General features: G+C 44.2%; 28 protein-coding genes and 1 pseudogene (1 of these 29 running past the window's edge). 18 read left to right on the plus strand and 11 right to left on the minus strand.

All coding sequences use genetic code 11. From position 1 onward, the window contains the following. The 4 genes and pseudogenes from H524_RS0101765 to H524_RS0101790 form a co-directional block, all read right to left on the minus strand. A pseudogene (locus H524_RS0101765) lies at window positions 1–323 on the minus strand (hypothetical protein); the annotation flags it as partial. Window positions 324–475: 152 nt separating this feature from the next. Beyond that, the gene (locus H524_RS16210) at window positions 476–2,827 is read right to left on the minus strand and encodes a peptidase U32 family protein (protein WP_052338839.1); all 2,352 of its coding nucleotides are present in this window, start codon (window positions 2,825–2,827) and stop codon (window positions 476–478) included. Window positions 2,828–4,362: 1,535 nt separating this feature from the next. Beyond that, window positions 4,363–8,895, minus strand: a complete 4,533-nt coding sequence (locus tag H524_RS0101780; protein ID WP_027938997.1) for a beta strand repeat-containing protein — start codon at window positions 8,893–8,895, stop codon at window positions 4,363–4,365. Window positions 8,896–9,791: 896 nt separating this feature from the next. After that, window positions 9,792–10,535, minus strand: a complete 744-nt coding sequence (locus H524_RS0101790) for an SIMPL domain-containing protein (RefSeq protein WP_027938998.1) — start codon at window positions 10,533–10,535, stop codon at window positions 9,792–9,794. Window positions 10,536–11,393: 858 nt separating this feature from the next. Between H524_RS0101790 and H524_RS17700 the strand changes: the two genes are divergently transcribed. After that, window positions 11,394–11,996, plus strand: coding sequence for a sugar O-acetyltransferase (locus tag H524_RS17700; RefSeq protein WP_027938999.1), 603 nt, complete (start codon window positions 11,394–11,396; stop codon window positions 11,994–11,996). Between the two features lie 99 nt (window positions 11,997–12,095). Here H524_RS17700 and H524_RS0101800 read toward each other — a convergent pair whose 3' ends face one another. The 7 genes from H524_RS0101800 to H524_RS13705 form a co-directional block, all read right to left on the minus strand. Further along, window positions 12,096–12,497, minus strand: a complete 402-nt coding sequence (locus H524_RS0101800) for an arsenate reductase ArsC (RefSeq protein WP_027939000.1) — start codon at window positions 12,495–12,497, stop codon at window positions 12,096–12,098. Window positions 12,498–12,843: 346 nt separating this feature from the next. Beyond that, a complete protein-coding gene (locus H524_RS0101805; protein WP_027939001.1) occupies window positions 12,844–13,224 on the minus strand; it encodes a hypothetical protein in 381 nt (126 codons plus the stop codon). A 423-nt stretch (window positions 13,225–13,647) separates the two neighbouring features. Next, complete coding sequence (dhaM, locus tag H524_RS0101810) at window positions 13,648–14,055, minus strand: dihydroxyacetone kinase phosphoryl donor subunit DhaM (protein WP_027939002.1); 408 nt, start codon at window positions 14,053–14,055, stop codon at window positions 13,648–13,650. A gap of 1,022 nt (window positions 14,056–15,077) precedes the next feature. After that, window positions 15,078–16,967, minus strand: coding sequence for a hypothetical protein (locus H524_RS0101820; protein WP_027939003.1), 1,890 nt, complete (start codon window positions 16,965–16,967; stop codon window positions 15,078–15,080). Between the two features lie 1,065 nt (window positions 16,968–18,032). Continuing rightward, the gene (gene umuD, locus H524_RS0101825; RefSeq protein WP_052338840.1) at window positions 18,033–18,473 is read right to left on the minus strand and encodes a translesion error-prone DNA polymerase V autoproteolytic subunit; all 441 of its coding nucleotides are present in this window, start codon (window positions 18,471–18,473) and stop codon (window positions 18,033–18,035) included. 864 nt (window positions 18,474–19,337) lie between these two features. Continuing rightward, window positions 19,338–20,978 (minus strand): hypothetical protein, encoded by a 1,641-nt coding sequence (locus tag H524_RS0101840; RefSeq protein WP_027939005.1) that lies wholly within the window; start codon window positions 20,976–20,978, stop codon window positions 19,338–19,340. Window positions 20,979–21,957: 979 nt separating this feature from the next. Then, on the minus strand, window positions 21,958–22,821 hold the full coding sequence (locus H524_RS13705; RefSeq protein WP_052338841.1) for a BON domain-containing protein: 864 nt from the start codon (window positions 22,819–22,821) through the stop codon (window positions 21,958–21,960). Window positions 22,822–23,823: 1,002 nt separating this feature from the next. Between H524_RS13705 and H524_RS0101850 the strand changes: the two genes are divergently transcribed. From H524_RS0101850 to H524_RS0101945, 17 genes are all read left to right on the plus strand, one after another. Next, window positions 23,824–24,042, plus strand: a complete 219-nt coding sequence (locus H524_RS0101850; protein WP_027939006.1) for a hypothetical protein — start codon at window positions 23,824–23,826, stop codon at window positions 24,040–24,042. Window positions 24,043–25,147: 1,105 nt separating this feature from the next. Further along, a complete protein-coding gene (locus H524_RS0101855; protein WP_044121258.1) occupies window positions 25,148–25,411 on the plus strand; it encodes a hypothetical protein in 264 nt (87 codons plus the stop codon). A 4,297-nt stretch (window positions 25,412–29,708) separates the two neighbouring features. Continuing rightward, window positions 29,709–31,322 carry a methyl-accepting chemotaxis protein gene (locus H524_RS13710; protein ID WP_044121260.1) on the plus strand — a complete coding sequence of 538 codons (1,614 nt, stop codon included), beginning with the start codon at window positions 29,709–29,711 and terminating at the stop codon, window positions 31,320–31,322. A 1,391-nt stretch (window positions 31,323–32,713) separates the two neighbouring features. Then, window positions 32,714–34,411 carry a methyl-accepting chemotaxis protein gene (locus tag H524_RS0101870; RefSeq protein WP_027939008.1) on the plus strand — a complete coding sequence of 566 codons (1,698 nt, stop codon included), beginning with the start codon at window positions 32,714–32,716 and terminating at the stop codon, window positions 34,409–34,411. A 907-nt stretch (window positions 34,412–35,318) separates the two neighbouring features. Continuing rightward, window positions 35,319–37,640 (plus strand): AraC family transcriptional regulator, encoded by a 2,322-nt coding sequence (locus H524_RS0101880; protein ID WP_027939009.1) that lies wholly within the window; start codon window positions 35,319–35,321, stop codon window positions 37,638–37,640. A gap of 734 nt (window positions 37,641–38,374) precedes the next feature. After that, window positions 38,375–38,680 carry a hypothetical protein gene (locus H524_RS0101885; protein ID WP_027939010.1) on the plus strand — a complete coding sequence of 102 codons (306 nt, stop codon included), beginning with the start codon at window positions 38,375–38,377 and terminating at the stop codon, window positions 38,678–38,680. A 1,437-nt stretch (window positions 38,681–40,117) separates the two neighbouring features. Then, entirely contained in the window at window positions 40,118–41,812 is a 1,695-nt protein-coding gene (gene asnB, locus H524_RS0101890) for an asparagine synthase B (protein WP_027939011.1), read from the plus strand. A gap of 634 nt (window positions 41,813–42,446) precedes the next feature. Further along, window positions 42,447–43,478 carry a hypothetical protein gene (locus H524_RS0101895; RefSeq protein WP_027939012.1) on the plus strand — a complete coding sequence of 344 codons (1,032 nt, stop codon included), beginning with the start codon at window positions 42,447–42,449 and terminating at the stop codon, window positions 43,476–43,478. Then, complete coding sequence (locus H524_RS0101900; protein WP_027939013.1) at window positions 43,462–44,328, plus strand: riboflavin biosynthesis intermediates N-glycosidase; 867 nt, start codon at window positions 43,462–43,464, stop codon at window positions 44,326–44,328. The genes H524_RS0101895 and H524_RS0101900 overlap by 17 nt, the downstream gene beginning before the upstream one ends. Before the next feature lie 909 nt (window positions 44,329–45,237). Continuing rightward, window positions 45,238–46,128, plus strand: coding sequence for an AzlC family ABC transporter permease (locus tag H524_RS13715; RefSeq protein ID WP_052338842.1), 891 nt, complete (start codon window positions 45,238–45,240; stop codon window positions 46,126–46,128). Continuing rightward, window positions 46,128–46,442, plus strand: a complete 315-nt coding sequence (locus H524_RS0101915) for a branched-chain amino acid transport AzlD family protein (RefSeq protein WP_027939014.1) — start codon at window positions 46,128–46,130, stop codon at window positions 46,440–46,442. Before H524_RS13715 ends, H524_RS0101915 begins: the two co-directional genes overlap by 1 nt. Before the next feature lie 1,114 nt (window positions 46,443–47,556). Then, window positions 47,557–47,835 carry an HU family DNA-binding protein gene (locus H524_RS0101920; RefSeq protein ID WP_027939015.1) on the plus strand — a complete coding sequence of 93 codons (279 nt, stop codon included), beginning with the start codon at window positions 47,557–47,559 and terminating at the stop codon, window positions 47,833–47,835. Between the two features lie 744 nt (window positions 47,836–48,579). Beyond that, window positions 48,580–50,496 (plus strand): SurA N-terminal domain-containing protein, encoded by a 1,917-nt coding sequence (locus H524_RS0101925; RefSeq protein ID WP_027939016.1) that lies wholly within the window; start codon window positions 48,580–48,582, stop codon window positions 50,494–50,496. Window positions 50,497–51,041: 545 nt separating this feature from the next. Next, complete coding sequence (locus H524_RS0101930) at window positions 51,042–51,992, plus strand: flagellin N-terminal helical domain-containing protein (RefSeq protein ID WP_027939017.1); 951 nt, start codon at window positions 51,042–51,044, stop codon at window positions 51,990–51,992. Between the two features lie 18 nt (window positions 51,993–52,010). Beyond that, complete coding sequence (locus tag H524_RS0101935) at window positions 52,011–52,952, plus strand: flagellin N-terminal helical domain-containing protein (protein WP_027939018.1); 942 nt, start codon at window positions 52,011–52,013, stop codon at window positions 52,950–52,952. Between the two features lie 19 nt (window positions 52,953–52,971). Beyond that, complete coding sequence (locus tag H524_RS0101940) at window positions 52,972–53,907, plus strand: flagellin N-terminal helical domain-containing protein (RefSeq protein ID WP_027939019.1); 936 nt, start codon at window positions 52,972–52,974, stop codon at window positions 53,905–53,907. Between the two features lie 484 nt (window positions 53,908–54,391). Further along, window positions 54,392–57,671, plus strand: partial view of a hypothetical protein gene (locus H524_RS0101945; protein ID WP_156907508.1) — the 5' portion only. It continues 137 nt past the right edge of the window; only the first 3,280 of its 3,417 coding nucleotides appear in the window; it begins with the start codon at window positions 54,392–54,394; its stop codon lies beyond the right edge, outside the window.

Raw genomic sequence — 57,671 nt, forward strand, 5'->3', positions numbered from 1 at the left:
GCTGTTGGCTTGTTGCAAGCTAAGTCTATAACATAGCACTTCGCCTCATCCGAGATTGAAACCGGTCTTCCGGAACGCTCTAGATCGCCCCAGCATGATGAAAGCCCGTACTTTAAGTACTTGTTTATGACAGTATGCACAGTTTTACGAGTTACATGTACCTCATTGGCTATGTCTTTTGGAGATTTGCCAGAATTCGCTAATGAGAGAATTGTGGCATTCCTAAAGGCTGTGTGTGTCTGGTTTCTTTCTCTCAGAACTTTAGCAACATCAGCTGCTTCATCGTTACTGAGACGAACAATTTTGGTTACTGGGCGTGACATAAAAAGGAACTCCTGCCAGGATGTTCCTCTAATATATCACTTATACAGTGTTTAATGCTAAATTAGTGTATATACTTATGAAACGCTATACTAGATGGCCTCAACAAAGTATTGAGGCTAGTGTATTTGGGACGGACTGCTGCTGGTTTTGGTTAGGCCTCTTCGTGAGGGGCTAAGTACATGAGGCAGCGTTTGCAGTTAGTAACAAGATCAAAACGATGCTTGCCAATCATTAAGTAGAAGCCTGTTGTAGAGCCACCGAGATCATGGCATAAAGCGTGGTTTTTGATTAAGCAATTGCGGCAAGTCATAACAGCGTTGCCAATGAGGCGATTTGGTGGCTCCAAACCGTCCTTCATGTACTGCTCGTAGAAAGCACGTGACTTGGCATTGCTAATTAAGCGTGGATCAATACTACCCTCTGGGAAGAAGATCTGAGCAGCCTCAGCACTACCGACTGCAGCTGATGGATTTGCGCCACTCTGAAGCCCCTGTGGATCGGTGTAGACAAGAGACTCAGACTTGCCATCTAAGTATGTAAGATTTGACTCAATGCACTTACAACGAGGCATTTGAACTACACGGATATACTCTTGCAGAGCTTCACGACGTAGATTGTTGAAAGCTGACAGTGGCATTAAAGCATTTGACTCTAGGCCATTGATAGTAATGTCGCTCTCTTGTAGTGACAGATAGTCATCACCAAGCTTTACTAACTTTGAGGTCATGACCTCTTGCTTGAGTGGCTGTAGAGCACTGATATCAAAGTCTGGATTTGACTTAGTAAGCTCCTCATGGACGCTTGAATAAGTAACACTAGCACTGCCGCAACGCTCATACTCGTCCATAAAGCTAATAGACAGGCCATCTGCAGCAATGTCTACTACGCAAGATAATGGTGTCTTACGTAAGATAGACTTTGGCATATTGATGGACTTGATAAAGAGAGTGTCTACATTACGATGCAGCTTAGCGCCAACACTCATGCCCTCAGGTACTGCCTGTACGTGCAGACGTACAATATCACCTGCTCTGCCCTCAATAGAGCCATCAGCAAGCTTAATTGCAGCAATCTGTCCCTCAACCGCACCACTAGCCTTTTGAGCAGCAGCCGTGCCCTTTGCATTGGCAGCATTAGAGCCATGACCATTTGAGCCATGAGCAGTAGAGCCCTTTAAGCCCTTAGCATTTTTATCCTGCCACTGACCTTTAGATGACTTAGCAGCACTAGCAGCATACGCTGAAAGCATAGAGGCGCGATTAACACGGAAACCTGCAAGCTCGCCATTATCATCAAAGAATGTGTAGCTATCGCCGTTATTTAGAACACAGTTACGGCTCAGCTTCATGTCTACTACAAAGCCTTGGCTCTTATCGCTATTAGCAGAGCTACGTTCTTTAGCAAACTTATCGCCACCGAATTTGCCAGTACGAGACGAGGACTTATCGTTAAAGCGATTGCGATTAGAGCTAGCAGGAGCTGCGCTACCGCAGTAAATTACCTCACCCATGAGCTCGCCTAAGCTCTTTGGGGTCTTGGTATTAATCATATCGCTATTGTCACCATGGACAAGAGCTGAAGTAAAGCCACGGTTAAAGGTCTTAGTTAAATCTGGTACAAAGGTGCGCTTGCTAACGCCAATGGAGGCACGCTCATAGCGGCCATTGGAGTTATCAATAATCTTATCTAAGCGCTCACGGAATGCGGCTACTTGATTGACCACAAAGTCACGATCTTTTAAACGACCTTCAATCTTGAAAGATGAAGCACCTGCCTCAACTAAATCCTCAAGCTCATGCAGACGCAGATTGTCTTTCATGGATAAGAGGTGACCAGAGGCTAAAAGCTCATCCTTTAGTTCAGGATTATCTTTAGCAGCCTTACGATCGTGATGATATAAGTCCATTGGCAGACGACAAATCTGAGCACAAGAGCCACGATTAGCACTACGGTCAGTCATCAGCTCAGAGATAAAGCATACACCTGATACTGATACGCACATGGCACCTGAGACAAAGACCTCAAAGCGCATGTTAGGCAAAGCTGAGGTAAAGGCTTTGATCTCATCTAAGCTAAACTCACGTGGCACCACAATCTGGCTAAAACCAAGCTCTTGAGCAAAGCGAGCCTTTTCAACCGTGTCGATATTCATCTGCGTTGAGCAGTGCAGCTCTAAATCCTTAACTGTACTCATGGATAAGACAGCAGGATCTTGCACGATAATGCCATCGACACCGGCATTGCGAGCCTCACCGATCATGCGCTCTACACCCTCAATCTCATTGTCATAGAGCAAGGTGTTTACAGTCATGTATACGTGAGCGCCAAAGCGATGAGCAAAAGAGCATAAAGTAGCAATCTCTTCAATAGAATTGCCTGCAGCCGATCTCGCACCATAGGATGGGCCACCAATATATACGGCATCAGCACCTGCAGTAATAGCCGCAATACCGATTTCCACATTCTTGGCAGGAGATAAAAGTTCCAGCTTACGTGCGCTCATTTGTCATCCTCATAAAAGCATTACCGCTATCAAGCACCTCAAATCCCAATCAAACCACCACCTAACCTTGGCAACGACCAGCTATGCAGGCCACTCAGGCCTCAAAAGCAGCACAACAATCAATCAAGAAAGAAGTGGCGCTCCCATCATCAGTAGCAAGCGCATCGCATACGCTAATGATGAAAAGCAGCAATATGAAATAAATCAAAGCATCAAAACATCGAACCGAGCCATAGCCACCGAGAAGTAAGCAAAAGCGACGATGACTAGCTACGAACCAAGCAATGCAATGAAGCTACATAGAGATTAGAGTGCTAAAAACAGCGGGGCATATTGTACTAAAACTCGTACTAATATCACGGCCCTATTTTCCCTGTTGCCCAAACTTATCAAAAGCGCTACCACAAATCGAAGTACTAACCACCCAAAGCGCTCAGTCAAAAACGAATTATCGAAGAGAACAACGAACAGGCCAAAAGAGTCAGAAAGCAAGAGTCACTAAGCAAGACCCACTACAAAACCGTCCCAAGGGAAAAAGACCATGGCCACAAAGCCCAGCAACAGCCCATTAGTGACTTGGTATTAAAACATCTTACAAAGACCAATAGCGAGCCTACCAATGACTAACCCTGTCAGTGATGATGCATCTTTGTAATGCCATGGATCAAACGTTTCTGCAGCATGGCCAAGACTAACTATCTATGAACACCAACACAACAAGCTCTACCAAACATGGTTTGAGACAAGATAAGACAGGCATTAGAGATCTTGCGCGAGCACATAAATCAAAGGCTTTTAGATACGCATGAGCCATAGCCTAAGCTGCCGAGTTGTTGCGTATTTACTTGTTTCATACCTTGGTAGCGGCAATGGACAATAAGAGGAGACCTGAAATGGAGAGATCTCTAAGTTTGGTCATTCATCTGCTTATAAACCTCCGCTGCGAAATCCATGCTCTGTTTTATCTGAACCTTTTCAGGGTTATTTGGGTCGCAGACGGCATATATTGGTGGACCAGCTATAACCTCTAAGTCTCTTTTGTGGTAAAGATGAAACACATAGCAGCCATCTAATACACAACAATAATCGACCTCACCGCCTAACTTTTCCTTTAGCCTTGTGAAAAAGTACTCTTTAGTTGCTTTCATAAAATCATCTCAAATCAAAAACTTAAGCTCATCTTAACCTCTTACTATGCCATTTTGGCCCCTTCTTTAAACATTTTAAGCAATTATCCTCGAAGGCGTAAGAATCATCATTTACGCTAGTGTGATAGTGCTGGGTCTTAATAAGAGCATTTAACAAGTGCATCCCTTTAGCCGCCAATAAGTCATACAAAAGTCTTAATCATTGCCAGACCTTAAATTGACCTAGCTCTGAGTGGAGCTCATGGCTATTTATAAAACGCAAAAAGCGACCACTACCGATGCCCTATCCCTGACATCGATCATGATCGCTTTGAAGGTCATGCAGGGCTCTAAAACCTGTGCATGACCATACTTAATTAGTTAACGTCTAGTTACGCATCAGCGCTCTTAGAACATGTAACGGCACTGAGCGTTAACACCGAAGCTGTCGGTGTTTGAAGAGCCAGTGTAGTTGATACCGAATGAGGTACCAAATGCACCGTACTGAGCACCTAAGCCTAAGGTTACACCGTACTGAACTTCATCAAGAACCTCAGTGTTCAGGTTAATAGCCTTCACGCCGGTGAAGGTGGTAGTTGACTTAGCCTCAGTGTCACCAGTGTTGAAGGTCACACTCAGATCAGCGCTAGGAGCTAAAGTCCAGCCGCCAGCTACAAAGCCCTTAGACAGAGTTACGCCTAAAGGTACGGAGAAGACGTTCTGTACGTCAAAGTCAGTAGTAGCCTCAACGCCCTTAGCAGAGATTAAGTCGTAGCTATCGGTGTTCAGACGGATGAAGCGCGCACCTAAGTGTGGAGTTACATCAACAGAAGGTGTAGCAACAGTGTACTGACCGGTTACGCCCATGGTTACAGCGGTAGTATCAGCCTTGCCACGTAAGCCTAAGCCCTCAACATCATGAGAGATTACGGTCATAGAAGCGTCGCCAACTAAAGCAAAGTTACCAAAGCCCATTGCTGAGTAGATACCAAAGCCGTAGTAATCGAACTCATCCTTTAAGCCGTTACCGTTGCCCTTACCATCAGCATCACCAGAGCCGATGTTGAATACTGCACCAAAGCGCATATTGCCGTTTACAGTATCAGCACCGAATGCTACGCCAGAGAGGTCAACGTCTGAGCCATATGAAGCACCCTGAGCATTGAAGCCGTCGGAATCCATTGACTTGTACATTGGGGTTAACCATACACCGCCATTAGCCTGTGAACCGGTGGCAGCAATTGAGGCAGCCTCAACGCCTACAGCACCAACACGACCAAACATAGCATCAGCCATGGTGGTTACGGATAACACAGCTGCCTGCTGTGCACCAGCATAAGTTGCAGCGTGAGCAGCAGCATCAACTACAGCACCTGACAGTGAGGCGGTAGCTGCATCAGCAATTAACTGATAACCAATAGCCTTGCTATAAGCAAGCTTACCATCGAGCTGATCTAACAGCATGTTACGTACAGGCTCTGAAGCATCAGCAAAGGCACCATTGTTAACAGCTGCATCACGCTCAAATTTCAGATCCATCTTACCGGTCTTGGCATCAAGCACGCCATTGAGTAAGTCGTTAGCTGACTTAATGGTCATAGTACCAGAAATAGGATTAGTAGTATCGCTGAAGATTTGTAGGCCCTTATCTGCACCAGTGAAGTTACCAATCAGCTTGAGCTGAGCACCGGTCACATCGATAGTTGCTGCATCATTAACTGTAATTGCGATGCCAGTCTTCTTACCGGTTACACTATCAGGGGTAAAGACTTTATCAGTAATGATTAAGCCCGCACCGTTCTTAATGGTTACCTTGTTGTCTGTAGCAGTTGATGTAGTTGCATCAGCAGCTACGTAGATACCATCATTTTGACCTAAGCTAATTGCCTTGTTAAGTACAAGTGCATTAGCAAGACCCTTAGAAGATGACTTATAGAATGAGCCATCTGCATCTACATAGTCAGCCAGAATTGCATCGAGCTCAGCCTTAGACTCAAAGCCAACGCCTAATGCAGCGTTCTTGCCTACATTGATCTTGCCGTCAACTAAGCCAGCGGACTTGTCGTCAGCCTGGGTAGTGCCTTGTGAACTGAAGTTGGTGACAGTTACAGCAGCATAGTGCTCACCATACTCAGGGTCTACGAATAAGGTACCGCTCTTAAGGTTTAAAGTGCCTGCAAATAAGCTTGCAGTACCGTTCTCTACAGTGTCAGCACCAACCTGTACAAGAACTTCCTTATCACCATTGAAGGTTGAAACGGAAACGTTTGCGCCCTCAGAAAGGGACAGAGAACCTGAGTTACCAAGAACAGTTAAGGTACCTGCAGTAACATCGCCATTGAGCTCAGAAGCTAAAGCAGCGTTGCCTGAACCGATAACTAAGCTCTTTCCAGAGTCTAACTTTAAGGAACCACCATTGAGGTCGACATTGTAAGCATAGACGTCGCCACTGGTTACGGTCACGTTAGAACCATTTAAAGTTACCTGCTCGAGCTCAGTGCCATTTGCACCGATGGTGCCATTTACATTTACGGTGCCCTTTTTGGTGGCTGTACCGAAAGTAACCTGACCCTTGCCAGCAGTATCAGTCTTAATTGCGCCGATATTACCGGAACCAGCTAAGGTTAAGGTGTTGCCATTAGTGGTATCCTGCATTACAACATCAGCAACCTTTCCATTTTTCTTGGAAACGAAGTTGCCCTGGTTGTTGGTGCCAATAGAGGCATCGACTAAGGTAAGATTACCGCCTGCACCAAGCTCAAGAGAAGTATCGCTTTCCTCAGAAAGCTGAGCGTTACCAACAGTGTAGTTGCCGCTAACAGCTGTGTTGCCAACAGATGCAGTTACATCTTCCTGACCTGCAGTACCATTAGTTACGAGCTGATCTAAAGTCTTGGTACCACTTACATTGTGATCAGTTAAAGTGATGCCATCAATGATGCCCTTGAAGCCGGTATCTGATGTAAACTGTTTAAACTGATCCTTTGTCATCTTAACAGCTTCAGCTGATTTTAAGACGAGCTTAGAGTTTGCATCACTATCAAGCTTATTCTTAGCTAGATTTGTTCCGTTGATGGAAGTACCGCTAAGTACATCAGCAGCATCTACGTGAAGCTCAGATGCATTATTGAGGGTGATCTTACCGTTTGAAACTTTCAAGGCAGCATTTTTACCGTCTACAAAGATCTTTGAGCTGTTTGCATCTAATTTACCACTAGCATTATCTGAAGTTAAAGTACCTGCAATGGTAAGTTCAGCATCAGTTAACTTAGTATTGCCCTCATTTAAAGTAAGGTCATTTACAGACCACTTACCAGTTACGTTCAGTTTTGCTGAAGCGCCAGAAACTGCAAGAGTCTTTGATGCTACTGAACCTGAGCCATCAAGATTCAGAGTGCCTTTTTCTACAGTGAGGGATGTCTTAGTAGCATCGCCACTTACTGTAATACCGTTATGAACAGTGACAGTGGCACCACCAGAAATCTTAAACGTATTAGAGTCACCAACGGTCATGGTCTTGAAGTCATAACCAGTTGCACTGTTGAACTGACCCTTTAAGTAAGTTGCTGCGCCTGCAGTCTTTATGTTGGCAACACCTGTACCGGCGGTCATTGCAATCTTAGACTTACCGTCATTATTAACTAAGCCAGACTTTGAGAGGTCAAGAGTTTCGCCTGCATCGGTAAGTACGAGGTTGAAGTTATTGTTACCTGATGCGGAGAATGCACCGCCTAATAAAGACTTGAGCTCTGCCTGAGCAATGTTCAGATCAACAGACTTAGCAGTTGTATCTACTTTGAACGCACCGTTTGCATTAATGGTTCCGATAGTACCCTTAGCAAAGGTAGCATTATCTTTAATGGTAAATGCGCCACTCTCAGCGATGTTGAGTTTACCGCCAGTAAAATTGGTCTTACCCTGAACCTCTAACTCACCGCCTGACGTGCCTGTAGCAAGATCCACGGTACCGCCAGAAACGTTTAAGTCGTTAGATACAGTAAGCTTACCTGCCTTAGCGCCACCTGACACAGTAACGGTACCTGACTGGACCGTTACGGACTCAACGTTCAGCTTGCCTCCAACAGTACCACCTGAAACAACAACAGCACCCTTATTGCTTACAGTGAGCTTATCAACTGCTAAAGTTGAACCAGCAGTACCACCTGCAACGTTTAAAGCACCGGACTGAACCTTTAAGCCATTTACGATTGTGCCTTCAGCAGACTCAGCAGTGCTAATAGTACCTCCGTTTAGAATAATACCGTCCTTTGATATAGCCTTTGAGCCTGCACCAGAGAATGTTAAAGAACCACTCTGAAGAATCTGGAACTCGGTTGTATCAGCACTTCCTAAAACACTATTCTTATCAAGTACAACTGATGCATTAGCCTTTAACTTTTCTGTTGCGTGACCAATATTGATCTTATTTGCTACCAATGAGGATGTTTTTGTAGCGTCAGATGTATGACCCTTAATAGTTAAGGTACCACCAAGGTTTGAGAACTCTTTGATGGTTACATTTGCAAAATCTGTATCTTGTTTGCCAGCAATGAGAACAGTTGGGGCGGTTTTACCATTTGCCTTGATAGTTATTGAGGCGTCTTTACCTTCTGCAACTGTAAAAGAAGTGTTATCGCCACTACCTTTGATAAAATGCGCACCAGAAACTACCTCTACAGCGAAACCATTTGCATTATTGTTTTTGCCATCTGCAGCACCTTCGATCTCAAATTTCTTATCGGCATCGCCAGAGGTTCCACCATTATAGCTGCCAGTTTCAAGCTGGCCCCATTCAGTAACATTAACAGGACCAGCAGCCTGTGCCTGGCCAGCTGCTAAAGCTGATGCGGCGATAGCGGCTAACATAGCGATGTTAGCGTTCTTGAAGATTGCACGGTATTGAGCCATTAAGAACTTAATGGCGTTATTGGTTTGCTTCATTTGTAAGCGCGAAATGAATATTTGATTATTGAGAAAGGACTAGACTGACACGTTAGGTCACGTGTATCGCGGTGTTGCTGGCTTCAGCCTGTAACAGTTCGATGGTCTAGTAATGAGGTGTCTTGAATCTTGAGTATGCCAAGCTAGGCTTGGAGCTATACGATTTTAAAATCACGACCATGCGTAACTTTAGGCGGGAGATAAAAACTATCTTTGCAAGCATTATAGACCCAATTGTCATTAAAATGTATGCATATGAGTATCTATGACGTTGCTTGAAGAAAACGTGACAGCCTTTAGGAAGGTAAGCATGTTCTAGTAAAGGCTATAGGTTTGAGAGTTGTGATTTAAACATCTGCAGTAGACATTATTTAACGAAATGTCCGCAGCAAGATTGGAAACCTATTATTTTTCAGGCATGAATAGTCGAAAAAATTTCATGCCCCCCCCCCCTAGTATAATTATTATTCATATATAGATATAAAAGCTATATTTACGCAATTTATAAAGTTATTTTTAGGCATGTTCATTTCAGTTGAGACGTTTATTAAATCATCTTGATATGCCATACCACCGTCAAAACTAAGCTTGATGTTGGGTTTCTTAGCTGCATCTTCGCCATGCACTGCCCTACTTTGCTATTCATTCATTCGTGACCATAGCTTGAGGACTATACGTTGTTTTCAGTGTGGCAGGACTTTATGTGACGTTTTTGGAGGTAGCCTTGTTTTCTTGGGCTGCGAGTATGCTGTTCTTTTGCTGCAGACACAAAAAAGGCGCCTATGCTGGAGAAATAGCGCCTTATGATCACGAAAAGTACTCGGTTTTCTAAGCTAAGGATGCTTTAGTATTGATCCTTAGCTTGGACACGGTGTTATACCCGTGCTTAGGTATAGCTATTCTTTGATACTAAAAGTAGCATTTACCCTTGAAGAAATGGTTACCTTCTCAACTGTATAGGTATCAGGTGCTACGTCCGCTTCGGCAGTGTTACGAGCCATTGCTGATGCACTCATGAGACGGTATGGAGAGCCATAAGAGCGCTCTTCAAAGCTTAAAGAGCATGGCCCACCTACCTTAGTATTAAAGCCCTTGGCTAAGAATGCTGCCTTGTCATTGGCATCAGCAATAGCCAGTTGTGCTGCCTCACGCTCATACTTCTTTGGATCTGAGATGCTGTAGTTGAAGCCTGAGATCTGATTAATGCCTGCTTTTAAAGCTTCATCACTTACCTTGCCAATGAGGGTAAAGTCCTTGAGCTTGACACTGACATTACGTGCAGCCTCATAGCCAATTTGCTCTTGTTTTTTCTTAGCCTCATTCCACTGATAGCGTGGCATGATAGTGATGTTGTCTGCAATGAAGGCATCCTTATCTAACTTTAAGGTACCAACAGACTTTGAGAATGCTGATACAGTCTTCTCTACCTCATCGCGAGCTTCTTTGGCAGTGTCCTTTAATGAGGAGACACGATACTCAAGTGAAACCACATCAGGCATGACTTTGATTTCACCCTCGCCTACTACGCTGATGCGGCCATACTTGTCAGAGCATTTGCCATCATCAGCAAGTGCTTGAGTAGTAGTAAAACATGCTAAAGCTAAAGAGATAGCTACTAAACTTTTGCTTAAAGTCTTCATATAAGCTCCTTAGACCAAGCCTTGCTCAATTTACGCATAAATATGAACCTGCTATGAGCTTGGCTTTAATTCGTTTAGAACCAACGAGTATGACTACGTACTTGCGACTAATCTCAATCGTCTTACAGCGGCCATACCCATATGCAATGTCCCGTTGTAATGAATACATACTAGTCCTAAATAATTAGCTAAGACTTAGTCATGCACAGTAGGCTACTTAAGTATGTGTATAGTGGCTTGTGCTTAGCCTCTTTGCAGATGCGTTTATATGCGCTTTTATGCCTAGCATGACTGCAATTCCTATATTCTATTATTTGCTCAAATCCCATGACGCTTTATTTATCTAGCAGCACTTTACTAAGCCCAAGTCACACCATCTTTAAGTTTTAAAAGGTCATGTGACTGTATCTTGAGTACCAGATTGTGTACTTTTCACCGATACTCTTGTTGCATACTTAATGAGCTCATGATCCGACCATCTATGTCCAGCTCCACCCGCTAAGATGGGACAACCTATGTTCGAGTGCATAGATAGCACTTGCTGTGACTAACTTTGATAGACTGTACTGTAGATGCTTGAATAGCTGTGCTGCTCACTTGCTAAGCTGCAATATGGGCACAGCTAAGTGCAATAGCTGCAAGATAGCTTTACTGCCTGCTGTACATAGCAGGCTATGTATGTGCGCTGACTTACGCTGGTCATGCGGCTTGAACTTGTAACTTGAATGGTATGCTCGGTTTTGCTGATGATGCTGCGGTTTAGCTAGTCGGGTTTGACTTGATTGTCAGGTGTAGACTGCTTAGTTGAGCAACCATGCCTTACCCTGCGTGATGAATTACTGATATAAGGATCTTTAGATGTTTTTAGATACCAAAACATTATTTCCGTACCTCCATACTGGAGAGGTTTATGATCAAGCCGTTCCTGATCTCTTTGAGGCTCAGCGTAGCTGCCTTAAGTACATTAACGACTTTAATGCATCACCATACGATGCTTTAGACTATCGTGATGAGCTATTACGAAAGATGTGCTGGTCTATTGGTGAAGGCTGCTTTATTGAGGCTCCTATGCGCTCAAACTTTGGCTGCAATCACCTAATTTTAGGCAACAATGTCTACGTTAACTACGATGCTTGCTTCGTTGACGATACCTTCATCACTATTGGTGACAATACTATGATCGGGCCACGCTGCGTCATTGCCACTGCAAGCCATCCAGAAGATCCTGAGCTTAGGGCTCTTGGTTATCAACTCAATAAGCCTGTTACTATTGGCAAAAACGTATGGTTAGGTGCTAATGTCACTGTCTGCCCAGGCGTCACCATTGGCGACAACAGTATTATTGGTGCCGGCTCAGTGGTGGTTAAAGATATCCCTGCAAACGTGGTGGCAGTGGGCAATCCATGCAAGGTCATTCGTGAGGTGCGTAAAGACGAGAGCAAGCACCGAGTAGAGCGATAGCCCTTGCAAAGCTAAAGAGCTTGCTATTTGATGTGACTGCAGCGGCCATAGTGAGGCATTCAGATATTGCGCTCTAGCTTGGCCGCGATTTTTCTTGTCTTACTTGTTTGCCTCAAGCCTTTGCTTAAGTTCTAAGACCTTTACCTTAATCGCCTCGATAGTCTGCTCAAATACCTCATCAGACATACCAGTTGGATCATCAAGGCCCCAGTCTTCTCTATGCTCACAAGGCAGATGTGGGCACTGTACATTGCAGCCCATGGTGATCACTATATCCACTGCTGGAATATCATCAAGTAGCTTGCTGTACTGAGTCTTTTCCATGTCGATGCTATATAAACTCTTCATCAAACGCACAGCATCTTGGTTAATGGCAGGCTTAGTTTCAGTACCTGCTGAATAGCTCTCGAACACATCAGCTGCGAGCATTTTGCCAAATGCCTCAGCGATTTGACTGCGACAAGAATTATGTACGCACACAAAAGCTACTTTCTTCTTCATATCCTTATCTTTCTACCTCAAGTCAGCAAAATCCCAGTACAAGACAAACCTAGCCATTTAATCAACAAGCCAGCCTAAACGTAAGCGCTTAGTATGCAACCTTGCTTTTGGTACTCATCTAACCTATGCGCTCAGAGCGTCATAGATAATTGCATAACAATGGGCCTTAATAAGCAAATCCACTCTCAAGTGCACCCGTAAAGCGCCGTCCTTGCTGCACAGTGCATGAGAGCATTAACTTATACTCAGACCATGTGAATGCTGCACATGGTTGTGCTGATGTTAAAAAACGCCTATACAACATACCTTATCTACAACCATCGTCTGAGTATCAAGTGCTAGCTAATTACTTGTTATCAACCCTGTATTTGGACAAGATAGCTTCAACCTTTTCGGCAAACTCAACCTTGGTTTTGAGCTTTTGTATTTCTTTGGCTTGCTCCTTTTTGATATCAAGAACACGCATCTCATGAACCTTTTGCATATAAAGGAGTCGCATCTCATGAGTCTTTTGCATATCTCCCATTAGCTTATCAAGCTGCTGCTTTATGACGGGATCTAATGCATCTTCAGCATGAGACGCGCAATTGGCATTGCATTCTTTCATTAGTTCATTGAAAGCAGCATGGAGCGCATTATATTGAGCCTCAAGCTCATTAAGCCTAGCTTGAGCATCCTCTTTACTTAGTTGAGCACTCTTAGATTGCTGCTTGGCGTTGTTTTTCATTAGCTACCTCATTTTTGCCTTGCCTGCCAAAAGCTTAAGACTATAAACGTCCTACTTATGCTGCTACCTTCTGGCATGGCGTAAATATCTTAAAGTCCTTTCAAAAGCATATTGACCCACCATATTTCATAAAGACCTGCTTGGTGCATCTAAGCTTTAAGTGCTCTTTGATAGCAATTGCTAAATAGAGTCAAACTATAAACCTTAATGCATTCTATAGCATGTGTGGGATTTATATGCATAAGCTCCATGACCTTGCATGATGGTACATACTGAGCAAGCTACTACAGCAAGCGTGGCATGTGGCCTATTTTCCATGACCATGGCTTTGGCCTGAGTGAGACGAATGGTGCTGCACATAACAAAAAACCCGCTATCAGTTAAGAGAGCGGGTTTTGTGAAGTATGAGTTTGTAAGCTCAAATTACTTCTTGTGAAGCTGACGTGCACCTTCAGCGGTGGAGATAACGAGTTCTAAGGTGGACTCGCCGTCTGCAGCTGCTTCAACGCCTGCGCCTACAGCGCCTTCTAAGATAGGAGCATCAGCGATCTTAACGCGTGAACGTAGTGGCTCCTCAAGCATTGCGATAGCTGCTTGTGAGCTGATAACGCCTGAACCTAAGTCAGCTAAAACTACTACGCCCTCGCCCTGATCTGCAAGCTTAATAGCATCGAGAACCTTCTGAGGGTCAGTGCCTAAACCGCCTTGAGCGTTACCGCCAGCTGGGTAGATCGGCATCTCAGCACCGTCACGGCTGCTAATCTGCTTAACCATGTCACAGATGCCCTCAGCAACCTTGCTGCTGTGTGAAACTACTACAATACCAATCATCAAGAAACTCCTATAAAAATCGGTAGTTGCCGCAACTAAAGCCCGGCACCGCTACGGGGCTCCTATCTACAGTAACAAGGAGTCGCTGATTTCATTCAGTAAAGCGGTGTCTTAGGTTCGTATTTTAGCACCTAGCGCGGTACTCTTTAAAGGCTGTGCACTGATCTGAGCAAAAATTATCTCTCTACAAAAGGCAAGATCCTCGCGCACAATGCCTAACAATCTTAAAAGCAATGTACCATAGTACTATTACACATTTGATAAGACATAGTCAAAAAGCCCAACCTTGTCTCAAAACTGTGCTGTTAATTGCTCTATAACGCCTATAGCCGGCCACTAAATCCCATCAGCTGCCGTCATTTACAACATAATTTAGTGCCACTGCCCATAACTAAATGCCGAGCTCTCTCACCCCAGGCAAAGAAACTAATCACCTCTTCAAGCGCCACTTCAAATGTTGCTATCTCAAGTGCTGTAAAACTGCCCTTGGACAAAGCACCATGCATCACTGAGCAACGTTTCAACGCAAAAGCGCTCAAATCCTCACCTTCGACACTACTTGCTCGTCCTGCTTACTAACTTCTGCCGACTCACCCGACTGCGGCTATTTCTACAATTGGACTGACCACCCATAACGACCAAGGCCTATACTCGATTTTTCCATGTATTAGAGGTGATCCTCTCGTACGGATATGGAGCGTATGCCCAAGAACTACTTAGCCTACTCTCTTGCCACAGCGTACCGTCAATGGCAGCAGTAGAGGTTGGCGTTTAAGCGCAGCGACCATAACTTAGATGCGAGCCAAATAGTTAACGCTAATCAAACCGCCATACGATTGTATTTGCTTGCAGAGTCAGGCTTTGCACCTAGCCACACCTCATCACACAACCTCAAGATGTCACATACATGCTCATCTAGCCTAGACACGGCTAGATAAGAGCAATTAACTGCAACTAAGGCGTAGCCATTTTCACATGCTAAGCATTTGTACTCTGTAGCTTAACAAGCTGTGAGTACTCGGCTACTCAGTAATGAGAGCGTCAAGCTCCTTGGCCTTCTTAGTGGTACGTTTTTGCTTGGCATTTGGGTCAAGACGTTTGGAGACCTTAGTCTTACGTGGCTTAGCTGAGTAATTTGGACAAGGACCACGATAGATAAGCTTATCGATATCATCAGCATCGTCTTCATCTTCGAGCTCTAAGGCCTTGTCCTGGCTGCTGCGATCGAGCTTGAGCTTTTTCTTAACTGAGCTGAGCTGATCGCCTTGGTCTTGTGATGCATCACCGTCATCGGAGCTAGCATGTTGAGCTGCAGCTGCATCAGATTCATCTGGTAAATGCGATGCCACAATACCGCTGATAGTTTCTTCATCTAAGCCTAAGGAACGGAGATTGAGGCGCTCAATAATCTCCTCTGCTTTAGAGCGTGGTGATTGCACTGTTGCATGTTCAGCTATGCCTGTAGCTTCAGCATCCACTGATGCCTGCGCAGCTCCTGCCATGTGAGCTTTACTACCCATAGCGTCAGTGCCTGACATGCCCTCATAGATCGTTAGGTTAGCTTTGTGTTGAGCTCCATGCTCAACTGCTGCGGCTGCAGCTGCATAGTGAGCCTCATTGTGGCCAAAGCTGCCAGCTGTAGCATCAGCAGTGCTGGTGGTAGACATTAGATGGCTGCTTTCTGCACTGCCGTAGCCATGGAATGTATCATCATAGCTAGTAGAGGTAGATGTGGTTGAGCTTGTCTGATAGTTACGCTCAGTAAAGGAGCTGTCGTTAATGGCAAAGTTATTAGCGAAGAAGTTTGGAGCTAGAGTACGTGTCTCTTGGGACTCATTTGATAAATCCTGGCCATCGTCTTGGGCATTAAATCTATCTAAAAGCTGAGCTTTTGTTTGTAAGAGCTCATTAAATGAGGCAATACGGTCACTTAAAGAGGCATTAAGATTATCTTTAGTTTCTGCATCTAAGAGGACTTCATTAACAGCCGCATCTAACTCATGGTTGCTGCTATTTAGCTTGGCATTAGCTAGCTTGCTGCGGTTCTTTTTGATGGTGCTATCGACTAAGGCTGCATAGCTAGCAGGATCAACTTTGAAAAAGTTATTCGCCTCAATACTCTCATCAGTTGGACGCAGTGCTTCTGGGAGCTCATTTAAACGAGAGTAATCACCCTTAGCTACCTCAGACATGATCTCTAAGTACAAATTGCTCTCATGGGCATGCTCACGCATAAAGTCATCTATAGCACGACGATTGAGACCAAGCTGCAGCTTGGGGCCTAAAGTAAGCTCTGGCAGCTCCTGACCATACTCTTGATAGAGCTGTTTGATAGCATTGAGCTCACCTTCAGACTCAATCTTGTAATTATGGTTTTTGCTGATGAAGTTCTGCACTTGAGACTTAGGAATACGCTGATCAGCAAAATACGCCTGTACCGACTCATAGCATGGATAAGACATGATCTCTACAGATGAGATGTACTTAAGCATGCCATATGGTACTAACCATACCTCTCCTAATTTCTCGCAAAATACTCCAGGAATGCTAATACCACTCGTCTTACTAAGCTGATCTCGCTTAGGAGCACATACCACCATCATATTAGTAAGGCCACGATTAACACCCTGACGGCGATCGTAGCTACGCTTGCGAGCTGCCGCAGATCTAACCTGCTTAATATTTTGCAAATGCGCACGACGCTCTAAAAGTGCTTTACGCTCTTTATCGCTCAGCGACTCATAACCATTTAAGAAGGCCTTACTCTCATAAACCTGATTGACGAGCATCGCCACCATACGTGATGGTGTTACACCCCAGGTAGAGGCCATTTCATGAAGCCTTGATAACTCCAGCTCAGTTAAAGAGATATTTGCAGCCATACAGGTATGAGCTTTCTTTTTAGCAGGCATGAAGTCACCTCACAAAACGACACAAGGCCTGTATCTTAACACAGCCCAATAGAACGCAGAATATCCAATTTTATGTTTTATATTTTTCAAACATCCAACGCAAACCATAATCCCCACATCACCACAAAAGCCCAAGCCAGTTCTTTTCTTCTCAGCAGATCATCAAGAACAGCAGACTACGTACGCAACTTTTAGCGCCGCAAAAGTAACTCTACATCGCTGCACAGCACTTAGCAGCCCCATAGCTATTTATCTTGGCCGAACCTCTCTTAGCAGCACTAATAAACAACTAAAAGGCGAGCCTAAAGCCCAAGAGCATTTTATTAGCAAATCCAGACCTACTTTTCTGTTTGCATCTACGAATGTGCATGATGCACAGCAGAGCTTGCATACCTACTTTTAATGGCACCCATGCCTAAAAGTTTACTTACTTCCAAGCTGAGTGCTTGCCTTTGCACTTGCATGCTCTAAGACCATACTTGTCTGAGATGCCGTGATCTAAACTCTCACTGTGATGCTTAGCTAGTGCATGGCAGCAGCTTGATTAAGAGCTTCTCTGAGTAACGATGGTGACATGTATCGATATGTATGCTCTTTCCACTACTCAAGCAATGTAAGAGGCTTCTACCTAGATGGGCTAGGCTCAGTGCAGTTGTTCTACTGTGCAAGCCTATCTTTTCCAATCATTGCTTTTGTTTGGCTATTTAAGGCAATGGCCGTGGTACTTGCTGCTTGAATAACTGCTGCAGCTTTGTTGGTAGTAGCTGCTATGGTTGATTGGAAACAGAAGTGATACGTGGCTCTACGCTGAGCTTATCGTGCATAGAGACAAATTACGCCATCAAGCAGCTTGGAGCTTGATAAGCATACTTTTTCTGCAACCCATATAGCAAAGTGCAAATGAGGACGCCTGCTCATGACTCAAGCTCATACCTGACGGTTATCGGGGCTCGCAAAGCTTAGAACTTACTCATGCGGCAGCGTTGCCAAAACAGCAGTGAGAGCTTGGTAGATTACAAGGTAAGGTGAAGGCGTAGCTCGCTTGCTTGCTTGATTGCTTGCTTGCTAGCGGTACTTGCGGATGACTGAGATGACAGGGCCAATGATGGTGACTTCGGTAAACTCGCCGATTTCAATCGGGGAATAGTCTGCATTGCAAGGCACGAGCTGTGGCTTTGGTTTTAAGATGAGCTTTTTAACAGTGTACTCGCCATCTACCATGGCAACTACTGTATCTTCATTCTCAGGAGTCATGCCTGAGTCTACGAGCACAAAGTCGCCTGACATAATGCCAGCTTCAATCATGGAGTCACCAGAGACACGATAGATGTAAGTTGAGGAAGGATGAGTTACTAAGAACTCATTTACATCGAGCTCGCCATCAATATAGCCACCGTTTGGGGCCGGAAAGCCAGCTGGAATGCTTTCTAAAGATACTGGCAGAGGCATATGAGTACGACTCTCAGGCATCTTGCCAAAAGGAATCAGAGCATCATCTTTAACCATAGTATTGCCTACACCAAAATTATCAAATCACCACGCTAATCTGCAGCATACTCACTACAAATAGCCTTAAGCATTAACTGTCATGCCTACTCTACACTATCTTAGGCATACAGCCAAATCAGCCAAGCATTTCTCTCACTAGGAGTAAGGCTCCACCACCTTGAAAGCCTTGACCCAAGCCATGTTGTTCGCAATATCGCCTAGCACCGCACCTAAGTGCCATACGCACCATGAGCTTCCCTGCAGTATGCAGCCTAAGACCAATAGCTTGCTAAGTTGAGCTAATGTTGTCTTGCACGATGAGGGCTGAGAATAGTCTTTGACTAAGCGCTAAGGGCCATAAGCCGATAGCCAAGAGCTAATACTTAACTTAACCTCCAACTTAAGCCTCAGCCACAGCCAAAGCAAATGCTACAGCCACATTTTCTGCTCTATGCATCAGCCTGCACAGAGGAGGCAATGCCGTCTCTTTGAATTAGGCAGCTACAAAGTGGTCATTTGAGCATGATGGCTCGATGCTGCAGCTATGCTTATGCAGGCAAGTAATGCTAGAGCAATTAACAGTTGTTAGATTCTCAAGGCTTTTGTACATGTCTTGAGCATTTTGACAGCATTATCTGGTGATGCTTACTAACAATCGATGTAATCGTCAACGAGCTGCAAAGCTATGACTCATGACCCGCTGCCGCTACAGGTGTAGTCTGGCCGCTTACTTACGCAAGTGGAAATACCAGAAAGGCAGTCTCAGTTTGTAGCTATATGTGAGGGGACTTGCATGAAGCACAGCTCTAGTTACTCTATGGATATAGATAGAGCTGTTGCTGATGGATTGATGCTTTGGTGTTGGCTGCTCAATGGGATCGATTAGTCGTCCTTGCCAAAGAGCACCTTGCGGATCTTTCCCCACATGCCAATGCTCTCTTCGCTCTTGTCTACTTCAAAGCGGTGGATAATACCCATAAAGCAGAAAGCAAAGACACGGCTTTCATCCTCACCAAGCTCGTTAATACCATTAACTGCACTCTTAAAGTATGAGGCATATGTCTTACAGTAAGGAGCACTAGCCTCTTTGATGATGGTGCGAATAGTCTGACGTACCTCATTTAAAGAGGTTGAGTCGCTTGGTCGTGGATCACGTGCAATCTCTTGCCAAGCAAAGCCAGTGATCGAGGAGATCCATAACTTTAGCTCTTGTGTAAGCCAAGTTGGAGAGAATGGATCATGCGCATCAGTTAAGAGCTCACGCAGCTTGTCATTGATAAGGTCGATACACAGAGCCTGTTGCTCCTTGTCACCTTTAATGATGAAGCAACGATAGATGATATCGTCCTCAGCTGCGATCTCTTTGTACCAACGGAAGCTATTAGCATCATCAATGCGCTCAACTTTGAACTTGAGATTGTTCTCGCTGGCATTTTTATACATCTTGTCGAAGTCTAAGTCGTTTTCTACGTTCTTAGCTTCATCCTTAGCATTTAAGCATTGCTCTACTAAGGCCTTAATGATGTCATGCTTCTGTCTAGCCGAGAGGAAGTCGTCTAAGTGAGAGATCACGAAAGCCGAGAAGTCCTCTTTAATCGCCACGCGCATAGTGTTGTAGCTACCATGATGCATAGCTACTTCACGTGCATAGTCAGTTTGCTTATGGTACAGACTGTAGAAGGTCAGTACTTGAATACGAGTTTTAAGATTGAAGACCTTGTTGAAGATGAAATCCATCATACGGTCTTGCTTATTAATGCGTACCTCAGGACGTACTTCACGACCAAAGGTCCAATCGTACTCATAAATGCAGTGAGTCTTCCAAGGAATGTAGTCAATAAGACGATTAGAGAAATACGCCTGAATCGACTCAGTTGGAATCTCACTTAAAGATCTTGGCTCACCTGAATACCATGGCAGTTGTACGCTCTTAAGCGGCCAATAATCACTTTGCGATAAAGAGTTATCGCCATAGCTTGGACGTACATGGTGGTATTTACAGTTGAATAGATAATGGCGAATAGCCATATAGGCACGGGCACGCTTCATTAAATATGTATAGCGTGTATTAGATGGATCTCGAGATGGTAGACCCATATAGTCGAGCATGCCTTCAACTGTATTAATCGACATTGCAGCTTCATCGCCAGCAAAGACATCACGCCACATGCTTACGATGCTATAGCACTCAAAAGAATTGGCAACTAAGGTCTGTACTGGCTCGATGTTCTCACAAAAGCACAGTACTGTCTTGTCTTTGAGATAATCACGCACCTCAATGTCGGTTAAGGTAGGCATATTGTTATTAATGAACATGTCTCGATCAAGACCATGCTCAGCAGCCTGATTCCAACGGATGCGGTTTAATAAGGCAGGTTGAATCTGCAGATAAGTGTGCACATACACACTAGGAAGATCGCTAGAGTTGGTATAGCGAAGAATGGTAAGCTCTAAAGCACTCTCTGGCTCCCCTGGGTTAGGCACATAAACATCGATAATATAGAAAGCGTTATCACGAGCCATAATATTCGTCGATCAAGATTGCGCCAATCCCTGAAGCTTATTTATTACATACACGCAAGAGCACGAGCTCACTTTATGTATGCAACAACCGGTGCACAGGAAAGTGACAGATAAACAATACGTGCACGAAATGCACAATGAAACTGTAAGACTACCAAGCTTATACAAGGCAGCACGCCCACTTAAGCAGTCAAAAGAGCACATTTGACATCAGCATAGCAGCAAGCGCCTAAGCATCTTTGCTAGCACAACAAAGCAACAGCCACACAAAAGCTAGCGCCATGCCAAAGTGATGAGGGCAACGCCCAAGCACATACTAAAGCAACTGCCTAAATCAACAAAGCAGCAATGCTGCAAAGTATCAGCTCAAATCAAGCATGCCTATGCCTAAACTAAAGAGCACTACATCATATGCAAGCTTTAAGCCTATGATATAAGTTGCGCCAAATGCAGTACATAATAGTACATACAAATAAGTTTAACACGCTCTATACGTTTACGTATACGCAATTTAACTGTTTAGCCTCATTTGCATCGCCGCAATGCACGATTTGCATTGCTAACATGCAATCAAACCACAAAAGTTCTGCTCAATAAAACCAGAACGCCGCCTTCCACGCAAAAAAACGAGCACTCGCCCTACTCAACTGCCATCCAAAGATCCAAGAGCAATTTTGAGTAAAGAATAATCACCACTACAGAGCAAGCTCACCTTGCAATTAATACAAATAAGCTTGATTAGTCGTGCATCAAAAGCAACTCAAGAGTCCAAGTTACTAATCATGCAGACTTTGTTGCAGCATAGCCCATCAGGCCAAGTACACTCTAAGGACAAAGAGCTCTTGCTTTACCAAGGGCACTTATAAATAAGGCCCATCGGTAATGAGCCTTAGTTATTGATATTGCTCTAGTTAAGTAGCAGCTTGCAGGCTAACTACCATAGAGCATCTGACGACTAGAGAGTAAGCTTACTCTTAACTTAGTAGTTGTCAGATGGAGCCAATAATGATGAAGGGCCGTTGTCCATTGGGGCATCCTCAACGATGTAAGCGCCACCGTTTTGCTGATTTTGTACTGGTGGTACGTATGAGGAATTACGTTGTGGAGCTACATAGCTAGACTTAGATCCCTTTTCTGGGGTTACGCTGTAACGATCGTTGTTGCGGCCTTCATTGCCCTTGTAGATCTTCTTCTCCATGTAGTCGAAGATGTGGTAGACCTTACGTACACCGCTGATGCCAAGCACGGTATTAATAGCACGCTTAGACTCGTCCTTAGTAACAATACCCATGAGGTAAACATTACCGTTTTCAGTTACGACCTTGAAGCGGTTGGAGTTAATGTCCTTACCAAAGAGTAACTGAGTCCTAATCTTGGAGGTGATGTAAGAGTCAGATGAGATAACTGATGCAGGTACTGGCTTTTGCAATGTTGCATAGTTATAGACCTGACGTACGTGCTCGAGCTTCTCGATCTGCTTTACACACCACTTAAGGTAGTCTTTGTTAATGGTCTGACCAGTGATGAGCACATTACCGTTAAAGGAAGTTACAGAAATACGGAAGTCCTCAGGCTTAGTGAGGAGAGTATTTGTCTTCATGATCTTATAAGAGTTTTGCTCAATGGCCTCATCATATGCCATAGAGTAAACATTACGCTCATCAGACTGAACAGCTGCAGTACCACCAGCAGCGGCACCAGCTAAGAGCACGGCACCACAGCCACTTAAGGCAAAAGGCGCTGCTAGACAGAACACACCTGCAGCAAGGTATTTCTTGAGACTTTTGCTATTAGTACAAGTTTTTTCAGTTGATGCGTTTTGCATAGAATCACCGTATTTCACAAACTTACCCCTCAACGCCGTCAATAAAGCAGCTGCGCTCCATAAAAAACAACAGCAAGCCACCGCCACAAACCGACCACCAAAGCAAAGCTAGCAAAGCACAAAAGGCAAGAGCAAGCGCAAACCAAAGGCGCAAGCCCATGCGAAAGCGAAAGTTCTGCACGCCCACATAGTCACACTTAGCTAGCTTGAGATTAGATCAGCATGTTATTGACGGAAATATCCTTTGGGCATGATCTTATCAAATAAGAACCACAGCCGCTTAGATCAAAGAAATACGCAGCTGTACTTACCCATTTATAAGTATACCAAACGAAAGTTTGTTGGAAATTAGCAATATCACAATCTTCAGTCAAGCACAGCCGCCTAATTGCACACCCAACGTACCTAGGCCATGCCAAGCTCGCCGCTCACCCAACATCCCCAGGCCCTGCCAGGCCAATTGCAAACCAAATACCCAGGCCCTGCCAAGCTGCAGTTCATGCCGCCCTTTAGTCTAAGCAGCACTACTCATACAGCAAGTACGCTCGACGATGGCCTTTGGCTAAATACTCATGGCGGTGGCGGCAATCATATGAATTTTCGCTCATAACCACTGGCACGCTCAGAGTGTGCCGTACCCTGACTAAAATGTTGAAAGAGGAGATTGAAGGTACAACTCATAACTCAAAAAATGCGTTGAGACTATTAAGCCAAATGTAAAGAGTAATGACGTCATCAAATTATGGGCTGTTAGTGTAGCTCGTTAGATACAACCCCAAGCCATGACAATCAGATGGCCAAACGCAAGAAAACTGGTGATTTATGGTGGATAAATTCAGACTGGCTGCTTAGGTAATCGCTGTGGAACAGTGATTAAGAGAGACTTGGGAGATTTAGAAGATTGGTGATAAATGGCTTGTGTTTGAGGCTATTGGGGCCTAGAAATTAAAAAACCCCCGAGCCGCATGAACGACTCGAGGGGTAACAATCAAACAAACATAAGGAGTATGGTCATTATGCATGAACGCATATTCAATTGCAAGCAACTTTCGCACAGAAACGTTAGATTTTGCATGGATTAACAATCTTAAACTTTACATTATTCGACTGCAAAAAGTTGGCAGTCAAATCAAAATGGATCCCGTTTTTATCGGCACAGCTGCACTGCAAAAAACGACAGTTCTTGCAGTAAAAGGACGCCGTGAAACATTTCTAATTTGTTGGTTTTTATGCAATTAGTTTACGCTTACAACAACATATGTCAAGTAATCAAAGTCGCAAAGATCGCGATATTTAGGCTATTTTGTGAGTTCTATTTCCTAGTTACAGACATCTGATTGGATGACAAAAATTGATACGGTTTATCAATTTGCATCAGCAGCGCTAACCAAACAAGGGAAATTTAATATAGTGTGATCTATATCACATTACTAAGGTACACACGAACCATAGCCTCTATCTCCCATATAAATAGTATCTAGGAAAATGTTGCTAAACATTATGTGTAATATACTTTGTCAAAATGGATTCTACACTATAGAAATCGACATATACTTTGTGCTAACGCATCAAGAAACAGCTAATTTGTCGCATTCTTAATAGTCCTAAATCAGACCGTTATACCCACTAAAATTGCCTTTACAAACCCTAGCTGTCAGAACCACCCACTTTAGCAAAGCAACTAGGTCAACTTTTCACGTAAACGGAGCAAAACGCACTATCTCTGATAATTGCTCCATCTGAGGTGTAATCCACACAAAGAATGGTCACTGCTTAAGCCTAATTCCGCTTTTCATAGGCGAGAACCTCATTTCACACTCACCTGGAGCGCGGCAAATAACCCTCTTCTCTGCCCATGTACATAGACAGCATAACCTATCATTCTTAGGCTTTTCTTAGTGTATCTAGGCACGCCAATATATTGCTTATACATCGCTGCCACTTTCTAACAGACAGTGTAGCTATGTCCCTTGTTTACTAATTTATGCAGCAGACCACAACAAGGATAGACTCCAAAGCCTCCCATCCATAGCGTATATGTTGAACTGTCATTCAGCACTACTTCTAGCATGCATCAACTCGATAGAGTAGATAGACACTAGTGAAATTCAGAACACTAGCTTATGACTCATCAGCAACACATATGCTGCTCTAAATAAAATAGCAGCAGAGTGCTTCACCAGCTGCTTAGTGTGAGCTGCACTTTAAAAATGCTGCCATACAGAACACTTATACCTGCCCCACATTTGAATGTGAAATCGGGCTCTCCTGAACACAGTACTTTTGAGCAATGTAATTTGCTACAATCGAGAAAGGTCATGTTCATTTAGAAGGATGCATGTACATGGGAAAGATTCAGGAATACCGCGAAAAGCTGCAGCAAGTATCCCCTGACGATGTAATCATCAAATACATCGGCAAGATCGATGGCCACTACTTCTATTTAGTTGATTACACTGAGTACCAGGGAGAAATTGGTCCCCCACAGATCTTAGAGATCGATTCAAAAAACCCTGACTACGTTACAAATCACTGCAGTATTGAGTTCTACAGCCAACTAGTGAACCGCTTCCCAAGATCTTTTAGAGCAAGTAGATCAAGCAAATAACACTGCAATCCAACATCATTACCAAGCCCATATATAGATTGTTAATTGCTCTGGGGCTTACACCCTATCCTCGATACCCTCTAAACCTGCATTTAGCCAGTAACCCCGCCTGCTCATCAGGGTCTTATCCACACAGCGCTGCATTAACGGTATGACTTAGCATGGCTCAGCAAAGACTAAAGTACATGCATAAGCTATAAGAAGTACACGAGTTAGGCTGATGCAGTATCCAATACCTAATGCCATGCCACTCACTCTCAACAGCACCGACCAAAGCTTTTTGAAAAATAACCTACACTCCTCATCCTTCACTGGCCATCACGCACCTCAAGTTACTTAGTAATTAGAGGAAGTAGAACATGATGCAGTGGGATGCTAAGCCATAGATAGCAGATATCAGTAATTACAGAGCATCGGCATGCCAGGCATAGGCACTTCAATACTTATGCTCAAGTATATGCTTCTAAGCTCTAGTGCAACGATCTTGATTGCTACAGATGGTCACATTGCTTCTTTCATAGACTGAGCCTATCGACAATTGGCCATGATGCAGTCATACCTAGCCTGTAAGCCACCAAGCCTACCTTGTTTCAATCGTCGACTTGCTACAATTGCTGCTCTCATATAGCACTACTGCTAACAGCCATGTGAATTTCTAAACTAAGTAAGGCAAGACAAGAGGCTCATTAGCTTTATCTACATGAGGTAGCAGCCCAATACCCATGCCAATGGCAAAACGAAGCAGTGGAGCGCAATGCTATGGATGCCGCTACTCCATGGTTATTTGGCTGTAGGCTGAGGCCATCATATTGGCTAGCTGAAATTACTAAATGGATACTGCTGTAGAGTTGGTGATTGCCAAACTACAGTGTTGAGGCTGAATGCCTGTTTGCGCTGCGGTCAATATCGGTTTTAAGCATTGGCTTATGGTGCTTTCAGGTGCTTAGGTAAATAGTCTGCGAACTGAAACATAGCAAGCTTAAATGAATGTATAAATTGATGGCTGCAAGTGGTGTTAATTGAGATTGTAAAGCCATTCAAGCTTGTGTTGTCAGTGATCGAGTTGTAACGTTTCACACTCAGTCATGGCCATGAACTGGGGATGTAAGTGGGTAGAAAACTTTGTGTTAATAGATCTTAGCTACAGATAGCAATGTGTGTAGTGTCAATAAAAATGTATTGTAGATCTATTTTTATCGAGAAATTGATTGACTAAGTGATAAAAACATGAATCACAGATATAAATCGCCTTTATAGAGGTTTTATATAAAAAACCTAAGTTTGAATGTGATCAGAGTCTCACCTTGTTAGTGCAAGTCTTTTATTTGACCAAAAACTACTCTTTCTAAACTTTATCTCTAGATTAGTGTGATAGAAATAGGCTTTTACGCTCTATTAAGCAGAATTGAAGCGTCCAGCATTAACATAAAATTTGCACATGTTTTGTGCATTCTGTTAAAACAATATTAAACGATAATGTTTATCACCTAGATATGTAAAAAATGCTGTTTACAAGATCCGCATATTTATGGGATCACGATTGTACGGCAACCAACTTGCGCACAAAGTATTTAAATTTAAACACATAGAATTTTATACTTTGTGTAAATCTGATTGAATAAATTTAGCGCTTGGCTACAATAGTACTTACACAGGAACACCTCTTCATTTCGTAAGAAAACTTTGCTGTGGTTGACGATGTATGGAAGGCACTCTTTAACGGGTGTTATCTTACATACTAGTAAACCACCTTTAGTATTTTCTAAAAAGGCAAAGGGAGTTCCAAGAGTGACAGTCTTTGTGCTTACACAGAGTCTTAGTTGCTTGATTGCTGACTAACTCCTTAGTTTTCTAAGGTACGTGGTCAATCTAACAAAGTTTAGCTTAGCAAGGTGAGCATACTTGTTAAGTTGAACTAAGTTAAATGTAACAATCAAACAAACCGAGGATTGGGTGCCTGATCAACTAAAAAGTTGACCGACTGTATTTGAAAGTAGCGAAAGCTCTTACAAATTCCTGTGTTTGGTGCCTAATTATGCTTGGAAAGCATAGTCTGACGACGGCGAAGATTTAGTCGTACGCTCAGACTCACTTATGTCTTCTTTCACATGCTTTGGCATAAGTTAATCAAAAACAAACATATGGATATTCGTAGACACTTGCAATCCTCCGGGATTGCAGGTGTCAGCATTCACTTTGAATGCAAAATTTTCTTCTCTAGTAGAAATAGATTTCTTAGCGCTTCACTTATGACACTTTAAAGACATTAGTCCTAAGCTAATGGCTTATATATTTATATTGTCTTTTGCTATTGGAACTAACCACGGCCACAGATAATCAGCATGGAATTGTCTTAGTGAAGCGTCATTCACACCCTCGTGATTTTTCCCCTGCTTGCTTTTACCAAGACACCATCACAACAGATTAATCATCACATACTCTCATTGTGTCTACAATTTTCATCTAGCACCATGCTAAAAAGGCAACATTACCGGACGTAGCCCACTATATTGATCGCCTTTAGCATTGCGAACAACAGTTAGCAGCCTATCTCTACTGGGCAATTGAATGAACTAGTGCTTAGTACTAACACTACAGTATCGACCAAATAGTCATGGCTAGTTTAGCCAACATAACAAAACAAAACAGACCTGCTGCTCACTACTACCTTTATATGTCCTTCCTCGTTAACTGAAAGCATGTGCTCGTGATGACTGTTTGAAAATTTGGGTCACCTTCAAGCTATTAAAGCAGCGGCTTCTTAATTGGCCTGGCTCCCTGTCACCAGCCATGGCTATAAGCAAGAGGTTAAGATTCATGAGATACCTCGGCTCGTACGTAAAGCTCACTAATTTGTTTACTAAGACCATAAGCTCTTTTGCCTACATGAAAGATAGTATTTGGTACTACGTTAGCTACTGATTCTAAGCTTACCTAATCGACTCACTGATCTGCCCCTCTATATATACTGGAATCATGTGACGCCCATAGCTATGGCACAGCCATCACCTGCAGTTAATGACTTTATCGACAAGTCACTTGGGAGTCATAGCAATATGTGCAGCTGCACGAGTGTATATGCTCGTGTATCGATGGCCATATGAATAATGCTGCCTATATATATCAATCTTGATGAGGAGTATTTGTATGGACAGCACGGCACCTTGCTAGTTGCACTGCGGCTTGGCCAGAATTAATGAATCTATACATAGTTCCTGAAATCACTTGTACTGCTTGGCGGCAGTTAATTGCTTTTTAGCAGTTGATTGCTTTTTGTACGGCCAAATGGTGCTGGTAATTGAGGTAGTTTGCAAGATTTGCATAACAATGAATGAAATAACAGTCAGTTTTTAAAGTTTGATGGCTTATATTCAATCGATATGGCACTTTTGCTGAGGTAAGTTTGCGTAACTTGTATGTAAGTTAGTAGGCTTGAAAGGCGTACATACGCCAGACTCGCCGTTTTAGGTTCAAAAACGATAAAAATGATAGTTGTTTTCAGTATAAATGTAGTGATCTTTTGGTAGAATTGTTTTGAGCTTTTCTCCTGTGATGCTGTAACTAGTTTCACTTTTTGCTAGTCAAAATATCCGCACGCTTTTCTTGATTGTCTGCATAAGCAGTGGCATACTTGACGCGTGAGATACGTCACAACTTTCTCATTAAAGCTCAATACAATGAGAGATGCATCTCAGCTTTAGTTTAGCACTGTAAACTTCACTGTATTGTTTTAATACAATTTCGTTTTAAGTGTTGAATTTGCAAGAGATAATGCTCTATCATTGTCAAATCATGCCTATCTGTATGGTTGAACAGTATTAGGCTAAAGATTTTTGTCCTCACGCAGGTTCAATGGAGCAAATGCTACTAAGCTGATATCCAAAGACTTGTTCCAGACCCTTCTTTCATTGTTGTGGCTGGATAGAGAGCAAGGAGTTAGATTTATCTTTAACTAGCTTGCTATTTCTACGAGGGCGGCACTGCAACAATATCAACGTACAAAGTAATTTTAAACTTTGATGTTCAGGTTTATAAACCTAAAGTTGCCTTCGTGCTTTCACATGCTTACAAATGGAGTTTAGGTTCTTCAGATATACAGTTTATTCTGTGTTCTGGCGAGCCTTTTATAGTCAACAACTATCGGTGGCCAATGTTTTTGCCGCTAATGAGTATGCAATAGTTTTTTGTATTCTCAGGCATAAGCAGCACTACCATAATCAGACGAGCATAATGCATTCATAAGAGTGATGGGCCTCTTTTGCTTTTTTATTCTTGTGAGTGGTCAGGGTAGACACATATGAACTTATTTAAACTGGACTCTATTAAGGGTAAGCTCTTAGCGTGCTTCACCTTAGTACTGGTTTTATCATGTACCATTTCTGCTATTGCCATTAGTAATCTGTACTCTGGCATTAAGACTGCGGGCCATCTGCAAACTGAAGTTGTAGCATCCTTTGCCCGTATTAATAAAGCGCAGGCTGATATCAGTAATACTAACTCTGCCTTAATCGCCTACCTCACTCCAAACATGCAGAATGATGCTAATCAGCGTGCTGTTAGTAACTGCATTCGCGATATGAATCAGTCTGTTGGTGCATTAGTTGGCGCAACCAATGAGACTAGACCTCTTGTCGAGAACATTAAGAACCATGCTCGTATAATTGCAGACATCTACGAAAAGGACATTACTAACCTCATTCGCAATAACCGTCCTTTTGAGGCTTTAGAGCTTTACTTAAACAAGATTGCTCCAGCTGCTGATATTATTTCTGCTGATGTTGAGACCCTAGTTCAGCGTCGCGTTAATGACATCGTAAGTTCTTCTGATGAACTTATTCAGACCAAGACCCTGACTGTTGTTATCATCTTAACTATCATTCAGATCATCATCTCCCTGTCTATTGCTGTATTCATCTCTGGCAATATTCAGAAGGCAATTTCCAAGCAGGTTGCTAATCTGCAGGCTCTTGAAAGCGGTGACTTCACCATCCGCTTTGAGCAGTCAAGCAATGACGAGTTTGGTGTTCTCAACGACACCATGCGTAACATGACCGAGAAACTGCGTGAAACCCTTAAGGATGTTATCGGTCTTTCTAACGAGATCAACCAGTCTATGACCCAGGTTGAGAGCAGCTCAACCAACATTTGTGAGCAGATGAATTCTGCTCAGAGCCAAGCTGTTACTGTTGCAGCTGCGGCTGACGAGATGGTTGCTACTACTCAGAACATTGCTAAGAACTGCTCTGACGCTGCTAAGTCCGCTGAAGACTCTTCTAACCTCACCAACGAGGGTATGGAGTTAGTTAACTCTGCTATGAACTCCATCATGTCTCAGTACGAGCAGATGAAGCAGAACGCCGCAGCTATGAAGACCTTGGTAGACCAGGCTCAGACCATTGGCTCTATTGTTGGCACCATTGACGAGATCGCAGCTCAGACCAACTTACTGGCTCTTAACGCCGCTATTGAGGCAGCTCGTGCCGGTTCAGCAGGTCGTGGATTTGCTGTGGTTGCTGACGAAGTTCGTGCTTTAGCAACTCGTACCACTGCATCTACCACTGAGATTCGTGGCATGGTTGACCGTATTCAGGCTCAGACCACTCACGCTACCGAAGATATGCAGTCTAACCTCGAGAGCATGTCTACTCTGGCATCTGATTCTACTCATGTTCGAGAGACTCTTGAGAGCATCTTAAACTACGCTCAGGAAGTAAACTCTCAGATCACTCAGATTGCTACTGCAGCTGAGCAGCAGTCTTCTGCAAGCACCGAGATCTCCAACAATATGCAGGAAATCACCCATACCTCTAACAGCGTAAATCAGATTGCTTTAGACGCACGTCAGCTCTCTGTAACCACTGCTGAGCGTTTAGAGAACCTGCTCGACGATCTCAAGTTCTTCAAGATCTAAAAGAAAATTTCTATTCACACTTGCATGTTCTAACATGCACCTTATCTCAAGCCCATCTTCCTAACAGTCGATGGGCTTTTTTCTGCCAAAACCACGCACCCGCCGCAGCAACTGCAGCAACTGCCGCTCCTTTTACCAGAGAAACCACATCCTGCACTTCACTAACATTTTGCAGAACTACCTGCATTAATAAGACACATCCGCAACTGATCGCCATTCTTTAAAGATCACAGATTAAAACGACCAAACAGCCTCCAAGCCTTCAGCCTACGCCCTGTCCTCACGATCCACGGCAAGTCCCAAATAGCCTTGCCATAATCATTGAGATCGCAAGTTCACAGCCTAAACCCAACGTTATGCCCAACCCATTACCTTAGGTTGCATGACGTGGATCTGATCCTTACCAGTCGTCTCATCAGATTTGTTGCAGTCAACGATCGACGCCGATTCACGTTGTGCACCGCCTCAGTAGACGATTTATGCAGTCTGTTAATTGCTCCAACAGCGGTTAAAGATGGATAAGTTGCCTGAACAGTAGTAGGCGCATTCTGCAGTGATCCGGCATGGACGCAGATATGATCGCATACATCTATATTGCGTATTTCTTCCTGTTGCGACTGTCTTCTAAATTGCCTGGACATTACTATGCCCTGTTCTACTTTAAAGGCTGATAACGAGAGATGGTGTTAAGCTTCTATAAGACATTCATCTGCAATGCAGTACTGTGCTTAGCGTACTTAGCATTGATGTATTACTCTAGGCCTGACAGGGCTTTAATTGCGCAGACCATGTTAATTTTTACTTCATTCGAGAGTGGTGATCTATGATGCACTAATGCACAGCGATAAAGTGCACTGCTCTGTGCATTATGGGCAGCTTGCTATAGATTTTGACTAGGCGCGGTATGCTCTGGTTGGACTACACTTTGGGCTATGCACGTATGATAGTGGTGCGCAAAATGCTCTGAGTGTAAATATGGATCAGTCTATATGAGTGATTATGTTGTCTTTTTTGCAAGGTAAAAATGATTATCATGTAGCATGGTTACAAGTATACAAGTGCACATGTAATTTTACGTTTAGAACTCTTAAGTTTTAGATAAAGCGCATGTATGCTTGATGTAGGATTTGAAACCATAGTCAGTTCTAATTAAGCTAATGTTATGGTTTTGTAGGCTATACACACTATGTTTTATGTATTACACGTCAAAAAGTAGTAAGGCGCTGTGTGCTTTTTTTCACATACAGCATAGTCTTTCTGTTAATATGATAGAGATTAGTACTCATGAGTACTATGGATGCCATGTAGACTAGCCTTATGGCACTTTTTAGAGTCTAACGACTCTAAAACGATAGCTAGTTATCTTAGTCACCTGGAACTAGGAAAAAATCATGAATTTTATATACGAAGCCCCTTATCCAATTAAGACGAAGCTGCTGATATGTTTTGCCATTGTGCTCATCATGTCATTTGCTGTATCTGTTATCTCCGTTACTCAACGTGTAGAGACAGTTAACGCTGCAGTAGACCTTAATCGTAAACTTACTGGTAACTTTACTGTATTAGTCAACACCATGGAAAAGACTGAAGTATTTAATGCTCAGCTCTTTACCTATCTTGACTCTGAATACACTAATACTGAGCTTCGTAAGACCCTCGAGTCCTCTTTAAACGAAATTGCTGAGGGTGTTGATAAGCTCAACGTCAATGATCCTGATACTGGTGTTTATATGCACACCGTAAAGGGCAATGGTATTAAGTATATTGAGTTTATTAAACAGAGTGTTTTCCCACTATTTGATGCTGGCAAGCACGCGGATGCTCTGCACAACTATATTCATGATGCTATGCCACTGCTTGAGGGCATGGGTGTTGAGTACGGTAAGGCTGTTAAGTCACGCTTCCAACAAATTGATGAAGCTTCAGTGATTTTAACTAACCACAATCCAACTGTATTCATCATCATTTTGACATTCTTCCAGCTGGTGTTCTCCTTTGCGATCTCCATGGATATTTCTACTTATATTCAGCGCAATGTGACAATTCAGCTCAATGCTCTTACCTCCCTTGCTAAGGGTGACTTCTCTATTAATGTGAAGCCACAGACTGAAGATGAGTTTGGTCAGCTTACTGAGTCTATGCAGATCATGATTACTAAACTGCGTAGCTCCATGATTGAGGTAACAACCTTAGCAAGCGCTATTAACGGCTCCATGAATGAGATTGAGCAAAACTCTAATACCATTTGTGATGCTGCAGAAACTGCTCAGACTGAGTGTGTATCTGTTGCCGCTGCAGCTGAACAGATGGCTGCAACTAACGCTAACATCGCTGAGAACTGCACCACCGCAGCTAAGTCTTCTCAAGAGTCTCACAAGTTCACTGAGACTGGTATGGAGAATGTTAATACCACTGCAACTTCTGTTACTGAGCAATACGAGCTCATGGAGAAGAATGCAGAAGCTATTCGTGAGTTAGCCGATGAGGTAGAAAAGATTAGCTCCATCGTAGGCACCATTGACGAGATTGCCTCTCAGACTAACTTACTGGCTCTTAATGCGGCTATTGAGGCTGCTCGTGCTGGTGAGGCTGGCCGTGGCTTTGCCGTGGTAGCTGATGAGGTGCGTGCTCTTGCAACCCGTACCACAGCATCTACTCAGGAGATTAGAGGCATGGTGGATCGCATTCAGGCAGATTCTGCTGCTGCAACCACTGCTATGCAGTCTAACCTTGAGAGTATGTCTTTTGTTACTACTGAGTCCGTTGAGCTTAAGTCCACCTTAGGACAGGTTATGGAATTAGTAAGTGGCGTAAACGATCAGATTGGTGTGATCGCAACTTCAGCTGAAGAGCAATCTACCTCCTCTGCACAGATCTCTACCAACATGCAGCGCATTACTGAGTGCACCAAGCAAGTTAACGAGCTTGCTCAAGTATCTCGTAGCGCTTCTGTTGAAAACGCCTCTCGCTGCCAGACTCTCATTAACAACCTCTCATTCTTCAAGGTTGAGCCAGATCCTGTCGTAGCCAAGGTCGATAATCAGGCACAAAAGCCTGACTACAAGGAAGAGCAACCTTTAGCCATCTAACTAGACTGCTTCCCATCATATTTCAAGGCCCAGTTGGACACCATCCTTCTGGGCCTTGTCATTTGTATACCCACTGCGGATCTTCCCATTTGTAAACCGCCATAAGCACCTCCTCGTTCGTATCCCTTCCACCAGGATCCTGCCATTATCACCTCCTTGCTCGGACCCTTTCCACCTGGATCTTGTCATTTCACTGAGTTCTCCATTGCATGGCCATTTGCAAGCCATCTTGCTGCACCTTGTCATGGTTGATACCGCCACTAACGGATGAGCTCAATTAGCGACTCACTTTAGCGAGCCACTACCTCTGCCTAGAAATTTAGAAGCCTATTTATATAGCCCATAAGTGGTCGAGTGCTTTGTGCAGCAAAATCATGGTTGCTCTGGGTCGATTGTGCTTGAGGTGTGTGCGTAGCATTGCTAAGTCATCGCAGTTGCCATTTGTGAAACTTGGGCTAATGCTTTGGTCGCAAAACCTTAGCTTGCAAGTTTTTGCAGTCACCGGCCGTAAACTATTGCATTTTTATGACTAAATTGGACTATGGTTGTTATCTAGCCCTTGATCTTTGTTAATGGACTTGTAAGAGGCTTGTTTATCGCAAAGGTTTAGATATCTGCTGGGTTTTGGGTGTTTTGCAGCTGTTTGGTAGCTATGTGGCGTGTATGGGCTTATATTTGGGATTGATGCGTGTAAATGACCGCGTATGATGGATGTCTGTGATGTGTGAAGTTAAATGAGGTACCCGTGTATTTTTGTTATGAATAGGCGTTGAGACATGCTAACATACGATGACACTCTACTAGGCTATGTCATTAAAATGCGAGGGCACGATAAAGGTGCTTTAGATGATGTGGTCAGTGCGTATGTAGAGTCATTGTTGTCGATACATGATTTTGAGGCCAAAAGATGCGTAAAGCTAATAAAGCGGCATTTACGAGTCGCCGTTATCGTGAGCTCATGCAGAACAATCGCTTTGAGTGCTATAAGCACATGGATGCTAATCCAAGCGAAGATGTTGAAATTTGCCCTCACCATCATGCATTCTACGAAATTATCTTTATCGTAGAAGGTGACTTCTACTACGAGGTCGAAGGTCGTCCGTATCACCTCTCTCGTGGCGATGTCATCTTAATTGATGAGCTGCAATTCCACCGTGGTCTTATTAACCATTCTCAAGGTTATGAGCGTTACGCGCTGTGGATTCATCCAAAGTACATGCAAAGACTTGCTAAGCGTTTTCCTAAGCTTGATCCGCAGTACTGCTTCTTACAGCTTAACTCCGATAACAACAATATTCTCCATTTAGACGATGCCTCTTTCTCTGAGCTTAATCACGACCTTTCACGTCTATTCTTAAGCTTCTGGTCAAAAACTCCATCTGATGAGGTTCTCTCAGAGTCTTACTTTGCCATTATCTTAACTAAGCTCAATCAGATTGTGCATCGCATGCAGGCTGGTGAGGAGATTCCAACCATTTCAGCTACCTCCATGAATCACTCCGAGTCTGCCATTGATATCACCTCTAAGGCCTTTGCTGCTGTATACAATCAGCCGCATGCACTTGGTTCATCTGAGCTTCTAGAGCAATATGCTCCTGACGGCTATATCACTCCTGCAGCGCAGTCACCACTGATCACTCATCCTGAGTTTCATAGTGCCCCTGGTCAGTCTCATGAAGTAGTTTCAGCTGTTGAGATCGCCAACTCTGGAATCACAGGTCATGCTGAGGCTAAGGGTGAGCATATTGATACAGCGCAAGCGTCATCAGTAACTGAGGGCATGGCCTCGTATAACAGCATGGGCACTTATGAGCTCAATTCACCTGAAAGACAAAGAGCTGATGCTGCGCGTCAAGCTGCTGCAGCTCATGTACCAAATGGTGGTGCGCATACTGCTGATAGCGCCTATCTAAGCGTTTCAGGTCATCAGGATCTGTCACCAAACCTTGCCTCACTGCCTCAAGAGATGATTGAGAAGCACCGTGCTGCCCTGCCAAGCAATATTGCTTCAACAGGACGCCGTGGCTCTTCTACACCATATGGTTTTGGCTATCGCTCTACAGATAATCTCCACTCAGCTTTAGAGGCTCTCAACTTCAATTACGATGAAGATAAATTCTTAAACGCTGGTGTAGCTGCTACCTTGAGTTTAGTTTCTTTTGCCTCAAGCCTTGGTACTAATGTTCACAATCCACCTGCAGAAGATATCTCTATCTTTGATGTAGACCCTGAGAGTGATGACAATTACGTACTCAATGAAGGCGGCATTCCTAACGATGGCACTGAGTATCAAGATGTCTATGTAGACACAGTATCTCATGCTCCTCACCATGGTCAGTTAAACTCTCATGCGCATGATGACTTATTAACCGCTCATGCTAATGAAGATCCACTACATCAAGCCCATCCACATGTAGACTCATTAAATCGTACACAGGATGGTCATTTAGTGGATAGATCCGTGATGAGCTGCGATAGTTACGTACAAGGTATTAACTACGACAGCACTCAGTTTGGTCCTATTGCCAATAGCGTGCGCTACTCACACTCACGTACTCCAAACGCCATCTTAAGTGCAGACAGTGTTACCACCTCTCAAGCACTCGTAGGTCGCCTTAAAAGAAATAAGGACAGTGCAGCAGCTGTTGGTCTGCAACAAGATGGTAAGTTCCATACTCTCCTCATGCAGGCTGAAGGTGCCACCCCTGCTCCTATTCGTGAGCATCAGAGTGCTCTTAACAAGCAAGCTAATGTTCAGAGCTCACCTGTAGCTTCTGCTAATGACGTTGATTTAGATTACGATGAGATGAACTTAGACATTAAACTCTCTGAGCGTCTCAAGTTATCCGCCCTGCTCCAGCACATTAATCTGCATATTAACGAAAACTTAAGTCTTGATGAGCTTGCGCAGCGCTTTAACCTCTCCAAGTTCTATCTAACTAGACGCTTTAAGGAGCTTACAGGTCTGTCGCTGCATCAGTTCATCGTTAAAAAGCGCTTAACTCGTGCTCGTTACCTCATCTCAGTTGGTACTGATCCATACTGCGCTGCAGTAGAAGCAGGCTTTAATAACTACTCCCACTTCTCACGTACCTTTAAAGCCTACTTTGGTCAAAACCCAAGTACCATCCCTCAAGCTAACAAGCTCCATGAGGGCGTGCAAGATCGTACCGCTCCGGTCACCAAGGTCAATGAGACTCGACCAAGCCCAGATCACCTCAAGAGCTGATCCTCAGAAAAACAAAGACCTCATCCCAAGGCCATAGCTCATAGGCTATGGCCACCACAGCAATTCCTCAGTCATCGCCTCACCACGACCCACGCCGCATAAAGCAACTAGCATTTACATCCGGCATTCTCTTCTCAAATCTCCACCCACAAAAGACAAAGAAAAGAGTATGCAAATATGACCTGCCCAAATGTCCGCAGTTCATCTAGCAAAATTCAACCTTCACAACAATGCCAATATCATCAGCCACAGAGGCATCACGTCTTGCGCAGCTTTATACTCGAACCTAATACGTACCTTGTGCGAGGCACTAGTTAATCAGTCATCCCAATTCAAAGAGCAATTAACAGCAAGATCACAGCAGTAGACCAATAGTCTTTTCAAACCAACGCAACCACGATTAGCGCCTTGCAAGCAGTCAAATGCAAGCAAAAATATAACAGCCGAAAACACTGCAATCAACAATTACCATAATGAGCTGCTAAAGCGCTTCTTGCCTTTAGCCACGTCTCACTGCTTGCTCTGCACAAAGGGATAGCCGCTAGCACTTTGAGCTGCTCCCCTTCATGCTCTAATGCAGAGTAAACTCTTGCTACAATTCATGGGGCTAAAGAGTGATAGATGTGGTTTGCGGTGGCATCATGCGCTTAGATATGGCATGTTGAGGCGCATGACTGTAGAATATGCAGCAGTTTTGCAGCATGAGCTGCCTATTGCAGTTGGAGTTACTACTTATGTACACTGGCAACCACGAACAGATTTTAGAGAAGATTGCTACTCTCAACGAGACCTTAGCTAAGATGATTGCAGCAGCCGATAAAGATGCTGATGTTGATCCTAAGGTATTAGATATTCGTTGCAAGACCATCAAGCAGATGATCATGGAAGTAGACAACTCTTTAGGCGATCTGCACGACATGCTCGATACCATGCAAGAGTATGATGAGGAGAACTGGCCAAAGGGCGTCAAACTCGTTGATGAGCTTGAGTCTAACACCCAAAAGCTCGTCGAGTACCTCCGTTCCATTGGCAAGTACTAATCCTCCTGTTAATTGCTCTTTGCAGGCTAACTAATCCCAAGTACTGTATCTGCCACCATAAGCAGATGACGTCGTTAGCCCACTCATATCTGCAGCTTCTTAGCAAGCTGCGGATAATCCCCGCCACAGACCTATCCTACCTTGCTTCACCTTGCTACATAGCATAGCTGTCTTTATCCTCCGAGTAGCCAGCTGCATCTTACAAAGCTCAGTTTATAAGTTCTTATCGTCTTTCTTAATTAGCCGCACTAGCTCTTACCGTGTGCTGTTGTGGCTATCAGCCAGTCCGGCTTTCAGGATTTCAGGATTGTAGACTGTCAGACTTGTAGGCTTTCAATTACTCCCTTCTAATTTGCTCATTTGCTTAGCTGCTTTTGCATGGAAATGTGCTGTGTGCTGTTCCAGAGCTGTTTTAGCCATTGCCCTGTTTTCTTAGTTTGCTACCCAACTGCAACATGCCTGGCTTTTAGACTTGGTATGCTTTTAAGTATGGCTTGGCAAGTGTTGCTGTATAGCGCGTTTGGGTGCACGCCACCGTGGATGGCTTGTGTAGCGATGGGCTGTGCGGTGAAGGGCTGTGCACTTATGCACAGCGTTGTACTCATGGCTATTAGCGTGGTTATGTGCTTCTTAGGCTCATGGCTGAAGTGTGGTGGCAGAAATTGTGGAGCTGATATGGCTTTATAGACATATTGTGGCTAGGGCGTTGTCACAACTTCTTGGAAAACTGTAAATATGCTGATGCTCATAGATGATATTTGATTGTGGATCACAGTCTTTTATCAGCTGAAGTGCACTATTTTTAGGCGAACAGGGCTGTATGGCGGAAAAGATCGTGGGTATTTGAACCAAAATGGCACTAAAAGATCACCGCTTTTTGGCTTTATTGGAGGCTTGATTGCTTTGCAACTATGGAGTGACTTATTGGCCTTAGCTTTATTATGCTTTGAAGATAATGGCTTATATAAGCGCTTATTACCGACATATTGGGGATGAGTGTTGCTATTTTTAGGTGATGAAATTGCTTATCATTTAGTAAATGACTCATTTTAGTGCAGTACGGTTTTGCCCTGAAATTGCGCTTTACACACCACTTCGTTAGAATGTTGTTAAGTTTCTAATCTATCTAAGGAGCTATTGCGTCCTTTGATAGAGGCCTCAAGTTTTATTAGTAGCCATAGCTTACTTTAGCTATAAGCATTGCTAATAAGTACAGCAAGTAATGGTGTTATCCCATATACAACTTGCGAGGCCCCATGTAGCTGACGTGCTGCATGGATGCAGCATGGTTTCAGATAAGAGAACTCTTAAGTGCTTGCACGAGCTTGTAGAAAGTGAATTCTACATAAAGCTCTGTTTAAAACCACTTGTTTTAAGCGCCTGATGCGGTGTGCAGCCTTTTGTTGATTCTCACATTTACTTGGAATGTAAGATCTCATGTGTTCAATTTTCGGCATTTTCGATATTAAAGAGAACTCAAAGTCTCTTCGTACCCAAGCTTTGGGCCTCTCACGCCTGCAGTTGCACCGTGGTCCAGATTGGGAAGGTATCTACCAGAGCGATCACGCTATCGTCGTACACGAGCGTTTATCCATTGTTGATCCAGGCAATGGTGCTCAGCCGCTGTACAATGACGACAAGACCCAGGTTTTAGCTGCTAATGGCGAAATCTACAATCACGTACAGTTAAAGTCCGAGCTTAAAGATCCTTACAATTTCAAGACCGGTTCTGACTGTGAGGTTCTCCTGCCACTGTACCAAGAGTTCAAGAAGACCGGTGAAGTTTTCTTAGACCGCTTAGTTGGTGACTTTGCTTTCGTTATTTACGACGAGACTGATGACAGCTGGTTCTTAGGCCGTGACCACATGGGTATCGTTCCTATGTATATCGGTTCTGACAAGGAAGGCCGTTTCTACGTTGCCTCTGAGATGAAGGCTTTAACCCCTGTTTGTGACACTGTAAAGGAGTTCCCACCAGGCCACTACCTCTACTCCAAGCAGGATCTCGAGTTCCACCGTTACTACAAGCGTGACTGGATGGAATACGACAACGTAAAGAATAACAAGTCCAACATATCTGAGCTTAAGGAAGCCTTAATGGATTCTGTTAAGCGTCAGTTAATGTGCGACGTTCCTTACGGCGTATTACTCTCTGGTGGTCTTGATTCATCAGTTATCTCTGCTATCGCTAAGCTCTTCTCCGAGCGTCGTGTTGAAGATGGCGGCAAGACTGAGGCATGGTACCCACGCCTGCACTCCTTTGCTATCGGCCTTGAGGGTGCTCCAGACTTAAAGAAGGCACGTGTTGTTGCTGACTACTTAGGTACCGTTCACCACGAGATTCACTACACCATTCAAGAAGGTATTGATGCACTGCCTGATGTTATCCGTAAGATCGAAACTTACGACGTAACCACCATTCGTGCTTCTACCCCAATGTACCTCATGGCTCGTTACATCAAAGCTATGGGCATCAAGATGGTTCTCTCTGGCGAAGGCTCTGATGAGATCTTCGGTGGCTACCTCTACTTCCACAAGGCTCCAAATGCTAAGGAGTTCCATGAGGAATTAGTACGTAAGCTCGATCAGCTGCACTTATACGACTGCCTGCGTGCTAACAAGTCCTTAATGGCTTGGGGTGTTGAGGGTCGTGTTCCATTCCTCGATAAGAAGTTCTTAGACGTAGCCATGCGTTTAAACCCAGAGGATAAGATGTGCCCAGGCAAGACCATCGAGAAGAAGATTCTGCGTGAGGCCTTTGAAGGTATGTTACCTGATGAGGTACTGTGGCGTCAGAAGGAGCAGTTCTCTGATGGCGTAGGCTACTCTTGGATCGATGCTCTGCGTGACCACGCTGAGAAGGAAGTTACCGACAAGATGTTTGCTGAGCGTGAGAGCCGCTTCCCAGTTAACACTCCAGTTACTAAGGAAGCTTACTACTACCGCTCTATCTTTGAAGACATCTTCAAGCTCCCATCAGCTGTTCTGACCGTTCCATACGGCAAGTCAGTTGCTTGCTCCACCCCAACTGCTATTGCATGGGATGAGAAGTTCAAGAACATGGCTGACCCATCAGGTCGTGCTGTAACTGACGTTCACGATTCAGCTTACGAGATGGGCCACAAGCTCTAATTTAGTTTTCATAACTATTCCTCCTAAAAAAAGCCGCAGCTTTCGATCTGCGGCTTTTTTTATCTCAACAGCCCCACCAAATCACATCAAATCACAAAAAATCCCATCATACCCACCGCACGCCACTCCATTTCAGCTCACTTCACTGAGTTAGCAGGCCTTTGCTACTTTTACTTTGGCACTCCCTAAATCTTCTGACTTAGATTTCTTTAGCCGTTCTGTCCTTGATGCAACTTCGGTTTTAGAATCTTAAGATCATTAGCTATCCCGACTTATGGCGTTTTGTTCATTTAGTCTTTGGCCAACGGTTGCATTTCTTACAAGCAAGGCCAAATCGTTGGCGTTCTGTGGCCAATACGTACTTAGATAGTGAGATAACTTTTGTTTCTTGCTGCTTGTTGCTACAATCCACGCCATAATTTATTGCCACGGCTACAAGAGATCAGCTGACCGCGCTCATTCTCTGATTAGCATTTGAGCTAAGGATTATTTCTGCATGCTCATGCATCAGCTATGTCTTGGCCTTAGCTGTATTGACCATATTGTGATGGTGGGATGTGCTGAGGCTGCAGCAGCTTGCGTGGTGAGATGGCGTTTCTTTTATTTTCTTGATTTTGATTGCTTGAGGTTTTTTATGAGGTTTGGTCTTATACGTGTTCCGTATTACCCGCAGTTAAACTGCCTCAATCGCATTGATGTAAATGCCTCTGCAGTCATGTCAGTGCTCTTGTTTTGGCTAACTAAGAGTCGTGAGCCAAGCTACTGTCCAAAGCATCATCACTACAAGCTTGCGGTTAACTTAGGCTTAGAGCTTAAGGATGTTGCTCAATGTTTTGATGTTTTGTGTGAGTATGGTGTCTTTGTGGCCCATGAGATCACCATTGCACCGAAAGTTGTTACTGAAGAGTCTGTGCCTAAGGTAGAGACTCGCTATTCTTTAGACCTCAATGCTCTGCAGCAACTACTTGCATCATTGGGCACTAATCTGTCTATCAAGCTACTCAAGCATGCAGCTGATGATAGCTTTGATTTCTATGGTCAGATTGAAGAGAAGTTTTTACCACGCTATCAGATCTTACGTGGCTATTTGAGCGGCTCTGACTTTGAAAAGGCCTCCTTACTCTTGTCTAAGTTTGCAGTCTTTGTAAATGAGTACTGTGAGGAATTTGCTATCAAGGCCATTGCGCCTGGTTGGAAACTCCTGTTGCAAGTTCCAATGGACTCTAAGTGGGATGAGTATGCAAGCGAGCTTAATGTACGCTTCTTACGTCCTAGTGAGCGTGCTTTTGACTTTAGCTTTACTGATGGCAACTTCTTCTTGCCTGACTATGCTGAGCACCAGGCTTTAGAGCACATCACCAAGCACTATAAGCAGCGTGATAACTACTCTGTAACCTTATGTGCTGCCATGATGCTCCTCTTGCAAGCAAGCTTTGAGGACAAGCTAACCTATGTCTCTGAGATCAGTGTAGCCAACCTCAAAGAAGCAATTGAACTCTTATGCACTTACGACCATGAGCTTGCTAAGTCTATCAAGTTAAAAGATGACTACTACACCTTCAGAGAGCTCAAGAACGATATCAAAGCAAGTGAGCAAGAGCTCTTTGACAAGACTTTAGAAAAAGCTCTTACAGGGAATCACAATTCATATGTCACTGCAGAATAAGACCTTAATGCCGCCACCTTGGCTGGCCTACCGACAAATAGAATGTTGCTCGATTGGCTGGCGTATGGGCTATGGCGAGTATTACTTAGACCAATTTCTCGAATGGTTTGACTCACTTTCAGATGAAGAACAGTCTGAATACCGTACCCTCTTTCCTGAACCTTTAACTTGGAAAGGATGGTGGGATAAAGAGCTCAGCGACGATGGACTTGAGCATGGTGGTTTCTTTGTGAATACATGGCAACCACAAGGAAAGCCAAAGTACAACCTTAAGTGGCTGCAGCAAGAGTTTGCGCAAGGCAATACTAAAGAAATGTGCCACTTCTGGGGTAATCAGCCCTCCAAAAACGGCAAGATTACCAAAAGCTGCTTCAGCCAGTGGTGGAAGCAAGACTTCCGTGCCAGATCACATACTTTCCTTTATGCTGAGCAGTGTATGATGGCGAGCAAAGCTAGGCTCTTTGGCGATGATGAAATCTTAAAGCAAATTCTCGCTTGCGATAATCCTAAGCAAATCAAAGACTTTGGCCGTAAGGTGCGTGGCTTTGATGAGGAAGTTTGGAACAAGTTCAAGTACACCATTGTGCTGCTTGGCAACTGGCACAAATTTAACCAAAACATTGAGCTCAAAGACTTTCTCCTTTCAACAGGCGATATAATCCTAGTAGAGGCTAGCCCGTACGACATTATCTGGGGTATTGGCCTTGCAGAGAACTGCACAGAGTCCCAAAACCCAATGCTCTGGCGAGGACAAAACCTACTTGGCTTTGCGCTCATGGAAGTACGCGACGAGCTACGCCGTGTCACCCAAAATGAAAAGCTTTGCGACTTCAGCACCGTCGAAGATTAGCTCAATCGTGAAGCCGCTGCGCTACAAGACCAACGCATGTCAGTGACAGAGTTATCGGCAAGCGGCTTTACGTTACCACAATTGCTGCCAAGCAGTCGCGGTGACTTATCCTTTTCTACAGCAACAATAACTTGCTATCCCCAAAGCTACAGTGCGCTTCAAAGGGTCATACGTCTGTCATAAACACCACTACAGCTAAAAGCAAAACGCCTGTACCAAAAATAGTTCAATAACTGCATGCGAGCGCCATTTTGTATGCAGCACAAGCATGGATTACAAGGCTCAATGTTGACAAGCGTTGCTTCGCTTATGTGCAACTAAAGCTCTCATCAAGACATACCTGGCCCCTTTACCACTTACAAAAGGGCATAACTGAGCTGCAGCATAAGCAAGATAGCAGAGCTGTTATTGGCTTGTTGCTAACTTCGTTGAAAGCACATGCTTTTGCATTGCTGACGCTATTACTTATGGTCTTTATACAGCTACTGCCATTGCCTTGGCTGTGGCTGTGGCGATTTAAGCCGTGCAGTGCTCGTATTTAAGCTTATTTATGGCTTTGAGGATATATTGCTGCCTACAAATGGCGCAATAGCCGCAATTGCTGCCCATGTTTAGCTCATTGTGCACAATAGCATCTCATCTTAATTGAGTGTTGCTCAATAGATAGTATGATTAGCGTCCTAATATGATGGGCTTATTTAACCCTGATCTTTTAGTGATACTTGAAATTGCCCATCACAAGATTTTTTTTGCCAAGCTTGCAAGCTCACACACTGCTGTTTAGCTCATAGCACTTAGCTAGATACTAGCTTAAGTGTATGAGTCTAAGTGTGGTGGCATCTTTTGCACTTGTTCATAGCTACTATGCATGGATAGCATGCTTGTTTTCATCAAACCATAAGGCTGCATATGTTCTCAGAAATGAGGCGCGGTGTTTTGACCGCTTTGCCCGTACTTTTAGGTATCTTTCCTTTAGGCGTGATCTTAGGCGCTCAGGCTGCTCACGTTGGTCAAGCTCCAATTACCACCTTGCTTATGACCGGTATTAACTTAGCAGGTGGTAGTGAGTTTGCGGCATTGGCCTTATGGTCTGCGGTGCCTCCAATCTTAATGATTGTGATCTCTACTTTCCTCATCAATAGCCGTCATATTGTCTTAGGCACTGCCTTAGCTCCATACGTGCGTCATGAAGGTGGCTTTAGAATTGCGCTCATCTACTTTTTAATGTGCGATGAGACCTGGGCTTTATCCATGCAGGATATTCAAAGACGCAATCTTGAGGCAAAGCCCTTTGCCTTTCACTTCTACTTAGGCGTAGGTCTAGCACTGTGGATTTGCTGGTGGTTTAGCTGTTTTCTCGGAGCGGCCATTGGTAGCAGCATTGGTGATCTCAACAAGCTCGGCTTTAGCATTGCTCTGCCTGCAACCTTCATAGCGCTTGCTATTGCCATGCGTCCTAAGAAGAAGATCAACTACATCCCAATTGCGATGAGCTTTGCTGCCTCTGCCTTAACCGCAAAATACGGCAACTCTAGCTACTGTGTTGGTGCTGGTGTTCTTGCAGGTCTTATTGGTGCCTACATTATCCGTGTCTACCAAGAAAAAGCAGGCTTAATCGCCACCCAAGGTGATCTCAAAGAGGTTGACCTTACAAGCAACACAGCAAAGGATCAAGCCACTGACGACACAGCAAATGATAAGGCCAGAGATGCTACAAGCAATGCACAATCAACTGACACTGCAGCTAGCGCTCATGACGCCAAGCAAGTAAATGGCTTAGATGACAAGGAGGCTCAATAATGGAACAGCTATTGGCCTTACCAAATATCTACGAGTTTATAACCATCATGGCAATGGCTATAACTACCTACTTTACTCGTGTTGTAGGCTTCTTATGGCTTAGAAAGCACACTATGTCTGAGCGCTTTAAGGCTGTACTTGAAAATAGTCCTGCTATTGTGATGATCGCGGTGGCAGCACCTGCCTTTATGACCGATGACATCAAAATGCAAATTGCCCTGCTTGCCACTATCGTGATTGCCTTTAAGTTCAACTTAGGCATCACCATCGTAGCGAGCGTAGCCATGATGGGCATTATGCAAAACTTCTTCTAATCAATATCATCTGACTATCGCTGCAGCTAGCACCAACAAAAAAATCCAAGCTCAATACATGAGCAGACCATAGCAGCCTGTGGCGATAGTCTAAAGATGCATTTCAAGTGTTAAGGGAGATCATGCTCCCTTTTTCATATCTACTGTCAGATCTCAGTTTCTTGCACGTAAAACTCAAGTGGCGAGAACCTTTTTCTTAATCAGTGCTTAACAGTCATATTACGCAACAATGTTAGTATTGTGTTCATGAAGACTGTTGCTACGCCTAGCTTTGCGTGGATACGTAGAATTTATATAGCATCTAAAAGCTGATGTTTATGCTGTTTTAAAGACCAGCCTCAGTGTTTTGCCTAGCTCATGAAATGTAAAAATTCTCTTGGCATTTAAAACTTGTGCAAAAACGTGCGCAAAGTGCGTCGGATCGGGGCCTTGCGTGAGTTTTTTGGGTGCTCTAGTGCTCGATTTGCAGTCAAAAGAGCTACAAATTGAGTTCTAGATCTACTTTTTCAGCACGTGGTGCTTTCTTTTTAATGAAAGTAGGCATAATGATTCAACAAAGCTATCGCAACTCAGGTCCGATATGGCTTAGGGTCAGCTAGATTTTCTAGCACGTGTTTGTTCTCTTTTCAAACATGCTTAATCTTGAGACCATCATGAACATTATGAGCAAGCACAGAACATATGCACTTGACTGTGTGAGCTACTGATGCGGCATGCACTTAAACCTGATGAGACAGCTTCATAGCTTGAGCTATCATCACAAGCATTATTAAGGTGGAACTAGCAGATAAAACTTTGCTACTTGCTAACCACTTGAGAGTGCTTAAACAAGTAATTATCGGAATGAGTGCAAAAACCGCATAACTGCTTACAGCTCAGATGGACAGCTTCTAAATCACCAGCTAGATGTTGGCAGATAGAATTGTCAGAGCGTTACATTAAGATACTTGGCCGTCACTCATCATCAATTAGAGCCTAAGGTGAGATGTAACAGCTCATTTATCACTAGAGTCATAGAGCAGCTGCTTTCCGGCTTATAAGGGCTACCATCGTTTAGGTTTCTTCTTAGTTATCCGGAGACTCAATCACCAACCTTTGACATTGGAGTTTTAAAGTGAATAAGAGTGAGTTAGTTGAAAGTATTTCCAAGAAGACTGGCCTCAGCCTCAAGCATTCCCAGCTTGCTTTAAAGGGATTCTTAGATGCTGTTAAAGATGAGTTAGCCGACGGCGGCGAAGTTGCTTTAATCGGCTTTGGCAAGTTCTACGTTCGTGATCGTCCTGCTCGTACTGCACGTAACCCACGTGACGGCAAACCGGTTCAGATCCCAGCTTCTAAGGCTCCAGTATTTACCGCTGGTAAGCCATTCAAGGATGCTGTAAACGGCAAGTAGGAACACCTAACATCTTGCTAGACAAGATGTTATCTGCCCCGCCTGGCGCATTTTGGTTGTAACAGCACCAGGCTGCACTCATATGAGTGGCATCTTAGAACTTCTAGCTGTGCTAGATTCTTAAATCCAGTTCTTTACAACCACTTGTGCCATAACGCCTGCTTGTGCCCTCAGCGCTAGTAGGCGTTTGTATTTGTGCCCAACCCAAGACATAATTCAAAGATCGCAGAGACGATCTAATCAAGCAGTCCTCATTAACCTACCACAAGCGCTCCAGCCAACCTAGCGGCCAAAAGAAGACGTACCTCCCCATATCTTCAAACTCTAAGAGACACTATATCCTGCCTATTTTGTGCAAAGTGCATTGCAAACATACCAACTAAGCCGTATTCAAAAGATCTTGAGTGATTAGACAATGGCATATAAGCGCTTGCCTGTGCTAAAATCCCGACTTGCTGTCGTGTGCAGCTAAGATTTGAGCAATATGCATTTCGACACAGTCATTTACTTTTGAGCAAATTACTTGCACATGCAAAAGTTTTCTTAGTATCTCTGATGGGGTGATCCTATCTTAGTGCTAAGTTGTAATGAGTATCATTACTACCTTTAGACACAATGCAAAGCTAGGCTTAGCCTAGGCTTTAACTTTGTCTAGCAGGCAGCAGCACATTACAAGATAAGCACTCTTGTGATCTTGCTGCAGCTTTTGTTGAATGCAAAGACTGAATTTGCGGGGAATTTCGGATGTTATCGGACAAGCTGCGCGATGGTGCCAACTCCAAGGGCTTTAAGCTCCTGCTCGCACTCATCGTGATTTCATTTGTGCTCACTGGCGTGGGCGGCTATTTAATTCCACGTTTGAACACTGATCCTGTCACCATCGGTGATTACAAGATCACTTCTAACGATTGGAACAATCAGTACAATCAGCAGGCTCAGCAGCTGCACCGTTTACCAAACGGCTCTGCCATGCTTGAGAATCAACAGTATGTTGTTGAGCTTAAGAAGCAAGTTCTTGAGCGCATGATTAACAATGTTGCTTTTAACAGCAGCGTATGGGATATGGATATCCGTATCGGCGACGAGCAGGTACGTGACGTTATCCGTAACACCCCTGCTTTCCAGAAGGATGGTAAGTTCGACAACGATCTCTACCTTGCCTCTATTCGCAACATGGGCATGTCTCCAGACTACTTTGGCGAGCAGTTACGTATCTCCATCATGTCTGAGAGCGTATCTCGTCCTCTGATGTCCGCATCTTCACAGCCTCTTCCATATGAGCTTAACACCATTGCAAAGACTATTTTGCAGACTCGCGTAGTTAACCTCTACACCGTTGATGAGGCATACATCAATCGTAACCTGAAGATCAGCGACGATGAGATCAAGGCTTTCTACGATGCTAACCATGACAAGTTCATGGCTCCTGCAAACGTACGCTTTAACTACTTACTCTTATCCATGGACGATCTGCGTAAGCAAGTAGAAGTGACCGATGAGAAGGTAGAAGAGTTCTACAACATGTACTCTGAAGACTACCGTCTTGAGGAGCAAAGACAAGCTGCTCACTTACTCATCCGTGCTGGCTCTAAGGATGCTGACAAGCGTATTGCTGCAGTTGAGGAAGGCTTAAAGAACGGCACTCCATTTGAAAAGTTAGTTGCTCAGTACTCTGATGATCAGTCAACTAAGGATAAGGGCGGTGATATGGGCTTTGTGACCCGTAATCAGTTAGCCGCTGACTTATATGCTGCTTTATTTGCTCTTGAGTCTGAGGGTGATGTAAGTGCTGCTATTACCGATGACTACGGTACCCATTTCATTAGCTTAACCTCTATCAAGCCAGAACACACTCCAGCTTTAGCTGAGGTTAAGGACAAGGTTCAGGCTGCCTATATCGACGCACAAGCTCGTGAGCTTTACAACGAGCGTGTAACCACCATGTCCGATATGTCTTTTGAAAACCCAGACTCATTAGACATCACTGCTGAGAAGCTTGGCATGAAGGTTATGACCTCTGATGTAGTTGCTCAAGGTGATACTGAGGCTAAGTGGCCATTCAATACCAAGGAGCTGCAGGATTTAGCTTTCAATGAGGAAGTGTACAACTCTGGCATCAACTCAAACGTTATTGCCTTAGATGACAACAACTCGATCGTTATCAACGTAACTGAGCACCACGATGCCTCTTTACGTCCATTTGACGATGTGGCTAAAGACGCTAGCGCTATGCTGCGCACCGATCGTATCAATGAGGAAGCTTTAAAGACCTTAACTGATGTTGCAACTAAGGTTGCTGCAGATGCTAATGCTCAGCTCCCTGATTACGTCAAGGTGCAAAAGGATGTTGAGGTTAGCGGTGCTAACACCAATACCAGCCAAGAGTTTGCTCAGGCAATCTTTGCTCTGCCACAGGATACAAAGTCTGCTCATGTTATCGATAAGAACAATAACGTTCAGACCTTAGCTGTCTTAAACAAGGTTGTACCAGCTGTTGAGGCTGATGTACCAACCTTCGAGAACGCTGTGTACCCATCCTTAGCTCAGTACCTCAATCAGACCACTCAGGACGCCCTGTACCGTCAGGCACGTACCCTCAACAAGATTGAGTACAACCAAGAGGCTATCGACCTGGTAACTCGCCAGAACGACCTCGAATAACACCCCATTCCCAACGCAATCGCGTTCTAGGCTCTGCCACCTCGGTGTCAGGGCCTTTTTCATCCCCAAAATTCAACCAATCCATACCCACTCAAATTTACATTAATTCATCACAATCCAAGATCTTTAAAGAATAGACTGCAACAGTCAAACCTAGCAGCTAACGAATCAGCATGTATTCGTGATCCAGCCTCATTACTTATCAACCTTTCAAGAAGCTAAGCCTCTCCTGTATTTGCTTTTTGTAAGAATAAAGATCACAGGCTATAGATACACTTTATGAGCCATTTTCAAAACATAGCTGATTTTCTTTTAAGAACAAGTTTTTCAAAGAGTTTGTTAAATATCAAATTCACGTTAGAACTCCTTGTCTATACTGGCATTGGCAATATTTATGAATGTTTACAAAGTACTATGAAACAAAGGCCTTTTCGTTTTAAGATGTGTAAAGGCGAGCTTTGTTAGCAAGCCCAATTAAGCGAGGATCTGGTATGCCTCTTAGGCAGCCAAGCAACGCGCTATAGCTATAAAGAGGAATATCAATCATGGCAGTATATGTTAATACCAATTACTCAGCTCTTCAGGGCCAGCGCTACTTAGGCAACGTCCAGAACTCCCTGACTACGACATACCAAAGATTATCAAGCGGTATGCGTATTAACAGCGCTAAAGATGACGCTGCAGGCCTCCAGATCGCCGATCGCTTAACAAGCCAGATTAATGGCCTCAACCAAGGCAACCGCAACGCCTCCGACGGTATTGCATTAGCCCAGACCATGGAAGCTGGCATGGACGAAATCTCCGGCATGCTCCAGAAGATGCGTACATTAACTGTTCAAGCAGCTAACGGTACAAACACTGCTGAAGATCGCAATGCTCTTGGAAAAGAGATGACTTCACTCGCGAACGAAATTTCCCGTATCGCAACTAAGACCACCTTTGCAGGTAAGACCGTTCTCAATGGTCTGATTGATGGTTCTATCTTTGGCGATAAAACAGTAAACAATAATCCAGCTGGTGACACTGGTACTTTGACTCTGCAAGTCGGTTCTAATAAGGGCGACACAATTTCTTTTACCTCTGACTCCGTAATTTTCTCTAAATTAGGAACCAACGCTGAAATGATGGGCACTGATAAGTTCTTCACCATCGCAGCTAATGGTACTGTTACTGTAGATATGGGTAAAGCAGATTTTTCAAAGCCTGCCGAAAAGAACTACATTGGTAATGCAATCGATTTATTAGATCAAATGATTGCATCTGTAGATAGCAAGCGTGCCGACCTTGGTGCTTTACAGAATCGTCTTGAGTCATCTATCCGCAATCAGTCTAACGTTGCTGCTAATGAGGCTGATGCACGCTCACGTATTCGTGATGCTGATTTCGCTGAAGAGTCTGCTAACCTGTCACAGCAGTCAATCATTCAGCAGGCTGCCGCTTCTATGCTGATGCAGGCTAACACCCGTCCACAGCTCGGTCTGAGCCTCTTAGGCTAATCTGAGGAGTACAACAAAATGGCAGTATATGTTAATACCAATTACTCAGCTCTTCAGGGCCAGCGTTACTTAGGCAACGTCCAGAACTCCCTAACTACTACGTACCAGCGCCTATCAAGCGGTATGCGTATCAATAGCGCTAAAGATGACGCTGCAGGCCTCCAGATCGCCGATCGCTTAACAAGCCAGATTAATGGCCTCAACCAGGGCAACCGCAATGCATCTGACGGTATTGCTCTTGCCCAGACTGCAGAAGCAGGCATGGACGAAATCACTGGCATGCTTCAGAAGATCCGTACTCTCGCTGTTCAGGCCAACAACGGTACTAACACTTTAGATGACCGTAAAGCTCTAGCTAAGGAAGCATCCTCACTTGCTACCGAAATTAGCCGAATTGCTATGCAAACTACTTTTGCTGGCAAAACTATTATGAACGGCCAACAAAAGAACTCATTCATGTCATATGCTCAACAGCAAGATGCCGGTAAGACTCAAAGTCTCGTGCTGCAGGTTGGCTCAAACAAGGGTGATACTATCTCCTTTAACCTTGAAAACTTCCAGTTCTCTGCTGCTGCTAAAGCTGCAGGTATTGCTGAAGATCAGTTTGCTGCTCAACAAAACGACAAGTCTTTTGTAAAGGGTAATGGTGGCGCAATTTCGATAAACTTTAGCGATACTGCTTCAGTTAACAATATCATTGGCTTCATGGATCAGATGATTGGTTATGTGGATGGTCAGCGTGCCGATTTAGGTGCCATCCAGAATCGTCTTGAGTCATCTATCCGCAACCAGTCTAACGTTGCTGCTAATGAAGCTGATGCACGCTCACGTATCCGTGACGCTGATTTCGCTGAAGAGTCTGCAAACTTATCTCAGCAGTCCATCATCCAGCAGGCTGCTGCTTCCATGCTGATGCAGGCAAACACTCGTCCACAGCTTGGTCTGAGCCTCTTAGGCTAAGAGTAAGGAGTACATTCCCATGGCAGTATATGTTAATACCAATTACTCAGCTCTTCAGGGCCAGCGTTACTTAGGCAACGTCCAGAACTCCCTGACCACGACATATCAAAGATTATCTTCAGGTCTTCGTATCAACAGCGCTAAAGATGACGCTGCAGGCCTCCAGATCGCCGATCGTCTGACATCCCAAATTAATGGCCTCAACCAAGGTAACCGCAACGCTTCAGACGGTATCGCTCTTGCTCAGACTGTAGAGTCTGGCATGGACGAAATCTCTGGCATGCTTCAGAAGATCCGTACTTTAGCAGTACAGGCAAACAACGGCACTAATACTGCGGAAGATAAGGCTGCACTTTCCAAGGAAGCTTCTTCTTTGGCTAATGAAATTTCACGTATCGCTAAGCAAACCACTTACGGTGGCAAGCTTGTCCTTAATGGCCAACAAGAGAATGAACTAACTATTTTCTCAAAGGCAGCCCAGGCAGATAAAGGCAAAGCTGGTAATATCACACTTCAAGTCGGCTCCAATAAGGGCGATACTATTAAGTTCTCCATTGAGAATATGCAGTTCTCAAAGATTGGTAGCCGTGCCGACAAGAATACTTTCAAAACTGGCAATGATAAGTTCATCAACATTGCTGGAAGCGTAATTTCATTTAGATTTTCTGTTGCTTCTGCCGCAGAAATTACCATCGATATGATGGATAAGATGATTGCTAATGTCGATGCACAGCGTGCCGACCTTGGTGCCATCCAGAACCGTCTTGAGTCATCTATCCGCAACCAGTCTAACGTTGCTGCTAACGAAGCTGATGCTCGCTCACGTATTCGTGATGCTGACTTTGCTGAAGAGTCTGCTAACTTATCCCAGCAGTCCATCATTCAGCAGGCAGCTGCTTCCATGCTGATGCAGGCTAACACCCGTCCTCAGCTGGGCTTAAGCCTCCTTGGCTAATAATTTCCTTTAAAGTTATGCAATAAGGTCCTGTTGCCCCTGGCTTCAGGGCCTTTTTTATAGCTGAAACATCACGACCAAATCCCCAAAAGTCCCACTGCCCTACCCATTTTCTCATCATACATGGGTTTCCATCTAAGATAATTTGCCATCTTAGAGCGGTATAGAACCCTGCACTTTCTTACTCTCCTCCATCGTTTTCGCCGATCTAATGATTCCATTAGATATCTACTGCCCTATTTCCTGTTCAAATTCGTGATCTAGATCACTTTTAGCAATTGCCTAATTTTCTTCTAGAAGCTGATATTTATCGCGTTTGTTTAGTAAGATCGCAGTACACGCAGTTATGAATATATAGAGGTCTACCATAGCAGCCATGTTGTTGATGTGCATGCAACAACGCCGGTCTCCTCGTAGAGCTTGAGTATCGTTGGTGCTCAAGCTCATTTTGGATACTTATTTTTTGCTTAACGGTGGTAGCTCTATGCTCACACACTCACTAGAAAGTACTACAGAAAGCTCCCTAGCTTCTTCATCTGTAGACATTGGCTGCAAAGCTCAAACTCAGACTCAGTCTAAGTCTCAATCTATTCTGTCTAGCACTAACTCAGCTATGAATGTGGATAGCTCACTATCCTATGCTGCAGCAAGTAGGCTTATGGACAATCAGACAGGCGAGATCTTTCATCAGCCTAGCAATACAGCATCTTATGCTCCTGTAGTGCCTATGCAGCGTCCAGTAGCCGCCCAAGCTACTGCTTGTGTTGCTTGTCAGGATAAGCAGGCTACACGTGGCTTCTTTGGTGCCATTAAAGCTAAAGCAACATCATGGTTTAAGAAAGCTTTCCGCTTAAATGGCAAGCATAAGGCTGTTTCATCTGATACATGTGAGGCTATTAAAGGTAATGGTTTTAAGCCTATTCAATCTAATTGTGCTGCAGCTAATCATGCTGATGTTGTCTCTTGTACCTCTAACACTGCCACTGTAGACCATAACATCCCTGCTCGTTCAAGTGATGCGGCTGTAGATGTTTCTAACGATGGTGTAGATGCTTCCAATGGAGCTAATGATGCTTTCAAGGGTGCAGTTGATGAATCTGACTGTGCCTGTGATGTAGTTCTGTCTGAGAGCATGGCTGAGGCTAAGGAGTATATAAGAGGCGTACGTAACTCTTATATTTGGCGTGCCTGCGGTGGTGCGGAGCTTATGGAGCTTAGCAATAATGTGGCTCTATATAGACCAGAGTATGGCAAGGGTGCATCCGTATCTCAACCACCTCAGGGCATGGGAAATATCGCCACTCCATATGGCATCGTCAGAACTATCACCGGGCAGCAATATGTAGCTCCAATCGTCTCACTGCCGATCGTGTACGGTAAGACTGGTGATGTGGTTACTCAGCGCATGATTCGACCTCTGTCAGTTAACTACACTGGCAGATATCGTCAGTTCCCTGTGATTCCAGTCAACGAGATTGCAGGCTTGGTTCAGGGCAAGATTGATGTGCTCAAGCGTCTGCTTGCCTCTGATGCTAGTGCTGAGACTGTTGCGTTATATCTTGATCCACTGCTTACAGCCATGATCCGTATTTGTAGTGTGCTGCCTGCATCTGAGTACTATCACGACTGCAATGTATGCGGTTTAGTCGATCACAACCTCAAGGTAGCTATCTTTGCGCTTACAGAGTTTAAGCGCCTTGATCCACAGCCTCTTGCTGCGATCCCAACCACTACATTAAGACGTAGAGGCGTAGATTGGATTAAGAGCTCTAAGCCAAGTGCTGCAGACGCCGATACTTCTGCTGATTCGTCTTCTTATTCAGATGATAATAGTGCTTTAAGCCAGGCCTTTAAAGAAGAGGCTGAAGAGCTTGAGTCCCCTGCATCTAATGATGAGTCCGCATTAAGTGCTGATGCAAGCAAGTTGATGTCCTTCAAGCGTGACGTTAGAAGCCGTGCTCTTATCAAAAGAGACATTTGGCTGCACACCAACGAAGATACCTTCTATCGCAGTCAGGCTGTTGCTGATGTGGCTGTGCGTATGCGCATTGAAGTTGAAGAAAACCCACTGCTGCCATCAGCTAATACCAAGAAAAAGGCTGCAGCTACTCCTGATACGAAGCCTATTCCTACAGATGGCCTTACCATTGAGCAAATCATGGCCTCAGGTGTGGGTAAAACTTTAGAGCCAAGTGACGACCTTACCCCTCCATCATCCTTAATGTCTGTAGTAGACACCTTAATTGCTGAAGGATTAGATGCTGAGGATAGCGACATCATTACTGATGAGAGTATTCAAAGCGATGTCGTAGTTACAGGTGAATCCCCATACAAAGATTGGACTGGTGAAGAAGACTTTGAACTTGGCCAAAAGAAAGCCACGCAAACTGATGCTCAAGCCTTAGCTGCAGAGCAAAAGGCTAAGCTTGCAGCCATCAAAAAGCAGCTCATCGCCTCTCTAGACTCTGATCCACATGATGAAGAAGGCTTGATAGCTTTATGCCGTCGTAATCTAAGAATCAAGCGTGACCTTAACCTAATTAATAGCGCTGATCTTAGCTACTTCTCAAGCAAGCATTACTTACCAGCTTTAGATGATGTATTCACTCATGAAGCTATCGAGTTGCCTAATACTGAAGCTACTAACACAAGCACTGCTGATAGCGCCTCAGTAAGTTCTACTACCTCTAAAGTTGAGCCACAACCTGCTACAAAGACAGAAAAGGCCGAGTGTAAGTCCGAGCAGTCAGCTAATGTAGAGGAGGCTGCAGTTGAGACCAAAGCTACAAAGGCGGCTCCAAAGAAAACTACCAAGACTAAGAGAGCATCGGCTAAGAAAGCCGTTCCTGATGAAAGTGCTAACGATGCTGATGCTACACCAAAGGCTATTGCTTGTACCTCCTCTAGTGTACAACCTTCTACTGAGACTGCAGTAGCCGCTAACGAAGCACCAGCCAATGCTGAGCCTGAGTCAACTGCTAATACAGATCCTGCATCCAACGCTAAGGCTATTGCTGATACCGAACAGACTAACAGCGCTGTGGCTGATGAGGCTAAGCCTACCATGCGTCGCAGTTCCAAGACTGCAGCTAGCAAGAGGACTACAGATAGCAAGAAGACTGCAACAAGCAAGAAGACTACAGATAGCAAGCTGACTGCAAATAGTAAGAGTACTGAGACAAAGGCCACTAATAAGAAAGCAACTGCTTCAAAGACCAAGACCTCAAGCAAGAGTGCCACAAAGAAGCAGTCTAAGGAAGCTGATGCAGAAAGCATTACCGCTGCAACGGTAACTGCAGCTGCGGCTGCTACATCCGCAGCTATGGATCAGGCTGAGTCTTTAGTTACTTCTGATGTTAAGTCCTCTGCTGATGCCCCTGTAGACACTGACGCTACGCCAAATGATGTTGCTGAGACTAAGGCACCGACTGAGGCTACTGCAAAAACCACAGTCGTTAAACGCAACCGTGGCCGTAAACCAAAAGCTTCAATTTCCACGGCTACTGAGTCTAAGGCCAAAACTGAGACTGTTACTGTGCCCAAGACTGTGACTGTAGATGTGCCTGTATATGAGCCTGCGCCTGAGGTTAAGGCTAATGCTGAGGACAAGCCAAAAGCTAAGCGAGGTCGCAAGCCTAAGAGTGATACGCAAAACAAGATTTGTGCTGATAACAAGGCTACAGATAATGCTGCGCTTGATAGTGCTGAATCTGTTGAGTGCAAGAGTGCCAAGCCCAAATCGCTGTTTAAGAAGCCGTATCGGA

This window comes from Anaerobiospirillum succiniciproducens DSM 6400 (assembly GCF_000482845.1).
GTDB classification, from domain to species: domain Bacteria; phylum Pseudomonadota; class Gammaproteobacteria; order Enterobacterales; family Succinivibrionaceae; genus Anaerobiospirillum; species Anaerobiospirillum succiniciproducens.

Excerpts from the sequence above, each read along its gene's own strand:
- H524_RS16210 (WP_052338839.1), bottom strand. The coding sequence starts at position 2,827 with ATGAGCGCACGTAAGCTGGAACTTTTATCTCCTGCCAAGAATGTGGAA.
- H524_RS0101780 (WP_027938997.1), bottom strand. The coding sequence starts at position 8,895 with ATGAAGCAAACCAATAACGCCATTAAGTTCTTAATGGCTCAATACCGT.
- H524_RS0101790 (WP_027938998.1), bottom strand. The coding sequence starts at position 10,535 with ATGAAGACTTTAAGCAAAAGTTTAGTAGCTATCTCTTTAGCTTTAGCA.
- H524_RS17700 (WP_027938999.1), top strand. The coding sequence starts at position 11,394 with ATGTTTTTAGATACCAAAACATTATTTCCGTACCTCCATACTGGAGAG.
- H524_RS0101800 (WP_027939000.1), bottom strand. The coding sequence starts at position 12,497 with ATGAAGAAGAAAGTAGCTTTTGTGTGCGTACATAATTCTTGTCGCAGT.
- H524_RS0101805 (WP_027939001.1), bottom strand. The coding sequence starts at position 13,224 with ATGAAAAACAACGCCAAGCAGCAATCTAAGAGTGCTCAACTAAGTAAA.
- dhaM (WP_027939002.1), bottom strand. The coding sequence starts at position 14,055 with ATGATTGGTATTGTAGTAGTTTCACACAGCAGCAAGGTTGCTGAGGGC.
- H524_RS0101820 (WP_027939003.1), bottom strand. The coding sequence starts at position 16,967 with ATGCCTGCTAAAAAGAAAGCTCATACCTGTATGGCTGCAAATATCTCT.
- umuD (WP_052338840.1), bottom strand. The coding sequence starts at position 18,473 with ATGGTTAAAGATGATGCTCTGATTCCTTTTGGCAAGATGCCTGAGAGT.
- H524_RS0101840 (WP_027939005.1), bottom strand. The coding sequence starts at position 20,978 with ATGGCTCGTGATAACGCTTTCTATATTATCGATGTTTATGTGCCTAAC.
- H524_RS0101850 (WP_027939006.1), top strand. The coding sequence starts at position 23,824 with ATGAACGCATATTCAATTGCAAGCAACTTTCGCACAGAAACGTTAGAT.
- H524_RS0101855 (WP_044121258.1), top strand. The coding sequence starts at position 25,148 with ATGGGAAAGATTCAGGAATACCGCGAAAAGCTGCAGCAAGTATCCCCT.
- H524_RS13710 (WP_044121260.1), top strand. The coding sequence starts at position 29,709 with ATGAACTTATTTAAACTGGACTCTATTAAGGGTAAGCTCTTAGCGTGC.
- H524_RS0101870 (WP_027939008.1), top strand. The coding sequence starts at position 32,714 with ATGAATTTTATATACGAAGCCCCTTATCCAATTAAGACGAAGCTGCTG.
- H524_RS0101880 (WP_027939009.1), top strand. The coding sequence starts at position 35,319 with ATGCGTAAAGCTAATAAAGCGGCATTTACGAGTCGCCGTTATCGTGAG.
- H524_RS0101885 (WP_027939010.1), top strand. The coding sequence starts at position 38,375 with ATGTACACTGGCAACCACGAACAGATTTTAGAGAAGATTGCTACTCTC.
- asnB (WP_027939011.1), top strand. The coding sequence starts at position 40,118 with ATGTGTTCAATTTTCGGCATTTTCGATATTAAAGAGAACTCAAAGTCT.
- H524_RS0101895 (WP_027939012.1), top strand. The coding sequence starts at position 42,447 with ATGAGGTTTGGTCTTATACGTGTTCCGTATTACCCGCAGTTAAACTGC.
- H524_RS0101900 (WP_027939013.1), top strand. The coding sequence starts at position 43,462 with ATGTCACTGCAGAATAAGACCTTAATGCCGCCACCTTGGCTGGCCTAC.
- H524_RS13715 (WP_052338842.1), top strand. The coding sequence starts at position 45,238 with ATGTTCTCAGAAATGAGGCGCGGTGTTTTGACCGCTTTGCCCGTACTT.
- H524_RS0101915 (WP_027939014.1), top strand. The coding sequence starts at position 46,128 with ATGGAACAGCTATTGGCCTTACCAAATATCTACGAGTTTATAACCATC.
- H524_RS0101925 (WP_027939016.1), top strand. The coding sequence starts at position 48,580 with ATGTTATCGGACAAGCTGCGCGATGGTGCCAACTCCAAGGGCTTTAAG.
- H524_RS0101930 (WP_027939017.1), top strand. The coding sequence starts at position 51,042 with ATGGCAGTATATGTTAATACCAATTACTCAGCTCTTCAGGGCCAGCGC.
- H524_RS0101935 (WP_027939018.1), top strand. The coding sequence starts at position 52,011 with ATGGCAGTATATGTTAATACCAATTACTCAGCTCTTCAGGGCCAGCGT.
- H524_RS0101940 (WP_027939019.1), top strand. The coding sequence starts at position 52,972 with ATGGCAGTATATGTTAATACCAATTACTCAGCTCTTCAGGGCCAGCGT.